A 57671-nucleotide genomic window follows, 5' to 3' on the forward strand; every position below is an offset into this window, starting at 1 on the left:
ACTAAAGAATATCAGGAGGAGGAGATATGACTATGAACGCAATCAAACAAGAGAGCAACAAGAGTAAGCTGCAGGTGTTCGACCAACTGGAATCCGAGGTGCGCAGCTATTGCCGCAGCTTCAAAACGGTGTTCACCAAGGCAAGCAACGCCAAGCTGATGGATCGCGACAATCGGGAATTCATTGACTTCTTCGCCGGTGCCGGCGCTCTTAACTACGGTCATAACAACAGCCGGATTCGCGCCAAGCTGATTGAATATTTGATGGAGGACGGCATCACCCATAGCTTGGACATGGCTACTGAGGCCAAGGAAAGGTTCCTGCTGAAATTCCAGGAGACGATTCTTGCGCCGCGCGGACTTTCCTACAAGGTGATGTTCCCGGGACCAACCGGAACAAACTCGGTGGAAAGCGCTATGAAGATCGCACGCAAGGTGACGGGACGCTCGAACGTCGTCTGCTTCACCAATGCCTTCCATGGCATGTCGCTGGGCTCGCTGGCGGCGACGGGCAACGCGTTCAAGCGGGGAGGAGCTGGCGTTCCGCTGAACGGAACGACATTCCTGCCGTACGACGGATATCTTGGACCGCTGGTGGATACAACCTCTCTGCTGGAGAAAATGCTGCAGGATCCAGGCAGCGGCCTGGACCTGCCGGCTGCCGTCATTCTGGAGACGCTTCAGGGAGAGGGCGGCCTCAATAGCGCCAGCGACAAATGGCTTCGGAATTTGGAGCGAATCTGCCGCGAGCACGGCATTCTGCTCATTGTAGATGACGTGCAAATGGGCTGCGGCCGCACGGGCACCTTCTTCAGCTTCGAGAAGACTGGCATTGAGCCGGATATCATCTGTATGTCCAAGTCGATCGGCGGCTACGGGCTGCCTATGGCTCTGACGCTGTTGAAGCCGGAGCATGATATCTGGAATCCCGGCGAGCATAACGGCACGTTCCGCGGCAACAACCTTGGCTTTGTTGCGGCAACGGAGGCGCTTCATTATTGGAAGGACCGCGAGCTGGAGAACCGGATAAGCGAGCATGCCAGCACGGTGTCCACCTTCCTCGGCAAGATGGCGTCCCGCTATAGCGGCAAAATTATGGAGGTTCGCGGAAAAGGTTTGATTCAGGGACTGGTGTTCAAGCAGCCGGCCGATGCCGGCAAGCTATGCGCCGCATGCTTCGAGAAGGGCTTGATTATGGAAACCTCCGGCCCGAATGACGAGGTTGCGAAGCTCATGCCGCCTCTGACGATCGAGACATCCGTATTGAAGGACGGTCTTGCCAAGCTGGAGGCGGCGTTGCAGCAAGTATTCGAGCCAGCTCTTGCCAAAGCGGGAGCGACCTCTTAACTTATATTCAGGAAGGCGGAACAAGGACTATGATCGTGAAAAACCTGGATGACATCATCCATACACAGGACGATATTGACACATTGACATGGAATTCCAGAAGACTTCTGCTCAAGAAGGATGGCATGGGCTTCTCGATGCACGACACTATTATTAAGGCTGGAACAGAGACGCTGATCTGGTATCGCAACCATGTGGAAGCCGTGTACTGCATTGAAGGTGAAGGCGAGATTGAAGTGATCGGCGGCGAGACGTACGCCATTAAGCCAGGCACGCTGTACGCGCTCGACGGGCACGAGAAGCATCTGCTGCGCGCCCAATCCCAATTGCGTATGGTGTGCGTATTCAACCCGCCGTTAACCGGAGCCGAGGTGCATGACAAGGACGGCGTCTATCCTATTCTGGAAGAGACGCAGGCGTAAGCTGGACGTTGAGTGGCCGTTAAACCAAATCAAATCGAAATGGAGATGCATACAATGAGCCAAAAATTAGCACAAGAGGACCGTTACCCATCCCGTATTGCCGCACAGCCGGAGCGTTTGGAGCGCAAGGATCCCGTGGTGTACAGCAAGTGGACGCCGGATAGCCCGCTGACCCAGGAGCAAGCCGCATTTTATGAAAAAAACGGTTATTTGTTCCTCGAAAACTTCTTCACAGAGTCTGAGGTCAACGTATGGCGTGAAGAGCTGAACCGGCTGCAGGCCTCGTACCGCGAGCAAGAGGCTTCCCATGTCATTCGCGAGCCGCAAAGCAAAGAGGTCCGCTCGATATTCGCGGTACATGATAACAACGATATATTCCAGGCCTTGTCGAAGCAGGCCAAGCTGACGGCAATCACGAACTTCCTGCTGGGCTCGGACACGTATATTCATCAGTCCCGCATCAATTATAAGCCAGGATTTACGGGCAAGGAATTTTATTGGCATTCGGACTTCGAAACGTGGCATGTCGAGGATGGCATGCCTGCGATGCGGGCATTAAGCTGCTCCATCGCGCTGACGGATAATCATCCCTTCAACGGTCCCCTAATGATTATTCCAGGCTCGCACAAAACCTTCGTGGCATGTGTCGGCCAAACGCCGGATGACCACTTCAAGGAATCGCTGCGCAAGCAGGAATATGGCGTGCCGGATCAGGAAAGCTTGGCTGCTCTGGCGGAGAAGCATGGCATTGAGATGCCAGTTGGCAAAGCGGGCTCTGTCCTGTTGTTCGATTGCAACGTGCTGCATGGCTCCTCCAGCAATATTTCGCCGTATCCTCGCAGCAATGTCTTTATGGTATACAACAGTGTGGAAAACAAGCTAAACGATCCATACTCCGGCCAAAAGCCGAGACCTGGCTATATCGCAACACGATAATCTCATGAATCCGGTCTGGATTATCGCCTTAATACTCGGCATTAATATGACATATGTCTCGATATTTACACTGCGGCTCATTCTCGTCATTAAAGGCAAACGATTAGCGGCATCGCTTATTTCCATGGTCGAGGTATTCATCTATTTGATCGGTCTGCAGATCGTGCTGGACAATTTGTCCAGTCCGATCTACATAGCCGCTTATTGTGTCGGCTTCGGACTCGGCGTGTTCCTGGGGAGCAAGATCGAAGAGGCACTGGCGCTGGGCTATTCTGTGGTACAAGTCATTGCCGACACCGTGAATACAAGCCTGCCGGACCAGCTGCGGGCAAGCGGCTATGGGGTGACGGTCTGGCAAGGCGAAGGCCGCAGCGGTCCGCGACTCGTTATGCAGGTGCTGGTGAAACGAAGCGCGGAGAAGCGCTTGCTGGAAGCAATCTCCGCTACCGCTCCGAAGGCGTTCGTCATCTCGCACGAGCCGCGCCACTTCAGGGGCGGGTTCTGGGCCAAGCTGCTGGAGAAATAAGAGTCGCGCTGAAGCTATCTTCCGCAAGCATGCGGAGGATAGCTTTTTTGCCCATCGGCAGATAGAATAAAATAGATCCAATCATCAGAGAGGGGGAGCTTGATGGAGACTCTCGCAGGTCGATTCCAGCAATCCGTCACGCAGCTGAACCGAATGTTTGCTTCTATTATAATAGAGCAGCTGGATACACCGGTGACGATGACTCAGTTGTTCATGCTTCATTGGATCCGGACAAGCGGCAAGTGCCGCCTGACCATGCTGGCAGACAAGCTGGAGGTAAAGCCGAGCGCCGTTACGGTTATGATTGATCGGCTGGAGAAGGCTGAGCTTGTGCGCCGCATACACGACGAATCGGATCGCAGAGTCATCCTCGTCGAGCTTACCGAGCATGGTCAACTCCTCATACAGCGCGCCAAAGAGATCAGGGAAGAGATGATCGGCGCATATCTCAGCCAGCTGGATGAGGGAGAAGCCCGAATCGTAACGGAAGTGCTGGAGAAGATGGTTCGCAGCATGCAGCAGGCTCCTACCCATCCACAACCTTACAATAAGAACACTTGATCGTATTGGGCGATGATGGTAGACTAATGAAAGGATTGGGAAAACTGGGGGGCGGTGAAGTGCATAATGGGTTCGACCGAGATGGAACAGATATTGGCATATATTCAAGACCATATTGAAGATCCGCTGCCGCTTGCGAGGCTAGCCGAGCAGGCGTCGTACAGCCCATATCACTTTACCCGCTTATTCAAGGACAAGATGGGCATCTCGCCTATGTATTACGTCTCTGCTCTTCGGCTGCAGAAGGCGAAGGAGCTGCTGCTTAACAGCTCGCTTAGCATTCGGGACATTGGCATGGAGATTGGCCAGCAGAGCCTTGGCACCTTCACCACCCGATTCACGCAGAAGGTCGGAATGACACCGGCTCAGTTCCGCAACACTGCGGAGAGTGCCGGACAATATTTGTCCCTGCTGCAGGAGCTGAAGGATTGGCGCACATCTGATCTATTAGCCCCGCAGCATGCAACGGTTCGAGGAGCCGTTACAAGCGAATTTGCGTTCGAGGGCGTTGTATTAATCGGCCTGTTCCCTAAGCCTATTCCGGAGGGTCTGCCCCTGTACGGCACATTGCTTGGAGCGTTGGGGGAGTTCGTCATTCCGAATGTGAAGCCGGGCATCTATTATGTGATGGCGACGACGATTTCGTGGGGCACAGAGGCGAAGCGCATGCTGCTTCCACAGACAACGCTGCGTTCGCGCTCGAAGACAGCTATTGTCGTTGGAGCAGGCGAAGAGCTGCCCGCGCTGGATGTCTCGCTGCATCCGCCAAGCCTCATTGATCCGCCTATTCTCATTTCGCTTCCCGTGCTGATGAACCGGTTTCTGGGGCGAGTGATGCCTGAAGCAAGCCGGGGGCCCTAGCATTTTGCATGCTGCAAACAATTTGGTTATTGAGTTGAATGCTATCTAACGATTATAATATAGCGAGTATGAAGTCTAACAGAAAAGGTGTTAATGCATGAGCATATTAAATGTAGAACGTCTCAGCCACGGCTTTGGAGACCGCGCTATCTTCAATGACGTGTCGTTTCGCTTGCTGAAGGGCGAGCATATCGGTTTGATTGGCGCGAATGGTGAAGGTAAATCCACGTTTATGAACATTATTACGGGCAAGCTTCAGCCTGATGACGGCAAAGTGGAATGGTCGAAGCGCATGCGCGTCGGTTATCTGGACCAGCACGCCGTGCTGACCAAAGGCATGACCATTAGAGACGTGCTTAAGGGCGCGTTCCAATACCTGTTCGATATGGAGCAGGAGATGAACGACATGTACGGCAAGATGGGGGAGGTCTCGCCCGAGGAGCTGGAGCGTCTGCTGGAAGACGTCGGTACGATTCAGGATACGCTGACGAACCAGGATTTCTATATGATCGACGCCAAGATTGAAGAGACCGCGCGTGGTCTGGGCCTGACCGATATCGGTCTGGACAAGGATGTACACGATCTGAGCGGCGGCCAGCGCACGAAGGTGCTTCTCGCCAAGCTGTTGCTGGAGAAGCCTGATATTCTGCTCTTGGACGAGCCGACGAACTACTTGGACGAGGTCCATATCGAGTGGCTGAAGCGATACCTGCAAGAATACGAGAATGCCTTTATCCTCATTTCTCATGATATTCCGTTCCTGAACAGCGTAATTAATCTGATCTACCATATGGAGAATCAGGAGCTGAACCGTTACGTTGGAGATTATAACCACTTCCAGCAAGTGTACGAGATGAAGAAGCAGCAGCTGGAGTCCGCATACAAGCGCCAGCAGCAGGAGATTGCGGACCTGAAGGACTTTGTCGCGCGGAACAAAGCCAGTGTCGCAACCCGTAACATGGCCATGTCCAGACAGAAGAAGCTCGACAAGATGGATGTTATCGAGCTGGCGAAGGAGAAGCCGAAGCCGCAATTCAGCTTCAAGGAAGGCCGCACCGCCGGCCGTGTGATCTTCGAGACCAACGAGCTCGTGATCGGTTATTCCGAACCGCTGTCTCGTCCGCTGAACCTGCGAATGGAGCGCGGACAGAAGATTGCGCTCGTCGGCGCCAACGGGATTGGCAAGACGACTCTGCTTCGCAGTATTCTGGGCGAAATTCCGGCTGTATCCGGCTCTGTCGAGCTGGGCGACAACCTGGAGATCGGCTACTTCGAGCAAGAATCGAAGGAAGCGAACTATAATACATGTATCGAAGAGATATGGAACGTATTCCCTTCGTTTACACAATTCGAGGTTCGCGCCGCCCTGGCGAGATGCGGCTTGACCACCAAGCATATCGAAAGCAAAATTACGGTTCTGAGCGGCGGCGAGAAGGCCAAGGTTCGGCTCTGTAAGCTCATTAACCGCGATACGAACCTGCTGGTGCTCGACGAGCCGACGAACCACTTGGACGTCGACGCGAAGGAAGAACTGAAGCGAGCGCTCAGGGCGTACAAAGGCAGTATTCTCTTGATCTCTCACGAACCTGAATTCTATCGTGACGTAGTAACCGAAACCTGGAATTGCGAGAGCTGGACAACAAAAGTATTCTAATGACAATGAATGGTCAACACATAGAAAGCACCTGGCGGGAGAAGAACTCTTGCCGCTGGGGCTTTCTTTTTTTTGCGCTCTTCCTGAATTTGAAAATACAGGTATAATGGAGGTAGCAGGAAATGGAAATCAGATTGTATAAGCTAAATGATGAAACGCTTGGTGTTAGGCTTGTTCGTTTCAATCGAGATGATGTGCTTCGTATTAAAGCCATACAAGGACATCGGTGGGTACCTGCAGAGCGTATATGGACGCTGCCTTATACACTTGATGTGGTTCAACGATTAATCGATGCATATCCCCATTATGCTTTCGTGCCTGACGCTGCCCTTCAAGAGGAATGTTATTTGTTCAGTGAACGGAAGGCCAGACTGGGCAAAGCCGCTCTGATCTGGAGCCCAGAGGATGAGAGGAAGCTGCGAGATCAGCTTAAACTGCGAGGATACAGCGCCAGGACGATACGAGTGTATGCCGGTCATGTGAAGAGATATCATACCTTCACCATGACGCAATTGGGGACAACCGAGTGGGGAGCTAGCGTTATTCAGCCTTACCTGCTGCAGTTGCTTGATTCACAATTTTCTCATGCTTATGTGAACCAAGCAATCAGCGCGATTAAATTTTATAAGGAAAAAGTGCTTCAGATCAAGGACGATACAAAATTCGTTCGACCCAAAAAAGAAAAAAAGCTGCCACAAATTCTTTCACTGACTGAAGTGAAATGCCTGCTGCAAGCCTTGAACAACGAAAAGCACATCGCATTACTTGCGCTGACTTACTCCTCAGGTCTACGGGTAGGAGAGGTCGTGCGCTTGAGACTGGACGATGTTGATATCGGCAGGCGCTCGCTGCGAATCAAACAAGCCAAGGGACGCAAGGATCGGTATACCTTGCTATCCGATCAAGCCTTCCATCTGGTTCAGGTGTACGTCAAGACCTATTCACCCCAGACATGGCTCTTCCCCGGCCAAGATCCCAATAGTCATCTCACAGAACGGTCCGCGCAGAGGCTGTTCGAACGAGCTTTGGAAGCATCCGGCATCAACAAAAAAGTGAGTATACACAGCCTTCGCCACTCCTTCGCCACTCACTTGCTGGAAAGCGGCGTAGATCTCCGCTACATCCAAGAGCTCCTCGGCCACCAAAGCCCCCGCACAACCCAGATCTATACCCACGTCACATCAAAGGACCTCCGCCGCATTCGAAGTCCTTTGGATAGTTAATGGGATGCGTAAGGGAAGAGATCTTGGAGATATAGGAAGAAGGTAGGGAAGAGATCAGGGAAGAGATCTTGTAAGAGATTTAGGAGATCTGATCAAGTTGGCTTTGTTGGCGTGCAGGTTGGGTTGTGAGAGGGATTAGCTAACGTTGGTTGGTGGTCGGCATCGGATGGATTAGCGTCGAATTATTGCAATTAACACGAACAACAGAAACACCACACCCAGAACAACTTAACCAAAAGTACAGCAATAAAAACGTTATGTGTCATTGCCTTGATCAAAGAAGTACAACCCATCAGGAATCTAGAACATGTAAAAGTCCTTCTGATGTGAATCGATGAAGAGTATACAAGGACTATTATCATGATCTGTCTGGATTCCTGACCGAAATCGTGTACGACTTGACCTAACCTAGCTTTCAATAGGAAACCCGTACAGGGCGTATTAAGGGATCATCCGAAAAAATGACGTAAAGGGCAAAACTGAAATGCGATTGTACAAGGCGGAAGTTACTTTTCCGCCCTAGCAACAATCAGCATTTCTGCCCATTTACATCTCCCTGGTAACCGCATCGGATGAACCCTTAAGCCCTGTACAAACCCTATTGAATGACTAGAAAGCGTTAGGTCAAGATCGTAAAACACGATTTCTTGGGTTAACTCGGAGAAGAGGCAACGACACATAACACCAGATTCACGCTGCGTCGCCTGTCGGCTCCTTGGTCCGGCCGGAGTATAGGAAGAGGATACGAAGATGATAATTCAGTAGCAGGGAAGCACATTCAGCCGGACAATCCTGCACAGGCTAAGTCCTTCGGACCCGGCAAGTCGATCGCTGCGCTTGATCGACAGGGCAGCTTAAGCCAGTGAGGATTCGCGAATCCCAAACGTTATGTGTCATTGCCTTGGTCAAAGAAGTAGAACCCATCAGGAATCTAGATCATATATAAGTCCTTTTGAGGTGACTCGATGAAGAGTATTCAAGGACTATTATCATGATCTGTCTGGATTCCTGACCGAAATCGTGTACGACTTGACCTAACCTAGCTTTCAATAGGAAACCCGTACAGGGCGTAGGAAGGGATCATCCGAAAAAATGACGTAAAGGGCAAAACTGAAATGCGATTGTACAAGGCGGAAGTTACTGTTTCGCCCTAGCAACAATCAGCATTTCTGCCCCTTTACATCTCCCTGGTAACCCTTAAGCCCTGTACAAACCCTATTGAAAGACTAGAAAGCGTTAGGTCAAGATCGTAAAACACGATTTCTTGGGCTAACTCGGAGAAGAGGCAACGACACATAACACCAGATTCACGCTGCGTCGCCTGTCGGCTCCTTGGTCCGGCCGGAGTATAGGAAGAAGATTCAATGAAGATAACTCAGTAGCAGGGAAGCACATTCAGCCGGACAATCCTGCACAGGCTAAGTCCTTCGGACCCGGCAAGTCGATCGCTACGCTTGATCGAAAGGGCAGCTTAAGCCAGTGAGGATTCGTGAATCCCAAACGTTATATGACATTAACCTGGTTACAATGAAGTAAAAACCCATCAGGAATCTAAATCATGTATAAGTCCTTTTGAGGTGATTCGGTGAAGAGTATGCAAGGACTAATCATGATCTGGCCGGATTCCTGACCGAAATCGTGTACGACTTGACCTAACCTAGCTTTCAATAGGAACCCCGTACAAGGCGTAATAAGGGATCATCCGAAAAAATGACGTAAAGGGCAAAAACGAAATGCGATTGTATAAAGAGCGGAAGTTAGTTTCCACCCTAGCTACAATCCGCATTTCTGCCCATTCACGTCTCCCTAGTAACCCATCGGATGAACCCTTTAGCCCTGTACAAACCTATTGAAAGACTAGAAAACCGTTAGGTCAAGATCGTAAACACGATTTCTTGGGTTGATTCGGAGAAGGGTTAACGTCATATAACACCAGCTTCACGCTGCGTCGCCTGTCGGCTCCTTGGTCCGGCCGAAGCATAGGAAGACAATTCAATGAAGATAACTCAGTTTGCAGGGAAGCATATTCAGCCGGACAATCCTGCATTGGCTAAGTCCTTCGGACCCGGCAAGTCGATCGCTGCGCTTGATCAACAGGGCAGCTTAAGCCAGTGAGGATTCGCGAATCCCAAACGTTATATGACATTAACCTGGTTACAATGAAGTAAAAACCCATCAGGAATCTAAATCATGTATAAGTCCTTTTGAGGTGATTCGGTGAAGAGTATGCAAGGACTAATCATGATCTGGCCGGATTCCTGACCGAAATCGTGTACGACTTGACCTAACCTAGCTTTCAATAGGAACCCCGTACAAGGCGTAATAAGGGATCATCCGAAAAAATGACGTAAAGGGCAAAAACGAAATGCGATTGTATAAAGAGCGGAAGTTAGTTTCCACCCTAGCAACAATCAGCATTTCTGCCCATTCACGTCTCCCTAGTAACCCATCGGATGAACCCTTTAGCCCTGTACAAACCTATTGAAAGACTAGAAAACCGTTAGGTCAAGATCGTAAACACGATTTCTTGGGTTGATTCGGAGAAGGGTTAACGTCATATAACACCAGATTCACGCTGCGTCGACTGTCGGCTCCTTGGTCCGGCCGGAGTATAGGAAGTGGATTCAATGAAGATAACTCAGTAGCAGGGAAGTGTAATCGGCCGGACAATCCTGCACTGGCTAAGTCCTTCGGACCCGGCAAGTCGATCGCTTCGCTTGATCGACAGGGCAGCTTAAGCCAGTGAGGATTCGCGAATCCCAAACGTTATCTGATATTGACCTGATCAAAGAAGTAAAAACCCATCAGGAATCTAGAACATGTATAAGTCCTTTGAGGTAATTCGATGAAGTGTATGCAAGGACTATATTATGATCTATTGGATTCCTGACCGAAATCGTGTACGACTTGACCTAACCTAGCTTTCAATAGGAAACATGTACAGGGCGTATTAAGGGATCATCCGAAAAAATGATGTAAAGGGCAAAACCGAAATGCGATTGTACAAGGCGGAAGTTACTGTTCCGCCCTAGCAACAATCAGCATTTCTGCCTCTTTACATCTCCCTGGTAACCGCATCGGATGAACCCTTAAGCCCTGTACAAACCCTATTGAATGACTAGAAAGCGTTAGGTCAAGATCGTAAACACGATTTCTTGGGTTAACTCGAAGAAGGGTCAACATCAGATAACACCAGATTCACGCTGCGTCGCCTGTCGGCTCCTTGGTCCGGCCGAAGCATAGGAAGAGGATTCAATGAAGATAACTCAGTTTGCAGGGAAGCACATTCAGCCGGACAATCCTGCACAGGCTAAGTCCTTCGGACCCGGCAAGTCGATCGCTGCGCTTGATCGACAGGGCAGCTTAAGCCAGTGAGGATTCGCGAATCCCAGAACGTTATGTGAAATAGTTGTAATAGGGATGAGGGGAGATGGAGATCTATGAATAATAACAGTCAAAAGAATAAAGAAGCTAAACAATCTCCGGCTTCATCAGGTTTTTTTATAGCTGCATGGTTATGGGTTGTAGGAATGACCTTTTTTTATCTTCCAATTTATTATGGAGAAATCCCACATGCTATAAGTATTATCTTTAAGGTTATTGGTTGGATAGCTCTTATTTTCGGTGTTTTAGGTATGATGATAGAGACATCGAAGGTTTTAAAGCACGAAGCTTTTAGTTACTGGGGCGCTAGTCTCGCATTCTTTATACCACTTTTACTTTTGCATTTATTTCAAATCAAATACGTAAGTAACATCACTGTTATTAATATTATTAAATCATTAAATGTAATTTTGTTTCTTGTTGGATCGGGGATATTCTTATATGGAATATCATATTTCTTTAATAAACCAAGTGAATCGACAAATGAAAAAAATACAACTATCGCAAAGCAGGAGAATAAAAAAAGTAAAGTTGAAACCACAGTTACAATATTTATTGTCTTGATTTCTATAATTACGGCAATCATTCAGTTAACAACTGAAATAATAAAGATTCGTGGGTAGACTCGATGAAGACAACTACTTCACATAACACCATATTCACACATCGGGCTGGCGCCCTCGGTCCCAGAAGCGGCTTCAGGAAGTGTTTGCTGTGGACACACCCGACTTCGTCGGGCGTCGTGAATATACGAAACGTTATATGACATTAACCTGGTACAATGAAGTAAAAACCCATCAGGAATCTAAATCATGTATAAGTCCTTTTGAGGTGATTCGATGAAGAGTATGCAAGGACTAATCATGATCTGGCCGGATTCCTGACCGAAATCGTGTACGACTTGACCTAACCTAGCTTTCAATAGGAAACCCGTACAGGGCGTAGGAAGGGATCATCCGAAAAATGACGTAAAGGGCAAAAACGAAATGCAATTGTATAAAGAGCGGAAGTTAGTTTCCGCCTTAGCTACAATCAGCATTTCTGCCCATTTACGTCTCCCTGGTAACCCCCCATCGGATGAACCCTTAAGCCCTGTACAAACCCTATTGAAAGACTAGAAAACCGTTAGGTCAAGATCATAAACACGATTTCTTGGGTTGATTCGGAGAAGGGTTAACGTCATATAACACCAGATTCACGCTGCGTCGCCTGTCGGCTCCTTGGTCCGGCCGAAGTATAGGAAGAGGATTCAATGAAGATAACTCAGTAGCAGGGAAGCACATTCAGCCGGACAATCCTGCACTAGCTAAGTCCTTCGGACCCGGCAAGTCGATCGCTGCGCTTGATCGACAGGGCAGCTTAAGCCAGTGAGGAATCGCGAATCCCAGAACGTTATGTGTCATTGCCTTGATCAAAGAAGTAGAACCCATCAGGAATACCGATCATGTAGAAGTCCTTCTGAGGTAATTCGCTGAAGAGTATGCAAGGACTATTATCATGATCTGTCTGGATTCCTGACCGAAATCGTGTACGACTTGACCTAACCTAGCTTTCAATAGGAAACCCGTACAGGGCATTATAAGGGATCATCCGAAAAAATGACGTAAAGGGCAAAACCGAAATGCGATTGTACAAAGCGGAAGTTACTGTTCTGCCCTAGCAACAATCAGCATTTCTGCCCCCTTTACATCTCCCTGGTAACCCCATCGGATGAACCCTTAAGCCCTGTACAAAGCCTATTGAAAGACTAGAAAGCGTTAGGTCAAGATCGTAAAACACGATTTCTTGGGTTAACTCGAGGAAGAGGCAACGACACATAACACCAGATTCACGCTGCGTCGCCTGTCGGCTCCTTGGTCCGGCCGAAGCATAGGAAGAGGATTCAATGAAGATAACTCAGTTTGCAGGGAAGCACATTCAGCCGGACAATCCTCACTGACTCAGTCCTTCAGACCCGGCTTCGCCTTGAGCCAGTGAGGATTCGTGAATCCCAAACGTTATATGACATTAACCTGGTTACAATGAAGTAAAAACCCATCAGGAATCTAAATCATGTATAAGTCCTTTTGAGGTGATTCGGTGAAGAGTATGCAAGGACTAATCATGATCTGGCCGGATTCCTGACCGAAATCGTGTACGACTTGACCTAACCTAGCTTTCAATAGGACCCCCGTACAAGGCGTAATAAGGGATCATCCGAAAAAATGACGTAAAGGGCAAAAACGAAATGCGATTGTATAAAGAGCGGAAGTTAGTTTCCACCCTAGCTACAATCCGCATTTCTGCCCATTCACGTCTCCCTAGTAACCCATCGGATGAACCCTTTAGCCCTGTACAAACCTATTGAAAGACTAGAAAACCGTTAGGTCAAGATCGTAAACACGATTTCTTGGGTTGATTCGGAGAAGGGTTAACGTCATATAACACCAGATTCACGCTGCGTCGCCTGTCGGCTCCTTGGTCCGGCCGAAGCATAGGAAGAGAATTCAATGAAGATAACTCAGTTTGCAGGGAAGCATATTCAGCCGGACAATCCTACACTGGCTAAGTCCTTCGGACCCGGCAAGTCGATCGCTGCGCTTGATCGACAGGGCAGCTTAAGCCAGTGAGGATTCGCGAATCCCAAACGTTATGTGTCATTGCCGTGATCAAAGAAGTAGAACCCATCAGGAATACCGATCATGTATAAGTCCTTCTGAGGTGATTCGATGAAGTGTATGCAAGGACTATATTATGATCTGTCTGGATTCCTGACCGAAATCGTGTACGACTTGACCTAACCTAGCTTTCAATAGGAAACCCGTACAGGGCGTATTAAGGGATCATCCGAAAAAATGATGTAAAGGGCAAAACCGAAATGCGATTGTACAAGGCGGAAGTTACTGTTCCGCCCTAGCAACAATCAGCATTTCTGCCCCTTTACATCTCCCTGGTAACCGCATCGGATGAACCCTTAAGCCCTGTACAAACCTATTGAAAGACTAGAAAACCGTTAGGTCAAGATCGTAAACACGATTTCTTGGGTTAACTCGAAGAAGGGTCAACATCAGATAACACCAGATTCACGCTGCGTCGCCTGTCGGCTCCTGGGTCCGGCCGGAGTATAGGAAGAGGATTCGAAGAGGATAACTCAGTAGCAGGGAAGCGTAATCAGCCGGACAATCCTGCACTGGCTAAGTCCTTCGGACCCGGCAAGTCGATCGCTTCGCTTGATCGACAGGGCTGCTTAAGCCAGTGAGGATTCGTGAATCCCAGAACGTTATCTGATATTGACCTGATCAAAGAAGTAAAAACCCATCAGGAATACCGATCATGTATAAGTCCTTCTGAGGTGATTCGATGAAGTGTATGCAAGGACTATATTATGATCTGTCCGGATTCCTGACCGAAATCGTGTACGACTTGACCTAACCTAGCTTTCAATAGGAAACCCGTACAGGGCGTATTAAGGGATCATCCGAAAAAATGATGTAAAGGGCAAAACCGAAATGCGATTGTACAAGGCGGAAGTTACTGTCCACCCTAGCAACAATCAGCATTTCTGCCCCTTTACATCTCCCTGGTAACCCTATCGGATGAACCCTTAAGCCCTGTACAAACCCTATTGAAAGACTAGAAAACACTTAGGTCAAGATCGTAAACACGATTTCTTGGGTTAACTCGAAGAAGGGTCAACATCAGATAACACCAGATTCACGCTGCGTCGCCTGTCGGCTCCTTGGTCCGGCCGGAGTATTGGAAGAGGACTCGATGAAGATAATTCAGATTGCAGGGAAGCGTAATCAGCCGGACAATCCTGCACTGGCTAAGTCCTTCGGACCCGGCAAGTCGATCGCTGCGCTTGATCGAAAGGGCAGCTTAAGCCAGTGAGGATTCGCGAATCCCAAACGTTAACTGAAATTCCTGTATGACTTAATTAGACAAGGGGATACGAAGATGCCCTACACAAAGGCGGTTATTACTGATCCATATTACGATAAGCCAATTTGGATTACAGGCGAAGTTACTCGAAAGGAATTCTTGTGTCTCTCAGCAGAGTCCAGCAGCCATGATGTAGAATTGTTCCTAACTCATCTTTTTGGCTACATGGATATTAATGTTGAGCAATCGTTGCTGTTATCCTTTAATGAATTGTTTGAGCAAGATTATATAGCACTTTCGGGTGGAGTTGCTTTCTTTGCTGACGAGAATAACTATATTTTGCCGAGTTGCTGTTGCGGGCTTGAAGATTATTCAAATGCAATTGATTCAATTATTAATAAACAAAGCCCGTGGATGGGACATGATCCCGCACCGGGATTAACCTACAATAATAACCAAGTGTACGTATGGCCAGATGATCCAGAATCGTCTATTAGTAATAAGTATTTTATTGAATTCTCATACCAAGAACTGAAAGAGAATCTTGAAAAAACCTCAAAAGAAATTAAAGGATTTATTGAAGGACCATTGTATTGTTGGATCGTTAAAGAAAATAGTGAAATTGCTAATACAATGAGAGCAAAAATGAAAAAATGGTTGTTGAATGAATAATCTTGAAAGTAAATCAAGGATGCCAGGAACTTCAGTTAACACCATATTCTATCAAGCCCCCTAATTAAGTTGGAGAATACCTAGGGAAATAAGGTACCATTTAGATAGGGGGCTGGAGGAAATGAGGCAGCGTAACAATACGTTCAAAGAAGTACGTTACAAGGTAGCGCAAGAGGCATTGGCTGGCATCAAGGTGGGAGTACTCGCCCGGAAATATGAGGTTTCCCCAAAGACGATTCGGAACTGGGTGAAGGAGTTTCAAGAGACGTTTGGTGAAGATGCAGTACCGACCATTGATGAGCGCCTGGACGAGTCGAAGCGGTTGGCCGAAATGGAAGAAAAGTATAACCGGGCATTGAAAGCCTTAGGGGAAAAGGAACTAGAAAACGAAGTGCTTCGAGAGCTCGTAAAAAAGGTGAACCCTGCTTGGAAGACCGACTCCACGTCGCACAGACGTTCATCGGGCAGGGACACGTAGCGGCCACCGTGCTCGCGTTTACAGGAGTTTCATCTTCCACCTACTACGAGCGCAAGGAGCGCTATGGGAAAGCGGTGAACGAAGGGACCGTAGTATCAGTCCCTCGCCCAGGCCGTCCGCTAAGCACGCACTCGCGCACCCAATCTGGGCAGATCGTCAGCGATGCTCAAATTGAGGAGTGGCTGATGGAGCTGGCAGCTGGCGAGGAGCATGGATACGGGTATCTTCTGTTGAACGAGTGCCTGCGCAACCAGCACGCCTTGGTAATCAACAAGAAGAAGACGTACCGTCTCTGTAAGAAGCTGGGCCTTCTTCACCCGCAGCGCCGAAAAATAACGCACTACCCACGTCGCTTGGCACGTAACGCGGAAGTGACGGCATCCAATGAGCAGTGGCAGTTAGATATTAAATACGGTTACGTTGCAGGGTACGACCAATTCTTTTACATTGCGGATATGATCGACGTCTTCGACCGTACGCTTGTAGGCTACCACATTGGCTCCTGTTGCGAGGCGAAGGATGTTTGCCGAATGGTTCGGGCAGCGCTGGACGCTCGTCTGGGGCCTATGGCAAAGCCGCCGGTAATCCGCACAGACAACGGGCCGCAGTTCGTCAGCAAGGCCTTTGGAGAGCTGTGCGAAGAGCGGCAGATTACCCACGAGCGCATACCGCCGAAGACACCAAACATGAACGCGTACATCGAATCGTTCCATGCGACACTTGAGCGTGACCTGCTCAGCAAAGAAACTTTTGATACGTTCCAGGATGCGTACAAGGCTGTAGAAAACTATATCGAGTTTTACAACAACCGGCGGATGCACAGAAGCCTCGGGAAACGCTCTCCTGCTTTGTTCATGGCATGGGCCAAGACAAAGACGCGGGAAGAGCTGGAACCGTTCAAGCGAACGGTGTAAATGAAGCAAACGAGAGTAAAATGGCGAAATATGCAGCTGTGTTACGCCAACTCAGTTTTACATAGGTAATACTCCGGAATTAGGGGGTCTGACCGTATTCACGCATCGGGCTGACGCCCTCGGTCTGTCCGGAGATATGACAGAGAAGCTGAATCAGCCGGACACATCCGACATTCGTCGGACGTCGTAAATACAGAGAACGTTAGGCGAAATCGTATCAAGAATGGAGACAATAAATGAAAATAAAGGACTTATTTCCATCTGAGGACATGCTCTCTAGATGGATAGTTGGATTATCGATTATTCATAATCAATTAAAGTATATTGAAGAACAAGCCTTAAGTTTATTGAGAAGAAAGCAGATACAATTCATTGTGGAGGATATGTCACCTCAATTTAGATTTATGTGTTCTACTTTAAGAGAAGCGATATGGTATTTATATAAGACACGAGAAGAAAAGGAAATAGAAGAATTTATTAATATCCTACCTTCTCATGTTAAACAAGAATATGAAACAATTATGAAATTATTTATAGGTAATGAGGACGAAGATATTCTTCAGAGAATGAGAGATGTACGAGATCGGTCATTTCATTTTCCAAAGCCTAATGATAATAGACACAATGAGTTAAAAGAGGCTTTAGAAAATCTTAAAGAACAGACCGTTATTGAAGGTAATCAAGAATATTTTCTATTTGGCACACAAATTGGTGATTACATAATGTATAAGTCATTTCTAAGAACAGAAGAGTTTAATTCAGAATATGAAAGATCATTAGTTGGCATAAAGAAAGTAAAAGAGGCTTTTCAAGAATATATTAAGTTCTCTAGAGAAGCAATTAATTTTTATATTAGCCATAGAACTGGCTAACATACGACTTCGCCTAACACAGTTTTCACGCATCGGGGCATTCGCCCCTCGGTCCGTCAGATGATACTTCGGGGAAGTGAATCAGCCGGACACATCCGACTTCGTCGGACGTCGTGAATACAAGAACGTTAGATGAAATATACGCTAAGGAGAGATCGTGTGAATGGGTGTCAATTTTACTGCATTATTTGACTATAGTATTAATAAAGCAATGCTTCAATCGTTACCCTTGATACTAAATGATAAATCAAATTTTCAATATCTCTTTAATGCAGCGAACTCACTTGATGATGTATTAATTGAAAATTGGGAATGGCCACAGGATAATGTTCGACATAGATCCATTGAGAAAGAGTTTGAAGATGAGGGTTTCGTAAGTATAGCTGGTCCAGGGGGAATAGTACTTTATATTGGTAATCACTTATGTGAACTTAGCTCAGCTATTAGGTGGAGGACATTTTTATCAGAACAAATAATACAGGAAAAAATAATAAAAATAAGTTTGGAGTTTTCAAAGATTTTTGGATTGCCATTGTATGCTCCTGACTATTTTTGCTTAAGTAGTTTTTTATTCGATGGCGATAACATGGATGATGTAAAGCAATACTTAAAACGGACTTATGGTGATCCAGCAAATACTATAAATGAAATGTGGGATGATCTAAAAAGTTCTAAAGAATATAGGAAATACTACATTAGAACTTTGTAGAATTAATTCGTTGATTCAAAGCAGGCGTATACATCATCTAACACCATATTCGCGCATAGGGCCTTCAGCCCTCGATCCCCAAATCGGTATCAAAGAAGCGGTTGCTGTGGACACAACTGGCATCGCCGGGCGTCGTGAAGGTACGAAACGTTAGGCGAAACTATTCGAACGCGAGGAGGGTATATGAAGTACATATTCCTATTAACTATTGTTATGTTATTAGCGTCTTGTGCATCCGATAATGAGATACCGTCAATTACAAGCACCTTATTAAACCAGTCAGACTCTGAATATTCAATAATAAGTGCAACAGGAACAAATACACCAATGATCTTTAAATTAACAAGTAATGGGGAACAAGAGTCAGTTGAGTTTTGGCTTGATCATTATATTGATGGCAAATATCAAGGAAAAATTCTGAAATTACAAGGCTATACCGATGTGAAAAAGAAAGAAACTAGATTATATTTGTTTTCAAGAACTATTGACGCAGACGAGCAAACGTGGGCATTGTCGTTTCGACAAGACTCCGAAAATTCGATTACCCATACAACACTTAAAATGAATAATGAACAAACTTCCACAAGTTATTATGATGTGTATCCAAATGTAAAGATAGTTAAGGGATACGAAAGTTCTATAGGACGAATAGTAATAGACGGAGATAAGGCGCAAAGAATTGATAAAAATGGTAATGAGGAAACTGTTATTAAAAAAGGACATGAAGTATTTATAGTTAAATGTAAGATGATTTGAGCGTGAGCGGCATCGGCTAACACCATATTCACGCATTGGGCTACGCCCTCGATCCCAGAAGCGGCTTCGAAGAAGTGGTTGCTGTGGACACACCCGGCATTTGCCGGGCGTCGTGAATGTACGGAACGTTATCTGAAATAAATCAAATGACTGAAAGGTGAGTTATGAAGTTTTTCTATCGTTATTTCATATTATCAATAATGTTTGGAATTGTGTTGTATATAAGTACATTTCTTTATTTTGGTGAATATGAACACCGTTATAGAGATGGATTTGTTGTTCCAAATAAACTTGACAAGCAAATTGGAATAATGTTACTAACAATTTTCTTCCTGAATCCGTGACAGCTTAGGTCCCCTACCTCCTAGGCAGTCCGTATTTTGGAAAACAGGCGTAGAAGATTGTGTATCTTACAACATTCCCATCTTCGGATTCAAACAAGAAGCGCTTTTCACAGGAAGCAAGGCATGCGAAATAAACCTCCTTTTTTACAGGGGGGAGGCGACTGGTGGCTGTGCTTGCGTTTCATTCACAATAATCAGGCAAATGCCTGGTAGATTCGACGAACGGTTTGGAACCATGGACTGTAACGGCCGAAATTGAAGGACGTTTGTCGGGCATGGCGGCTGACTCTAGCTGCGATGTAGATGATGTTCTGAATGACAGTTCGGATACGACGGCGCCCGACGCCTCCACGAATCGGTGCATCATCTTGACGTAAGCTTTCTTGTCCCATGATGCGAAGCAGGTTATAGGCGAATACGCCAGCGTGCAGGACTAGCTCATTCGTATCGAACTTGCCTGCCGGCAATCGCTCCAAATCTAGATCGGTCTTAAGCTCACTATGAAATTGCTCGCTTGTGCCATGATCGCGATAAAGCTCAATGACACGCCATGGCGAGCAAGTCAGAGATGTCCAGTAAACGTTCACTTCCACATCTGGAAACATGAGCACCTGCCCATCCCGATCGATCGTACGCACGATGACTTGGAACACTTGACGCAGGTTACAATCGAAGTCTTTCTGTGGAAATGTAATCGCGCCGATGTAGGTGGTCTTCCCAGGGCGTTGCTCACAAGATATCCCTTTGTCTTCGGCTACTCGCAGCCAGCTTTCTTTGGAAGCGCCGCGAAGATTGACTTTAATGATGTAGTCAACATCTTTCTCCGCGTGGCAAACTTGCAAGTTTTCAAGACTATCGTGAGCAGAATCCATACGGACGAGTAGACGATCACTTGTAATGCGACGAGCGTAATGAATCGTTTCCCGAAGGAAATCAGCACCATCTTTCTGGCTGTGTGTACTACCTTCACGCAATTGAAGATTTACGCCATACCCTTCTCGGCCCAAATAGGCAAAGATGGGGGCATATCCAAATGTTCCTTTGTACGTGAGGGAGACACCTTCTTTTTTCGTGCCGGAGTTATCGAACGGCGAAACGTCAATGTCCAGCGGTATGACCGTATGCTCGCCTGCGTCAAGTCCAGTTACCGGGGCATTGAGGTTTCGGATGAGGTCGGCAGATTCCTGCAACAGAATGTCATTCCAATTGGCATCTATTGTTTGTGCAGCGGCATCCAGTCGCTGACGGAGCGTAGGGCTTGAAGGCACTTTGCGAATACCCAGGCATGTTTGAAACACCGTATCTTTGCGAAAAGGCTCGATGTGGTCGAAATCGCTTTTACCTTGGCAGAGCAGACCAAGATAGCTTTTCATGACTTCGCCGTTCCCGTGGATCGGATTCTCCATTCCTTTAACGGCTGAGCGATTAAGACGCTGAGACAACTGTGTATGGGAAAGCAGCGCACCGACCGCAGCCAAGCCTGCATGCGTTGTTAAGAGGATTTCCTTAGATTGGGTGAATTGGATCTTCATATTCAGCACCTCGTTGGTGAAAGTAGATAATAAGCGATTATCTTTAATTTTCGACTTCAGAGATGCATTTTCCTTTAAATATCTCGGTTTTTATAAACTTTGTATCACGGATTCAGGTTCTTATTAGTCTCTAGTTTAATATATTTTATTCTTAACAGACACCATAAACTAATCAAGAGAATAACTAATACCTTACTTGACATAATAATTCTTATGATAATCAGTTTAGTTATTAGCTATCCAATTATGGCGCCGATATATATATTACTTATGAATGAATAAGAAATATTAATATTTATCACAGTACAATATGGTTGTCAATTCATGTTGGTGATCTTCGTCGAGCGTTGTGAACATTCGAAACGTTATAAGAAATAGGCGAAATGCACAAAAAATAAATAATCCTCAATAACAGGTGATTAAATAATGAGATGTCCTCATTGCAACGAAGAATTGACTGATATTTCGTACTGTTTTGGTGCAAAAGCGCCTTACCACTATCTTGTTTTAAATGAAGAAGATCAAAAGGAAAGTGAACTTAATGATGATTTGTGTGTTATTGAATCGAGGGATTATTTTATTAGAGGCCATCTAGGAATTCCAATCATAGGTTCAGATGAAGTATTTATTTGGAGTGTGTGGTCTTCAATAAGTAAAGAGAATTTTGAAACGACAATTGAACTTTGGAATTCAGATCAGCGAAGTCAAGAGCCGGGTTATTTTGGTTGGTTTTCAAGCATGTTACCCATCTACCCTGAGACAATAAACTTGAAATGCATGATACAGACAAGAGAAGTAGGGAATTGCCCATTAATAATTTTAGAGGAATCCGATCATCCTTTATCACTTGAACAAAGGAATGGAATAACGATTGAAAGGGTAGTTGAAATCAATCATTTATTAATGCATGAAGCTTGATGAGACTGAAGATATTTCGAAGAAGACGCCGACATCTTATAACACCATGTTCACGCATCGGGGCATACGGCCCACGTTCCGGAAGAAGTTAGATGTGGATTCGAGGAGGCATATCAGCAGCTGGAAAGTATATTCAGCCGGACATATCCGTCCACCAATCCGCAGTCGTGGCCCTATTCTTTGGACCCTTAAGGCGGAAGATAAAGAGCGGATCGTTACCGACAATAACAGAATGGATTAGTTTTAAGGAAGAGACAGAATTATTATTGAGTCGTTTTCATTCTGAGCAAGAGAAAGATATTTTACCTATATTGATGTGTCCAGATGACAGTGATTTAATATGTATATGTACCATAATTGTTGCCGAAGTAACAAAAACTGATAATGAAGTAATTTGGAGTCGAGTCGGAGTAGATTCAAGTCAATTAGGAACTCCTTATAATTATGAACTTATAGGCACAACAGTAGTCTGGTTAGATTTAGCGCCTGAAATGAGTTTTTTAAAAAGCAGTATTTACAGGAAGAAGAAGCAGCCGGACAACCCTGCGAGGCTAAGTCTTCTACACGTCTCCCGTTGAAACCGAGAACAAAATAAAACACAAAGGAGTGGTTAATGTGGCGTTTGATACATTTTCTAAGAAGAGACTTGAAAAGATATTAAATAACTACATAGAGGAAAAGATCCCTGATCATCTCAAAATGGAAATTAAAATATTGTATAAGTTCCGAGGTAACACAATTACACTCACACAAGAAAGACCCTCATATAGACCAGGACAAAGAGTGGAACTCCCGATCGCACAGTTCAGATATATAGATAATAAATGGAGTGTATACTGGAAAGACAGTAAAGATAAGTGGCATTTTGTTGAAAATATAAAACCGATAGAAGATTTTGAAAAACAGTTAAAATCGATTGATAAAAAAGAATATGGATACATGTGGATGTAAATAACATTATATTCACTTATCGGGCATTCGCCCTCAGTGCGGATATATGATATTGGCAAGGAAGCGGAACCCGTCGGACACATCGGCATTAACTTAACAGCTAAAGGAGTCAAACGATGATTATTTACTTAGATGACAAAATGCAAAAAGCAATAGATGTCGCCGAGGAAAATTGGAGATGAATGCTCTCTAGTGCTTCTGTCGTCACCAGTTGCAGTTGAATACTACCCAAAAATAGGATTTGAAAAAGCAAATAACGCATATGTAGTGAAAAGGAAGAAGTAATAGACCGCGTTGCGGACACTCCCGTTCCTGGTTAAGGCAGTGAAGGTTATGGAAAAACAGGAGTAATTATAACGGTACAGGCACACGATATCGAAGATTTTTATCGAACAATTGTTCTTCAACTTCGTGGTATATGATGGTATAATAGGGAAGAACAATTGAAACTTGTGTGGGCATGGATGTTTGGATCGTTTATCCTTGCACTATTAGCATACATCAACTCTAACAACATGAGAAATTAAAAACCCACCCTATGGTTCAGCGCCGAAGGTGGGCTCTTCTTCGTCTAAACTCTAAATGGATAACCCCAATCTCCACAAAACGGGCCATTCGGTCCAGGTCCTATCCTATTAGCGCCTTAAGGAAAAGTGCTTTATTTATTTTATAGAAAAATTGATAATTCCAATAAAAGACTATACGAGATTTATTTGAACTTCAAGAATGAAAATGAATGAGTTTTGTTAGCAGATCAAAAATGAATAGGACTTCATTATGGGGGGGAAGACATTGCGGGCGACTCAGGATATTCTTCAAATTTGGAGGAAGTTCAATGACTTCCCAATGGAAACCATAACCAAAGCTTGGTATAGCCAAATTGCCTCAGATAGCAAGCAACGAACAGTAGACCTGATGAAGTTGCATCGAGACAAGTATGGAACATCAGGCAATTGCTTTGATCTAGCCATTTGGTTGATTGATGAGGTTAGAAAAAACAATCTAAATTGCTATGCTATATTTACACCACATTCGCATGTGGCCGTGGTCGTTATGAATGAAGAAGGAAGTAAGTATTTATGCGACCTCGGGGATCAATGGATTGAACCTATTCTGATAGACCGGAATCATAATGAATATAATGAAGATTATTTACCGGGTTTCTTTCCAGGTGCCCATATTAAGCTGAAGGTTCAGGCAAATCATCTTGTTGTCACATACAAAAGACCGAATGGGAAGAAAAGCAATCAAAGGTTTGATCTGACTCCAATATCTGATAATGAGTTACTAGCAGCAGGGGAGAAAACACAAAGAAAGTTAAGTACCCCACTGTTAGAAAAAAGATTATTTCTAGATCAACAAGTTGCTCACTGGGAATTTGATAACTATAGAAGCTTTACGAGCTTTGAAACCAGTAGGGAAGAGGAAATTCAACTTGTTAACATGGAGGAATGGGCTAATCGAATAAGTAATAAAAGCGGGATCAGTGAAGAGGTCATATTGAAGTCATTAAGAGTCTATTCAATGAAGCACCAGCGAAAATAAAATCCAATTGCTTATGGAAATACGGTTCGTTATGCGCTATTGCAAAGATCAATTTAAATGGGGGAGCAATATGAAGTTATATCATTTTAGCGAGGAAGATGATATATCCATTTTCAAGCCGAGGGTTAAAGATAACAGAAGAAATATGCCTCCAGTTGTTTGGGCTATTGATGAAGAACATCAATTTACTTTTTTTCTCCCGCGAAGCTGCCCACGAATCGTATATACCAAACATGACGATATAGATGAACAAGATTATAAAAAGTTCTTTGGTACGACAAATGCTGAAATTGTTATCACCTTAGAAGCAAACTGGTACAACTCCATAATGAATACCACATTATATAGATATGAATTACCAAGTGACACATTTTCAATATTTGATGAAAGAGCCGGCTATTATATTTCATATGAAGAAGTAAAGCCAAGCCGGTTGACACTCATCAAAAATGGAATTGAAAGATTAATTGCAATGAATATTGAAGTGCGCTTTACACCTGAATTAAACACTTTAAGAAATGAGCTCTTGAAATCAACAATTAAGGATTTTGGCATATATCATTTTGACAGAGTGGGTGCACTCCATGATATCAGTTAAAAAATATATTGATGATTGTATGAGCAACATTGAGTTCGAGCCTCCTCTTTTTTATAACGCCAAATTTGGTATTCGCTTTGAATTAGGATTGCCCTTTAGTTGGTTAGATGATGAGTCATATTTTAAGATCGTTCAAGAGAGGGCACTTGCTATATTTAGTGCTATTTTCAAATCGAACAGTCCAATCTATGTTATTTATGTTTTATTTGATCCAGTTGAGCCTCTCGATGCATACATAGAGGGAGAAGTTGACTTTTTCTCTACATTTCTTGATAAAAGCTTAATCAGCGACGTAGAGGAATTCAAAGTAGAAGAAGTACTTGATGAAGATACGAATGAATTAATAGGATACACAAAGAGTTATGGAGTTTTATGTACATTAGCAGATATTAATTATAGATCTTTATTGGGCGTTCTTGGTGGATTCTATAACGAAGCACGTATGTACATCAGTGGTCGTGTCTACTTTATAGAGAGCATAAGCAATATTGTGTATCATATTTACGACAATCGCGGTCTCGATGTAGTATCGCCAGATAAAGAATCCATATTTTACTTATACCGAGACTTCAATCAGTGGATACTAAATTATGATAGAGAACAAATCGATAAGAGTTTTGTTGGTATGTCATAGAATACAATAAAGAATTTAGAACTCTATAAGAAATTCGGATATGCGACATACAAAGAAGTAGAAGTAAATGAGCAGCTCAAATTAATTTATATGTATAAGGAGTTGCAAGTGTAATTGTATGCTAAGGAAAGGAATCATGAATATGAAACTTTATTATTTTTTCGATAGACTTATGATCTTTGCACTTCTTTTTATTATGGTTGATTTCTCATATTCCATTATTAAATTTCAAGAAATTAACATTAATCATGTAGAGGTTGATTGGATAAGAATTCTTATCTTTGCAATAGTCTTTACACTTTTTAAAAATGAAGAAAGCAATAATACCGGATTTTTAAAGAACAAACATGACGTACGTATTTTGATTTGGCTGACTCTTATATTAATTGTACTTGGTATCATCTTAGATTTGTGGTTGAACAAAAAACTGAATTTCTACTATTTGTTCATTTCAATTTTCCTTTTTGAATTGTCTATTATATTTAGTTTAATAATATCTGTGATCTACTGGAGAGTAATAAAGCGATTAAAACGAGAGGAATAAGACTTTAGCAACGAAAGGGTTAATTAATGATGCTAAATAAAACGTTAGGAAGATATGTTGTACCAGAGGAATTAATTTTAATTTCAGAATTAGATATTGAATTTTCAACATTACACAAATATGATAGCTTGCTCGGGGCAACTATTCATTTTGGCGATGGACGATACTTCAATACTCCCTTAGATGTTATTCCGTTTGGATGGACAGGTGGTAATGGCATTCATCTTGGTTTCTTGACTGATTTTAGTACGTGCAAAACTTTAGATGACGCGTATGTTGTTTGTGTTTCACCGATGGATTTTGATAAACCGGTAACTATATTGTCTCGAAATATTAGAGAGCTATTAGGCTTATGGATCGCAACAGGCGATCCGAGTTTTATGGACTATTTTAAACATTGTACGAGTGAGGAGCAATTCAATCATTTCTTAAAGAAGAATGAAAGGGACCTGTATGAAAGATCAAAAAAGCTGGAACCCTATTTTCAGATTATTCAACAACATTTTGATATTGAAGCTATTCCTGATGTATATCAATATTTATTGAAGCTTCAACAACGTAGATGTGAAGAGGTAGTACTACAAACTCAAGATGGTTTAGGAGTGGTTAGTTACACATCCGGCCAAAGTCATCATTCTTCTTACAAAATTACAAAGGAAGCCAGATATGATATGGATGAGATCTCTGTCTTTTTAAGTACAAGTAGTATTGAGAGTAAACTCGCTCTAATCCGGGATTTGCAGCTAAATTATGTTCTTTGGGATGAATATGATTTGAAGGAAATTATCTATCATGAATTAATGACGGATGGATTTGAAGAGGAAGCTACTATTCTTAAAAGGGATCTGTGATTCAAAAATCAACACAAGAAAGGAAGAACATATGGCCATCGCTGGAATGCTAATAGCTATAATTGTTTTAGTCGTTTCTTTTTATATATTAGGACCGTACGGAGTATGCATTTTACTTATTATCTTATTTGGATATACGCTAAGCACCTATCATAGAACTAAACAGATACATGAAGATATTAAGGAAATTAAAAACAAGCTTGGATTATTGAATGAAGAAGAGAAAATGGAAATGGATATGAAGAATAGTGAAAAAGAATTTGAGATGTCCAGAAAAGATCCAGAATTGGAATTGAAAATCAATAATGAAATTGAAGAAGAACTTAAGAATTATATCAACGAAACTGAGGATAAGGACAATCATACAAAGAAGTGAGAATACAATTACGTTCATTAAAGGCTAGTATGTATGTTAGTTGTGATTGGACTTTTTCAGTTTGTTACTCCAAGCAATTAAGTGATTTACTGAATTTAGCAGCCACGATTGGAGGCATTTTCATGGAGGTTACATATAAAGAGTATTTGATAACTGATGATAAAGAGAAGCTTAATAAACTAATGATTCTAGAATACTTGGGTCAGAGCTATTGGGCGAATAAGCGACCACATAATCGAATATTAAAGTCGATTGCAAAGTCTCATTGTTTTGGTGTTTATCATAATGACAAACAAATAGGTTTTGCTCGAGTAGTCTCAGATGAGGCAACAATGTATTATTTGTGTGATGTATTTGTATTAGATGCTTATCAAGGACAGGGAATTGGTAAAAAGCTGGTGGAAACTATAATACATTCTGATAAGTATCAATGGATGACAGGACTCTTAGGGACATTGGATGCACATGGTCTTTATGAACAATTAGGATTCGAAAGAGATGTGGAACGATTTATGAGAAGAGCACCACAAGGTGCAAATCACATTAACACATCCTTCTGAATCCGGTGTGAGCCATTGTTATGAAATCGATAAAGGTGAGATTAAACATGAATGAAAAACAATTCAACTCCTGGAGTAAGCAGAAAATACGAGGTTTTGTATTACCTTTATTTACTACAATGATGCTGGTCTTTTCGATGGGTCTAATTCTGTATTATTATAAGATTTTTTCCATTGATCTAGTTATTATTACAACTCTCATCGCATCAGCGTTTCAAGTTAAGCTTTGGAAAGAAAATGAAAAGAAGCTGCATATGCAGTCTAAGGTCAATTGTCCATACGAAAAAGGAGATGCTTTTGTTGATGACTAGAACCTCAATTAATTTCACTGCTAGTTATGATAGGAATCCCACTCATATTTCTTATCGTATCTTTAATTACTTCGAATTGGGGGTACCTGTTAGTGAGTCTTGCTCCAAGTTTTATGGCTGGATATACAGGTTACATAGTCTCAAAAAATGATTCAAGGAAAAACAAGGTGTGAACCATTTAAAGATGATTAATACCAATTTACACTCCAAATAAAACAAGATGTGATAAAAGGATTTGATGATGATGTTCTCTTTCACTGAGCTTGAAGGAAAAAGAGTGAAGTTAGTTCCGTTACAACTCGAGCATGTGGATTACTTGTTCGAGGTAGCGCAGGAGCCAGAAATATGGGAACATTATCCTATTAGCATTAAGTCCTATGATCAAATGCTCAGCTTTGTACGAAATGCGTTAGAAGGACTCAAACGAAATGAACAGTTTCCATTCGCTGTATTTGATAAGGAACGAAATCAATTTATTGGTTCTACACGTTACCTTAGGATATCTGAAGGAAATAACAATTTGAATATAGGATCAACCTGGTACAACCCAATAGTCTGGAGAACAAGGGTAAACACAGAAGCAAAATATTTGATGTTAAAATATGCTTTTGAAACCCTTCAAGTCAATCGAGTTGAGATCATCACAACTACTGATAACTTCCGATCTCAAAAAGGAATTGAACGATGTTTCTGTCGTCCGTTAATAGCCGGAAGTTGACGTTCATAAATGTCCGAATTTAGACCGATATAGTGACCATACTATCAGTCTAAAGAAAGAAGAAACGCTCCCGTAATCGTCATGCTGTTGGTAGCAGCATAACCGGAAGCGTCACCTCAAGAATATGGTCATTGTATCAGATTTCACGCTGGTTGAGAAGGAGTCTGCATCCGGCGTTTTTTGTTAGGAGTGCGGAACTGGTTCCCTGCCCTTGCTGCGGAGGCCGGTTAGAGGTCGCGGGCAGCCGGAGGCGGGTGTGGTACAGAAGCAGCGGAGAACGGGCGAAGCTCATCATTCGGAGGTTGTATTGTAGGCCATGCGCGAGAATTCATCATGAACTGCCGGATCTGCTTGTCCCCTACAAGCGTTATGACGCTGAAAGCATCGAAGGTGTATGGGCAGAACCAGATGCTTCGGTAGTAGCCGCAGACGAATCCACCATTTCTAGATGGCTGGCCTGGTTTCAGGTTTGGGCGGTGTATGCAGCAGCAGCTCTACACGCCATTAGTACCCGGTTTCAGCTTCCTGTGGAACAAGCGTCCGTTGCTCCACAGTCCGCACTCCACGCTTTAGGACGGTATGTCGGTGACGCAGCCGGATGGCTAGGAAGAACTGTCCGCCCCATCGCCAATTTAAATCTTTGGGTTACAGACCCGTTCTGCCTGTCTGTCCGCTGAAGCTTGTTTTAGACTCATGCTAACCCTAGTAAATGGAGGCATGAGGATGAACAGACAAAAGAAATCGGACGAGGTTGCGGCGGAACGCTTTCAACTGCTGTCGCCGCTCCTAGCATCCGGTCTGGATGCGGCGAAGGCGGCTCAGTTAAAGTCGGCCATTTGTGCGCAGTCCGGCTTATCAGAGAGGACGCTGCGCCGGTACTTGGCCGAATATCGCAAGGATGGGTTCGACGGACTCAAGCCGAAACTCAAAGGCCGGAAGCCGCTGCCAGACACCATACCAACTGAGGTGCTGGAAGAAGCGATCCTGCTTCGGCGGGAGGTGCCGAAGCGGAGTGTGCGCCAAATTATCCAGATCCTCGAATGGGAGGAGAAGATCGCACCTGGAATAATTAAACGCAGCACCCTGCAGGCGAGATTAACCAGGCGCGGTTACAGTTCAAGGCAGATGCGGATGTATGCCGGTGGCGGTACGGCCGCGCGGCGCTTTCAGAAGCAGTCCCGCAATCGCTTATGGCAGAGTGACATCAAGTATGGGCCGTACCTTCCCATTGGTCCTGGCGGTTCGAAGAAACAAGTCTATCTGGTGTTATTCGTGGATGACGCGACGCGGTATGTGCTGCATGGAGCCTTCTACGCGTCGATGGAGCAAGCCATCGTCGAGGACAGTTTCCGAAGAGCGATCGAGAAATACGGTGTCCCAGAGGCCGTGTACTTCGACAACGGCAAGCAATACCGCACGACTTGGATGAACCGGACGTGCGCGAAACTCGGTATTCGCTTGCTCTTTGCCAAGCCCTACTCTCCGGAAAGTAAAGGCAAGGTTGAGCGTCTAAACGGCGCTGTGCAGAGCTTTCTGGACGAGGTCGCGCTTGAGAACGTTAAGACACTCACCGAGCTTAACGACTGGTTCCAAGTATGGCTTTCGGAGTGCTACCAGAATAAACCCCATGCCGCGCTGGCGAACAAACAAACACCCGAAGCTGCGTTTCGGAGCGATCCGGCAGCGCTTCAGTTCGTAAATTCCGAGCACCTCGCGGCCAGCTTCCTCCACGCGGAACAGCGGAAAGTGGATAAGGCCGGCTGTATCAGCTTTCAAGGCAAGAAGTATGAAGTTGGGCTGTTGTTCATTGGGCAAACGGTTCAAGTCGTCTATGACCCGGCAGATATCACAGAAGTGACGATCGAATACGAGGGATGTACGCCTTGGAAAGCACGGGAGCTCATCATTGGAGAAAGGGCTGGCAAGCGGCCGGCCCTTCCAGAGCATTTGCAGAAGCAGTCAGCAACGGAATCCCGCTTGCTCCGAGGTGCCGAGCGGAAGCATGACGAGCGCGCACAAACCCAAACGCCGGCCGTCTCCTACCGCATGCTGAGGAAGGAGGCTGGCAAGGATGTTTGAATCCTTCTACGACATGACCCGTACACCATTTGCTCGGGATATTCCCGTGACAGAGCTTTATCCGGCGAGTGCTATGGAAGAGATGCTGGACCGGTTGCAATACGCTGCTGAGCGCCAATTATTCGCCGTCATCAGCGGCGACTGCGGGACGGGCAAGACGACGACCGTCCGCCGTTTTGCCGCCATGCTGGATGCCGCAAAGTATAGGCTGCTGTACCTGTCGGACTCCAAGCTAACGCCGCGCCACTTCTACAAAGGGCTGCTCGAACAACTCGGATGCGAGTCGAAGTTCTACCGGGGCGATGCGAAGCGTCAGCTACATCGCGAAGTGGAGCTCATGCGCGGCATCCATCGACTGGAACCGGTTGTCGTCGTAGATGAAGCCCATCTGCTTGATCGGGAGATGCTAGAGGAAGTGCGCTTCCTGCTCAACTGCAAGATGGATGCGCAAAGCCCTATGGCACTGATTCTAGTCGGGCAGAGCGAGCTATGGGACAAGCTTCGTCTCCAATCCTATGCAGCGATTCGTCAGCGGATTGACCTTCAGTGCAAGCTGCCCTATTTCGACCGTTCCCAAGTCGGCGAATATTTGAAGCGTCAGTTAGCATATGCCGGCACCGATCATGAGATATTCTCGGATGAGGCGGTAAATGAAGTTTACCGATTCTCGGGCGGATCGGCCAGACTCATCAACAAGTTGAGCACTCATTGCCTCATCTACGGAGCCCAGATCAAGCGCCGCATCATTGACGATCATATGGTGAAGCACGTGATTCAGGGTGAATTGTCATGAACGAGCCTTGGAACCGGATGACGTACGATCGGGACGCAAATAGTTGGTTTGTCCAGCTAGGAGAGAACGCTTATCCTGTTTACTGCGGTGAATGTTTTGAAATTCGCATTGGGGATCGCGGCATCCCATGTCGACTCGAGCTTGACCGTTATTGGTACGTGATCATGAGAGAAACCCGATTTAACTTAAGAAACAAAGACATTTACCACATTCGATTCGTTTAGCAGAAATGGGAAAGCCGTAATACTCTCGGCTTTCCCATTCATTGAGTCTCTATGGACATGATTACGATCAGACCTTGGACAACTAACGTGATCATTTTCTGGACATTATGGATCAGCAGTAACAGAACGACTAGGAGCTATTAAAGAAGGGGTACTTAGAAGAAAATATCATAATTTGGATTACATAATATACAGCATTATTCAAGACGAATGGGAAGATGTAAAGCATCGTTTGAACAAAATTATCTCGGGGATAAAGGTCAGAAGTATTCATCCGATCAGATAAAGTGCGAATCAGAATCAGAAATTCATGAGCATTAAAATATAAAATCGGAGTGATTAACATCAACAGATTAACCAATATTCGAGCAGAAGAGAAAAAGTATCATGACTTCTGTTATGATCACTACCCTTTATTCGAACCAGGCTCTTGGCTGCATAAGCCAGTAAAGACTGTAATTGATCTTGTTGCGGAGTACAATGATCAAGAGAATTTGCAGGTGTTGGATTTAGGTTCAGGGATCGGCAGGAATAGTATTCCGATTGCTGAATCCTTGAAGAGTAGAAGTGGCAAGGTCGTTTGTGTGGATTTGTTAGAGTCTGCCATAGATAAATTGCAATATTATAGTCGGAAATATGGTGTTGGACACTATATAGAATCAGTCTTATCAGATATCGAGCATTTTCCGATTGAACAAGAGAGGTATGACATCATTATAGCTGTGTCTGCCTTGGAACATGTTAGCTCGGAACGCGCATTGCAAGAAAAGCTCTCTGAGATGGCCTCCGGAACCAAATTAGGTGGCTCTGTTGCTATTGTTATTGGGTCCAGCATAAAGGAAGTAAGCCTGGAGGATGGACAAGATATGGATCCCATGTTTGAGGTCAATATCTCTACTGCAAAAATGTTTGATTTGTTGGATCAACAATATGCTGGATGGGAAATAAAAAAACGATTAGTGAAGCCATTGCAATATGAGATAGACAGAAATGGACAACCTGTAAAGCTTTCAACAGATTGTATAACCTATATTGCTAAAAGGGCGAGGTGAATGACATGCGTGCACACAATGAAAAGTCCCAGGTTTTAATTATTCCGCCTGGATCAGGCCGCCAATACCATATGGGTGCTATGTCCAGTGTGTTTTTTGCAGATGGGTCGGAGACCAATAACGAATATTGTGTATCAGAATGGTGGCTGGATGCGAATAGCGATGGTCCTGGGCCGCATTCGCATGAAGAAAATGTAGAGTTGTTTTATGTGTTAGAGGGAGTTATGACTTTCCTAGTTGGTGAAGACACTGTTGAAGCTCCAAAAGGTACGTTTATCCGGATTCCCGCAACAATAATACATGACTTTATGAATAAAAGCAGCGAGCGTGCTGGTGTCCTGAATATTTTCATGCCGGGTGGATTTGAAGTGATGATGCCCAAGATCGTTCAATGGTTTGAGGAGAATAAACGTTAATTACCCATGATTTGCGAAAGGAGGATTCCGTTTGCCGAGCATTGAACACCTGCAAATCGTTAAGGCTTCACCCTCTATTGTCGCCTAACCACAGGATTGTATGGCAATGTATCGATTCGGATCCACAGTGGATTGATACTCTTATATCTCTTGAAATTGAACAAAAGAATCAAAAAAGCCATATTACCTTCAAGCATGCAAACTGGAGAGAGGTCACATCATTTTATCGAAATTGTAATTATAATTGGGCGATGTTCCTATACAGCATAAAGTCTTATTGTGAGGATGGGGCCGGTCTTCCTTATCAGAGACGAAAGTTTTAATTATATCGTGAAAGAAGGCGTCCAATATGATGGAAATTGAACAACGTTTAGAAGCGCTTGGCATTAAGCTGCCTGCTGCGAGCAATCCTGCTGCCAGCTATTCCAACTTTGTGATTGTAAATGGCCTGATGTTTGTGTCTGGTAAAGGCCCTAGTGGGAATCCAAAAGGCAAACTTGGCAGCACATTTACGACTGAACAAGGTTACGAATTTGCGAGACAAACGGGAATTGAGGTTCTTGCCGTCCTCAAAGATGGGCTAGGATCTCTGGATCGAATTAAAAGAGTCGTTAAAGTCCAAGGATTTGTGAATGCAGAACCTGATTTTGAAGAGCATCATAAGGTGCTAAACGGATTTTCTGAATTAATGTTTGATGTGTTCCAAAACAAAGGAGTACATGCAAGATCAGTGTTTGGGGCTGTTTCAGTTCGAGAGAATCTTCCGATTATTGTTGATTCAATATTTGAAGTATCCATAGAAACCAAGGAATGATAAAAGTGAATTTTCCAGTTATGTATTCTACCTTCAACGAGGAAGCGCTCAAGCAGTTTATTCAGGAGCATTACGACATTCCATCCATTATGTATTGTCGTTTATTAATGCGAGGAATGAATGACACGTTCCTAGTCAAAACGCCTGGCTCCAAATATGTGTTTCGCGTCTATCGTACACCGTGGCGCAGCCATATCTCCGAGATTGCGTTCGAAGTGGAGCTTATCCAGCATTTGTATAGGAATGGCGTTGCCGTGTCCTATCCCATTCAAGCATTAAACTCTACCTATATTCAAACCTTCCAAGCTCCTGAAGGCATCAGATATGGTCTATTATTCAGTTACGCTGAAGGTGAACCGCTGAGGTTTGAAACCGAGGAATCGGCATACCACTATGGCAGATCAGTAGCAAGCTTGCACGACAAAAGCGATATGTATGAAACGAAGCTCTCGCGACCTGCTCTGGACATAACTTATTTGATCGAGGAACCGCTAGGTATTATTCAACAGCACATGAGTCATCGCATGGAGGATTATCATTTTATCGAACGAGTTGGGAACATGATCTCCGCGAAATTGACAGAAGTGCAGCATGGTTTGGACTGGGGAATCTGTCATGGGGATTTGCATGGGGGAAATGCTCATAAGACGGAGGAGACCATTACTCATTTCGATTTCGATATATGCGGCTATGGTTGGAGAGCGTATGATCTAGCTGTGTTCAAGTTTGCACGCGAAGTTGAAATGAAAACCCAGTCAGAGCAGAATGATACGATCTGGAATGGATTTCTAGCAGGCTATATGTCCATCAGAACATTAAGTCAAGCGGATCTTGATGCGGTTCCTTATTTGTGCGCGGCGAGACAAATTTGGCTGATGAGGCTAACGCTTCACTATTTCAGAGATCTGGACATCGCCGGTTCTGATGAGGCAGAAGCTGAATATTTTGATGGAGAAATGGAGCTGTTCAATAGGTTGATTTCTTCATGGAGAGGTAAGGGCTAGTCATTGAAGTGTGTTAGGAGGTTGCGGGATTGAAGCTGCAAAAAAAGGTTCTATTAGAGGCCCTTTTGGTTGTAACGCTTGTTGGTGTATTGGTAATAGTGGCGACGATATTGGCCGGAGTTATCCAGACTCAACATTATACTCCGGATATTATAAACCAATATGCATCGGTCGATCATTTGCAGGAGGAAGTAACAATAGTCACCGTGGCAACTTGGCCTGATCTTAATGCCTTCGGAATTGGACTTCTATTGGCAGTAGTTCTATATTACGTGGTGAGAATCGGTATAAGGAATAGGAAGGCAAAAGCAAGGGGGAGGCGTCCTCCATCGAATTAAATGTGAAGAGGCAGCTTAGAGGACTACTGATTCGCAGCTCATTGCTACTTATCATCTGCTTCACGCAAATAATAATTGGCTTTCAAACAGAGAGACCTGTCATATTCGATTTTATTTTCTTTCTTCTCACCTTGCTGTTTGCAGCGCTAATTGTTGTTCTCCTGTTGGACTATAGTTCGACGTCGTATGATGTGCTGAATGGAAAAATCGTACATATACAGAATCAAATCATAAGTGTTGCGCTTGAGGAATCCAATCAAATGAAGCGGTACAAAATAATGGATGAACATGTGGTCCGTTCGCTGCGCGAAGGACTTCAGGTGACGATCCATGTCACTCGGCTATCGCGAATACCGAGAAGCATTCACATTATGAATCAGACCTCTCAATGATTAACGCTCGCTTGTTTGGCTGACCTGGCTGGACAAGCGAATTTTTTTCGAAATTAAATAAATTGTCACCGTTCTATATCTACCACTTAATGTAAGTCAGTGGTACAATATTAAAATATGCCTCTAAGTTAGATCCATTAACCAAACAGCTTGGATGTGATCGACATGACAGTTGAACGGTACGCAGCGTTATGCATGGTTGTTATCATATCTTCGTTATTTCTTATGATGTTATTTCGAGATTTCCAGGCTCGCAAACGGGAGGAGAAGCTGGCGGTCGAGGTTGCCCGCGCCAGAGTTGTCGGAAAGCGTAAGGAGAAAGCGCCTAAGAATCGCCGAATTCCTCCATCCACCTTGTATTATGCGACCTTCGATATTCGCGGCGAGCTTGTCGAGTTTGCTCTTCATTCCGATGTTCATTATGAGCGGCTTGAGATCGGACAAGCGGGGACCCTTCACTTCCAGCGGCAGCATTGGTCATCCATGTTTATCGCTTTTCATCAAGATGAGCAAGCAGCGAACAAAGCTTATGTGCAATAAGGGCACGACGGTCTTCATCGGCATATGAATATTTTTTCCAAGTTGAAAGCATCCTTACATTGTTCCACTAAGAAAGGAGAGAACAAGATGAGCGTGCTTTATACGGCTTCCGTCACTGTGACGGGAGGGAGAGATGGACAGGTTGTATCCGATGACCAAGCAATTAATCTCAAGCTGGCTAGGCCCAATGCGCTTGGGGGCAATGGAGAGGGCACGAATCCGGAGCAGCTGTTCGCGGCTGGCTATGCCTCCTGCTTCGACAGCGCCCTGCAGCTGATCATCGGCCGTCAGAAGCTGGAGGCGGTCCAGGGTACCGAGGTAACAGCTCATGTATCACTGCTGAAGGATGAGAGCGACAGCGGATATAAGCTGGGTGTGAAGCTGAATGTGAAGGTTATGGGCGTAGATCAGACCACCGCGAGCAAGCTTGTGGAGCAGGCCCATCAGGTCTGTCCTTACTCCAAAGCGACCAAAGGCAATATTGAAGTAGAAACCGTGAGCAGCATCGGCTCTGCCGTTGGCGCAGCCACATAATTGGAAGACGACAACCCGCCGGGCTTGAGGCTCGCGCGGGTTGATTTGTTTGAATGAATCATTTCCGGTGAGCGTGATGCTGCAATCTTATATCCTTGTCCCAAGAGCCTGTCCAAAAACAAGAAAAATCGGTTATAATGATTCAGGAATAGGTGAATGTCATTTTTATAGAAGAAAGTGGGAGCAATATGGGACGTAAGTGGAATAACATCAAAGAAAAGAAAGCGTCCAAGGACGCAAATACGAGCCGAATATACGCCAAGTTCGGCGTTGAAATTTATGTAGCGGCCAAGAAGGGCGAGCCAGACCCCGAGTCGAACCGCGCTCTGAAGGTCGTGCTGGAGAGAGCCAAAACGTATAATGTTCCGAAAGCGATTATTGACCGCGCCTTGGATAAAGCAAAGGGCAGCAATGACGAGAACTATCAGGAGCTGCGCTACGAGGGCTTTGGACCAAACGGCTCCATGGTCATCGTCGACACGCTAACTAACAATGTGAACCGTACCGCTCCAGCCGTTCGTTCGGCGTTCAACAAAAGCGGCGGCAGCATGGGCGTAAGCGGCTCTGTCGCCTATATGTTTGATGCGACGGCTGTATTCGGCATTACCGGCAAATCGCTGGATGAAGTGATGGAGCTTATGCTGGAGGCCGATGTTGACGTGCGCGATATAGTGGAGGAAGACGAATCCGTGATCGTCTATGCGGAGCCCGATCAATTCCACGCTGTTCAAGAAGCTTTCAAGCAAGCGGGCGTAACGGAATTTGACGTTGCCGAGCTGACCATGCTGGCGCAAAACTATGTGACATTGCCAGAAGAGAGCCAAGCTCAATTCGAGAAGCTGATCGATGCGCTTGAGGATCTGGAGGATGTCCAGCAGGTGTACCACAACGTGGAGCTGGAGGATTAATCGGCAACACGAATGAACGGGTAGCAGCAAAAGAAGCCCTTGTCCTGGCAGCCAATCTGGCGCCTTGGAGGGGCTTCTTTCCATATCCATATCATTATGATGTTGATGCTGTTTACTTAAAATCCTCGAGCCAATTCGCGAGCTCTACAAGCTCTTCCTCGCTTAAGCGCCCTTCGAAGGCCGGCATGCCGCCGCCACCCTTGACGATTTTTGTATAAATTTGCTGACGGTCCATCGACGCTCCGACTTGATCCAAAGCAGGTCCCATCGCACCCTTGTAATCTCCGCCATGGCAGCCCAAACAATTGGTTTGGTAGATGGATTCCATACTCGCGGTATCTACAACGACCTCCGGCACGGACGCTGCGGGCTCCTCCTGAGCTGGAGCTTCCTTCTCCGGCAGCGCGAACAATAAGAGGCCCACGGCAAGCATGGCAGCAAGTCCAACCGCTGTGGCCATTATCCATTTCATGCTCATCACTCCTTCTCATGATCTTCATCTATAATAACTCTACCACACACGTGTCCAAATGACTCAATGGAGCCATAATTGTGGCGATTTGAAGGCAGAATCAATCGATTCTGACATGCTTCGTTCACTGAAACAGCCCTGAATTAGCCCTTTCGAGTCATCCTAACAACGTCTGATATTGGCTAAAATAAATAGGATGATATTGGCGGAAGGGAGCTGAATGCCGGGACATTATGAAAGGGTTATTCAAATTATCGATTGGCTTTATCTCCATCACCGCATTGGCGCTGTCTAACGGAATATCGGTCGGAGGCGCACAATCGCCAATTAATAAGGATTTACAAGCTGCCATTGACAGCTCAGCAGAAGGAGAAGTGATGGTTCTAGCCAGCGGGGAATACGAGGGACCCATCATCATCAACAAGCCGATTACGATTCGAGCGGAGGATGGCGGGACGGTTACCTTGATGAACCGAACGGAGCAAGCTGCCGTCACCATCGCCGCTGACCGAGTTGCGCTTGTTGGCTTAACGATTCATGATGTGAGGCTGAAGGAGCAGCCCTCGATCTCGATTGTTAAATCCGACGAAGCCCTGCTGCACAAGCTGCATATTCGAACAGGATCTTATGGCATTCGTGCCACCGATTCTAATCATATGACGATTCGTGAAGCGCTTATCGAGTGGGGGATTCCAGAGGAGGAGCGGAAGGTCAAGCTGTCCCAGAAGGGCAACGGCATTGACCTCTACCATTCCCATGACAATCGGCTCCTCCAGAACACCATTCTATCCATGCATGACGGCATCTATATGGAGAATAGCGATCGTAATGTGGTAGAGGACAATCGTTTCGAGCGACTGCGATATGGGGTGCACTGCATGTATACAGCAGACGCCCTCATTCGAGGCAACACGGGTCAATATAACATTACGGGCGCAATGATTATGGCTGTGCGAGGCGCAGAGGTCAGCGACAATCAATTCACCAGGCAAAATGAAAATGTTAACTCGCAGGGCATTCTATTGTTCGATGCTCACGACAGCGTGGTCCAGAATAATGAAGTGGCAGGAAACCGCGTGGGATTGTATGTGGAGCAATCTACCGGCAATCTCATAGCGGGTAACCAGGTGCTTGGCAATTTCATTGGTCTGCAGCTGCTGAAGGCGGAGAACAATGAAATGACCGACAATGTATTTGCCGGGAATGTTGTGCAAGCAGAGGCCCGACAAAGCACAAGCAATACGCTCGTCTCTAACTATTGGGATTCGTTCCAGGGCATTGATGCCGATGGAGACGGTCAAAGCGATCTCCAGTATGCCATCAGCCCTTTGTTCCAGAGCATCGTGAAAGCGAAGCCTGTGTTCCAGCTGTTCTTCCAATCGCCCAGCTTCGTCTTTCTGGAGGGGCTGTACCAATCTGACCGCGGCAGCTGGACTGCCGACAGTGGGCCGCTTATGAAGCCAAGCTTGTCCAGGGCAGGCGGGCAAGCCATGCAGACGGGAACCAACCTGATGACTGCTGCTGCAGGCTTGCTGCTGCTTCTCATCGCCATATCTATACTATTACTAATGGGGGTAAGGAAACCATGAAAATGAAAGCAAGTGTTTACCTATTAACATCGATCCTGTTCGTATTGCTGCTGAGCGCATGTGGAAGCAAGGCATATACACCGCAAGCGATTAATGAAGAAACGGATATATGCGTGATGTGCAACATGGCCGTCAAGGATGATCCGTACGCAACGCAAATCATCACCGTAGACGGACAATCGTTGAAATTCGATGATATCGGCTGCATGAACGAGTGGAAGGTCGAGAATGGTACAGACACAATTGGGGCTGAGTTTGTCCGTGATCATCACAGCGGCGATTGGGTGAAATACGAAACCGCTTATTACGCCTATCACAGCGATTACAAAACGCCGATGGCTTATGGCGTCATTTCGTTCTCCAGCGAGAAAGCTGCCCAGGCCTTCGTGCAAGAGCAAGGCAAAGGCGAGGTGTTGTCGGCTGAGATGCTCGCCAGCCATACTTGGGAAGTGAATCGGGATATGATGAATATGGAGCATATGGAACAGCATAAGGAAGAGATGCATCATACGGAAGGCGGCTCGCATTCGTGAGCAGCTTCCGCCATATTGCCATTAGAGAGATGAAGCTGGGGTTCCGCAATCCCTGGTCTTACTCATTTATGGCGTTATTCACGTTATTCATGCTGGGACTGCTGCTCATTCAAGCACAAGGCTATGGTCAGGGTTACTCCGGAACAACAGGCACGATTCTGAATTTAAGCTTGTATTTGCTGCCGCTTATGGCTCTGCTCCTGGGCTCTTTCTCCCTCACAACGGAGAAGGAGGAGGGCAGCTGGGAATTATTATCGGTTTATCCGATCGCTACCTTCGCTTTTATATCCGGTAAGTTTGCAGGTCTGGCGGTAGTCATGCTTGTGATTGTAGCCGTTGGACTTGGGCTGGCCGGTCTAATCGGAGGAGCAGCCGGCTCGTCCTTTAGCTTGGAGACTTATGGTCAGCTCCTGGTGTTCACCGTCAGCACGTCGCTGCTCTATTTGGCCATTGCGATGCTAGCAGGCACATTAGCGCGTAATCGCTGGCAGGCGCTTACGATGGGTGTGGCCGTTTGGTTCTTCACCATTATTGCGTGGGCGCCTCTGTTATTATCCATGCTGGGCTTTCTGCCATACGGCTTCATCAAGCCTGCTCTATTGACACTGACCCTATTGAATCCAGCGGAGCTTGCTCGTTTGTATACGGTTGTGAAGCTGGGCGGGGGCGCTGTTCTGGGACCTGAATATTACGAATGGATGACTTGGGTGAAGCAGCCATCCGGGACGGCTGGATTTGTGGGACTCGTGCTGGCATGGATCGGCCTGGCACTTGCGATTTCATGGCTGGTCTGGGAGAGGAGGCGCTCGCGTGGATGAGGCATTCGTGAGGCTCAAGGATGTCACCAAGCGTTTTAAAAAGCAAGTCATTATTGAGGGGCTGCAGCTGGACGTTCGCAGGGGCAGCATATTGGCGTTATGCGGAGGCAATGGAGCAGGCAAAAGCACCATTATCAAAATGATTGCCGGCATTATGCAGCCTGATCGCGGCACCATTACAGTTGACAATGTGAGCTGGAAACGAGAGAGGAAGCGTTATGCAGAGCGGATCGGCTATATGCCGGATGAGTTCCGCTTCTCGCCCGGTCTGTCGGCAATGGAGACGCTGTCGTTCTGGGCGGCGCTTCGGGGACTGCCCAAAAGCAGGGCAGCCGAGGTGCTGGAGCAGGTGGGATTAGCGGATACCGGGAACAAGCCGGTGGCATCCTTCTCCAAAGGCATGCGTCAGCGCATGCTGTTCGGGCAAGCCCTATTGGCAAAGCCGCCGCTGGTCCTCATGGATGAGCCGACCAATGGGCTTGATCCCTATTGGATCGACACCTTCGTCAGGCAAGTGCGAGAGCTGGCCGCGAACGGGCAGACCGTCATCTTTTCCACTCATCAGCTACAGGTTGCAGAGGCGCTCGCCGATCATATCGCGTTGCTGCGGGGCGGCAGGATCGAGGTGGAAGGAAGCGGTGCGGATATTCGGCAGAAGCTAGGCGCTGCGGAGCTGCAGGACGCATTCACGGAATGGTTCGGGATTCACGCAGAGCGACAATAGGACACAAAAAATGCGGTACAGGGATTCCCTGTACCGCTTCTTGGCGTCTCTTAATGATGATGATGACCGCCCGCCTCCGGCGCTGCTTCACCAGACTGCTGAGCCTCTTCCAATTGGATTAATTGCTCGACGGCATGAGTGCCGATGGCAAAGCGCTTGGCAGGCATAATCAGATCGTCACCCGACTGAACCTTTGTCTGGACGACATAAATTCCTTCCTCCGGCGCCGCGTAAGGGGCGGAATAGATGCCGGGGGAGCTTTCAACTGCTGGAACGGCAATGGCGTCATCCTTATGGCCATCCGGCCAAAATAGAAATTCAGCGTATTCGGCTCCCGTTACCAGCTCGCCATTCTTCTTCACTTCAACCGTAAATGCGGAATCAACGCCAACTTGGAACCGATCTGGCATCCTCATGTCAATGGTGACATGAGGATGGAGGCCTTTCTCATCCGTGCCCTCTGGCGTCTTGGCCGTGCAAGCGCTTAGTGATGCAAGGAGTAAAAGGCTGATGCTTCCGGTAGCTATGAGCCCCTTGTATTTGAATCCCAACATATTCATTCTGCTCCTTCCGTTAAACCGAAAACCAAGCCCGAAGCGGCTTGAATCGACGAATAATAAATAAATCAAGCACGAGGACGATGAGAATCGAAATGCCGACAAGCGGCATGATCGCTCCGCATATCAGCATGATGACCAGAACGCCGATCGTCACTTTTTTATTTTTTGGATTGGAAGGAGCACCCAGCTTGCCGTCCGGCTTCCGTTTTTTCCACATGACATAGGAGCTGATCGCGACTAGAATTAAACCCAGACACGCGATTAAGCCCAGCAATTGATTCGGCCAACCGAACAAACGGCCTTCATGGAAGGCGATTCCATACGTAATGAGCTTGCCCAGTACACCGTAATCGGCAAACCGGACGTCGGTCAGCACAGCGCCGCTGTATGCATCGACATGAAGGGTGGCGCTGTTGCCTGGCGTTGCATGAGCAGTTGAGATGGTGTACACGCCTTTGTCGCCATTAGGCAATGTCAGGGTATAGGGCTTGGCGACGTTCTTCGTATCGGCAATAAGCGCCGCGTCGTCGACGCCAAGCTTCATATAACCGCCTGGAGCAGACTCTGGCACGGGAAGGCTTTCTGCCGCCCATGGCAGATCCTCGGCAATATCGCTTGCAACCGTCACGGATTCCGGCTTGGCTCCAAAGCTGTAAGCAAAGTTCGGAGCGTTCGTATTCGTGGAATTCGCGAGCTTATCGATTCTGGGTCCCATGATGCCCGACCAGGGCAATCCGCCGAGAATAATGAGTATAAGCACGATCGAAATCCAGAAGGCCGGCACGGCGTGCACGTCACGCCAGAATTGACGGCTGCCCGGCTTGCTCAGTCGAGGGAGCACGGTGCCCCAAATCGCACCTTTGCCCCTAGGCCACCATAGATAAAGTCCCGTCAACAGTAAAACAATGGCCCAGCAAGCCGCAAGCTCGACAAGGCGGTTGGCGACCGTACCGCCGATCACCAGCTCGCTGTGCAGCTTCTTGAAGAAGGCGGAGAACGTCTTGCTGGTATCCAACATCCCCAGCACGTTGCCGGTATAGGGATCAACGTACATCGTTGTAGGCGCACCGTTCCGAATCGCCGACATCTTGTACGAGGCGGAAGGAGAGTCCGGCAGCGTAACCGAGGAGATAGTTGTGTCTGGATAAGCTTTGAGCGTCTTCGCGATAATCGCTTCCGTGCTCATAGGCGTCTCGCCAACCTCTCGCACGGTCAGCATATCCTTGTACATCACATTTTCAATTTGCGGCTTGAAGAGATACACGCCGCCGCTGAACGCCAGAATAATCAGAAATGGCGCAAACAGGATTCCGGCGTAGAAGTGCCACCTCCAAACCGCTTGATAGATGGCTTGCCGTGTTCCGGCCGCCGTCCTCTGCTTGATCAGACTTTCATTCTTGTGCAAGCTTTCCGTTGGCATAACGCTCATGCTCTTCAATCATTCCTTTCGTATACATACGAACATATTAGAGCATGACAAGGAAATTCACATGACTCAATGGGGCTATTGCCGAACATAATTATTAAAGATTAGTGACAACTTGAATGATCTGTTTCCGTCATGGTATGGTACGGGTACAATGAAATGAGACATCGGTCAGTAGCGCTGAAGCAGGACCGAGCCAGAGGAGTGTTAGGGATGAAGAGGAAATGGACATTGTGGGTATTGGCTATCAGCTTGTTTATGCTGCCAGGCTGCGGCATATTGGAGACGGTGGACAACAGTCTGACCTTCGCAACGGAGACATCCACCTATATGAATGAGGTGTCAGAATTCGGCCAAGAGGTCAACACGATGGCCCAGCAGGCATTAACGGATGTTGAAGCGCGGACCGAGCTGAAGGAGCGGATGCTGGCACTCAAGGAGCAGATTGTGCAATACGCGAACCTGCAGGTGCCGGATTACGCCAAGGAGCTTCATGGGCAGATTGTATCCTACAACGAGACGCTGCAGCAAAGCCTTGACAAGGCGCTTGCCAATATCGAGCAGGGCAAAGCCGCTCTTGAGGCGACAGGCATTCCTGAAACGCTGAACAAAATCAATGAGCTGCTAGGCCAGCTTAATGACTTAAATCCTAGTCGATAACCGAACGGGATCCACACAACCAAGGAGAGTGCAACAGTATTGGCATCAACGTCTAACGCATCCGATTCACTTTCGTCCAAATATCGTCTAGGCACCTTGCTGCTGGTGGTTATTGTAGCCGGCATGAGCCAAGGGCTTCTGCTTCCGCTGCTATCCATTCTATTGGAGGACGCGGGCGTGTCCTCAGACATGAACGGCATCAATTCCGCCGCGATGTACATCGGCATTTTTGCCACCATGTTTTTCATCGAGAAGCCCGTCAGCCGCTTTGGCTACCGAACCGTCATCATCGCCGGCATGTCGATTGTGATCGCCGCGACGCTGCTCTTCCCGTTGACCCAATCGCTGACGATCTGGTTCATCCTGCGGCTGCTTGTCGGAGTGGGGGACAGCTCGCTGCATTACGCGACCCAGCTCTGGATCGTCAGCTCCAGTCCCAAGGAGCGCCGGGGGCAATATATATCGTTATATGGCATGTCGTACGGCATTGGCTTCAGCTTGGGGCCGCTTGGCATCAACCTGCTTCCGCTGGGAAAAGCGATTCCATTCGTGATTACCAGCGCTTTTTTTGTGCTGGTGCTTCTGCTTGTGCTGCGAATGAGCAATGAATTTCCGGAACGGGCAATCAGGGGGGAAGTCAGCGAGAACCGCTTCTTGAGGACGTATCGCATCGCATGGTTCGTACTCATCCCAAGCTTCCTGTACGGTTTAATGGAAGCGTCGATGAACACCAGCTTCCCACTGTACGGCTTAAGAATCGACCTCAGCCAGCAATGGATTTCGCTGCTCCTGCTTGCATTTGGCGCAGGCAGCCTTATTCTGCAGCTGCCGCTTGGCATGTGGAGCGATCGGATGGGACGCAAGCCCATCCTCATCGGCTGCGGCCTGATTGGCGCCATTGCCTTCCTGTGCATTCCCGCAGCGGGAGGAGAGCTCCTGCTCCTCTTCCTCTTATTTATGATCGCGGGCGGCGTGGTCGGATCCTTCTATTCACTGGGACTCGCTTACGCTGCTGACTTGCTGCCGAGGTCGATCCTGCCGGCGGCTAATGTCATTGCATCGATTCATTTCAGCGTGGGCAGCATTCTGGGTCCAACGCTTGGCGGGTTCGGCATTCGTTACCTTTCTATTCACAGCGTCTTCTTGTTCCTTGGCGGCTCGTTTCTTCTCTTCGCGCTGCTCGGATTTATATTTCGCCCGGCGGCGAAGCAGCAGGAGGCCTGACCTCCTTATTGAATTTGAGCGGGCGGTTTAATAAGGAAGAACACGAGCGCAAGCGTAACAAGGGACAGCGAAGACACGGATATGAATACAAGGCGATGGGATTGATCCATCATCCAGCCGAACAGCGGCGGTCCAAACGCCACCCCAAGAAACCGGAGGCAATTGTAGAGAGAGGTAATCATGCCGCGCTCACTTTTGTCTACGGCCCCTGTAATCATGGTGTTCAAGCAGGGCAGAAGCAAGCCCGTTCCAATGCTGCTAAGCGTCAGGAGTCCAATAAACACATACAGGTTCTGGAGAAAAAAGATAGCTGAGGCAAGCGCAACCGTCATTGTCAACAAGCCCAGGTTGATGAGAAGGCGGATGAGCTTGCCGTTTTTTTTGATCAGACTTCCCGTTGTATAGGAAGTGATGACCATGCCGAGCAGGGGGATGGCAAGTATCAGCCCTTTCTTCACCCCCTCGATCCGATACGGGTCCACTTCCAGGATGTTGGATAGATAGAACAAGACGCCGAACAGAATAAACAAGCCAAGCGATCCCGCAAAAAACGAAGCGATCAGCCAGCGTCCTTTCTCCTTGAACAGGCTGCCGACTTTTTGCAAATATACGCCCAGCTTCTGCTTGTGATCATGCTTCGGCTCCTTAATCAGGAACAAAACAGCCGCTAGCGACAAGGCGCAAAAGACGGGAAAAGCAAAAAACGACGCATACCATACGATAAGCGCAAGCAAGGAACCGATGATGGGACTGAGCACCTTGCCGGCGCCATTGGAGGCTTCTGTCAAGCCAAGTGCTTTGCTTTCCGTTGCCCCATCATACAAATCACCCACCAAGGCCATCGCAATGGGCGCCGTGCCAGCCGCCGCCATGCCCTGTATGGCCCTGGAGATAATAATAACGGTATAGGATTGCCAGATCGCTCCCATCCCCGCAAGCACTCCTGCAGCGCCATAAATAATAAGAGCGGGAATGATGATGGCTTTCCGGCCAAGCTGGTCGGATAAGTACCCGATGATGGGAATAAACAATCCAGCAGCCAGCGAAAAGATGGAAATGACCAAGCTGCTCTGGAATTTCGTAATACCCAAAGCGTTCTGCAGCTCCGGAAGCACGGGCACGAGCATGGAATTGCCGAACACGAGCACCATCGGTATAGAAGCGATTGCCGCAAATTCTAGGATACGTCCCTTGGCGCCTCCGCCAGAGCGGGACGTCATATCTGTCATCTCTCTTTTGCTCTGAAAAGACATGTTGAGCTTACGGGATTTCGTGTTCTGCATATAGCGTCTGGGCTCCTCTTCTTCTCTGCATCCAGCATCTGTTCATCACTATAGGATTTGTAAGTAAGGAGGGGTGTATACATCACTTATATTTGGTATTGACAGCGTGCTGATTGAGGCGTACGATAACGATTATTGTTCATCCGGAGAGGTGGAGATTACCATAGACAGTCCTATCGAATTATCGCGTGGCCGGCAGGACCGCTTTGTCCCGGAGGACCGGGAGAGACTATACAAACGCACGTTATGGACGGTTGTCGCGTCCCAGCTGTTCGGTGGAGCCGGCCTAGCGGCAGGCATTACTGTCGGGGCTTTATTAGCCCAGGATATGCTGGGGACGGACCGATACGCGGGCATCCCAACGGCTTTGCTTACGCTTGGCTCCGCGCTTGCTTCGCTGCTGGTGGGACGTCTATCCGGCAAATACGGCAGGCGCAACGGACTTGCGGGGGGATTTTTTGCAGGGGCTGTGGGAGCAGCGGGTATTGTGGCGGCAGCGATGCTGGAGCATGTAGCGCTGCTGTTCATATCCTTATTCATATACGGCTCAGGCACGGCCTCCAATCTCATTGCCCGCTATGCGGGAACGGATCTGGCATTGCCCCATCAGCGTGCGACTGCCGTCAGTATCGCGTTGGTATCCACAACCTTCGGCGCTGTTGCCGGACCCAATCTAGTGGGCGTCATGGGGCAGTTCGCGGAAGCTGTGAACGTCCCACGACTGGCTGGACCCTTCATGCTGGCAGGGGTTGCCTTCCTGCTGGCGGGAACGGTACTGTTCGTGCTGCTTCGTCCAGATCCGCTAATTGCAGCGAAGGCTCTAGCGAAATTGGAGGAAAAACAAGCTAGTGGCGGGCACTTAAACGGACATTCCGCAAAAGGCGTCGTGCTTGGCGCTACGATTATGGTGCTCACGCAAATTGTAATGGTCGCCATCATGACAATGACTCCGGTACATATGCAGCATCACGGCCATGGATTAAACGAGGTTGGACTTGTTATCGGCATTCATGTCGGCGCCATGTTCCTGCCGTCGCTCATAACGGGGAGGCTGATCGACAAGCTGGGGAGACTCGTTATGGCTTGCGTGTCCGGCGGCATATTGCTTGCTGCCGGCTTGCTCGCGGCATTCGGTCCCGCCCATTCCATGCTATCGTTGATTGCGGCGCTTGCGCTGCTGGGTTTGGGATGGAATTTGGGCCTCATTAGCGGCACGGCGTTAATCGTCGATTCCACCACGCCAGACAATCGGGCCAAGACGCAGGGCACAATCGACGTATTTGTGGCATTGGCAGGCGCGTCGGGAGGCGCGTTATCGGGGGTGGTGGCCGCGTATACAAGCTATGCTGTGCTGTCCCTTGCAGGAGGACTGCTGTCATTAATTCTTATACCTGTTGTCATCTGGTCGCAGCGGGTTCGCGCGGACGCTTAACATAAGCCATCATTTTGCGTTATTATGAATAATTCCGGATGGAAGGGGAGGTGCGCTGAGCACCTCTCCTTCTTCCATTGGCATGAGGGGGAGGGTATACTAGGAACCATACCATGCTTGCATTCGCTCGACAGAAAGGGAGTAGATTATGTTTCTAAGAAGAGAGAGCTTGAAGGAGTATATCCGTCTGTATCCCGTTGTCAGTATTCTGCTGATCCTTAATATCGTCATGTTCATCTTATTAGAATGGGATGGTTCCTCCACGAGTCAACGGACCCTGCTGGAATTTGGGGCGATGAGCAACTTTCCGGGATATACCGAGCCCTGGCATTTTGTAAGCGCGATGTTTCTCCACATAGGATTTATGCATTTGCTGATGAACGGCTTTGCCCTGTATGTATTTGCCGCGCCGCTTGAACGAATGTTGGGGCGATGGAGGTTTGCCTTGCTGTATCTCGTCTCTGGAATAATTGGCAACGCAGTCAGCTTGGTTGCGCAGCAGGAGGCATTTATCGGCGCTGGAGCGTCCGGTGCAATCTATGGCGTGTACGCGGCTTATGTGTATTTGTCATTGTTTCATAAAACAGCTTTCGGACACCATAATGCCAGCACCATTCAGACGATAGTCGTTGTTGGTGTCATCTATTCCATCATCACTCCCAATGTCGATCTCTACGCCCATCTTGGGGGCTTTGTTGGGGGTTTTCTGATGACGACGCTATACGTCCAATTCCGTAGAAGATAAGAGGAGAAAGGAAATAGACGATGACGCTGCAGCAGCTGAAATATATCATTGAGGTCGCCAATCGCGGCTCGATTAATGAAGCGGCCAAGAGGCTCTTCATCTCGCAGCCCAGCCTATCGAACGCGATTAAGGATTTGGAGGATGAGCTCCATATATCGATATTTGAACGGACGAACAAAGGGATCACTTTGTCGAAGGAGGGTGTAGAGTTTCTAAGCTATGCCCGCCAAGTGGTGGAGCAGGCCGAGCTGTTGGAGTCGCGGTATCTGAACGTCAAGCCCTCCAAGCAGCATTTTTCAGTATCGACCCAGCACTACGCATTTGCCGTGAACGCCTTCGTGAAACTCGTGAAGCAGTATGGATATGAGGAATACGAGCTTGCGCTGCGCGAGACCAAGACGTATGAAATTATCGAGGACGTCCGAACGATGAGAAGCGAGATTGGCATTCTGTACCTGAACGAGTTCAATGAGAAAGTGATCAACAAGCTGTTAAAGGCGGGGAATTTGCAGTTTACCAGTCTGTTCACGGCCAAGCCGCATGTCTTCATCAGTGTACATAATCCCCTCGCCAGGCAGTCGATGATTACGATCGAGGAGCTGCAGGATTATCCATGTCTGAGCTTTGATCAAGGCGAATACAATTCGTTCCATTTCTCAGAGGAAATATTAAGCACGCTCACCCACAAGAAGAGTATTCGAGTCAACGACCGCGCTACGCTGTTCAATCTGCTTATCGGCTTGAACGGCTATACGATCTCAACAGGCGTGCTCAGCAGGGACTTGAACGGAAATGATATTATTCCCGTGCCGCTCGACATCCAGGAGAGCATTCATGTCGGCTGGATCTCGCACCGCAATCTGTCTCTTTCCTTGCTTGGCACGGCTTATATTGACGCTCTCAAGGAGGCAACCTCGCAAGCTTAGGCGGGGCATATGACCTTAATATAGCCTTGATATAGTTTTTGGCTATAGCAGGGTATAGTTATATTCAGTTACTTCCAGCCATCCATTTCATGTTATCTTTCTTGTAACAAATGGATTGGGAGAGTGACAAGATGACAAGAAGCAGTGTATTAGGATATCCTCGCATCGGGGCAAATAGAGAATGGAAAAAAGCGCTGGAAGCGTTCTGGGCTGGCAAGCTGGATGAATCGGACTTCCTCGGCCAGCTTCGAGAGCTGCGCCTTCAGAACCTGCGCAAGCTGCAGAGCAAGGGCATCGACGTTATTCCGGTAGGCGACTTCAGCTATTATGATCAAGTGCTGGATACGGCGACTATGTTCGGTCTCGTGCCTCAACGCTTTCCATATAGCGGCGGACCGGTCCCATTATCCCTGTATTATGGGATCGCTCGCGGCACGAAGGATGCGACGGCTAGCGAGATGACCAAGTGGTTCAACACCAATTATCACTATATCGTTCCAGAGCTCGGCGATCGCCAGCCTGAGCTTACCGAAAACAAGCCTCTGCAGGCCTACCGCGAAGCGAAGCAGGAGCTGGGCATTGAAGGCAGACCAGTGCTGCTTGGACCCGTTACCTTCGTGAAGCTGTCCAAGGGCTACCGGGCTGATCAATTCGGCGACTGGCTTAACCGTCTGCTGCCGCTGTACAAGCAAATCCTCGTGGAGCTGGAAGCGGAGGGCGTGGCTTGGGTGCAGATGGATGAGCCAAGCCTTGTGACGGGACTGAACGAAGCTGAGCTTGCGGCGCTCCAAGTCCTCTATACCCAACTGGCGGCTGCCGCTCCGGGTCTTAGCATCATGCTGCAAACCTATTTCGAATCAGCCGAGCATTACAGCGAAATCGTGAAGCTTCCGGTAAGGGGTATCGGACTAGACTTCGTGCATGGCCGTACCGGCAACCTGAAAGCGTTGGCGCAGTTCGGCTTCCCGAAGGATAAGGTGCTTGGCGCTGGCGTTGTGGACGGCCGCGGCATCTGGAAGGCTTCCCTGCTGGATCAGCTTGCCTTGTTGAAGGCGCTCAGCTCTTATGTATCCGGAGATCGACTGCTTGTTCAATCCTCCTGCAGCCTGCTGCATGTGCCAGTAACCGTAAGCGTAGAAGACAAGCTTCTGCCTGAATTGAAGGGAGCGCTTGCGTTCGCTGACGAGAAGCTGGATGAGCTGGTATGGCTGGCCAAAGGCTTTGCAGAAGGCGAGGCTTCCATCCAGACTCAGCTGAACAGCTGCCAGAAGGCGCTAGATGCAATTGCACAATCCAGTCAGCGCAGTCGAAGCGACGTGCAGAAAGCCGTTGCTGCTATAAGCTCGAAGGACGCGCGCCGTTCTGCGCCATTCGCCAAGCGTTATGAAGCGCAGCGAGCCAAGTGGAGCTTGCCGCTGCTGCCAACCACGACAATCGGAAGCTTCCCGCAATCCGCCGAGGTTCGCAAGGCTCGCCAGGCTTGGCGCAAGGGAGAGTGGAGCAAGGCCCAATATGATGCATTCATCCGCGACCAAATCGATCTGTGGATCGACCTGCAGGAAGAGATCGGCATTGATGTTCTGGTTCACGGGGAGTTCGAGCGTACGGACATGGTAGAGTTTTTTGGCGAGAAGCTGGAGGGCTTCGCGTTCACACAGTTTGGCTGGGTGCAGTCTTACGGCTCGCGCTGTGTGAAGCCGCCCATTATATTCGGGGACGTTGCATTCGACGAGCCGATGACTGTTATCGAGACGGCGTATGCGCAATCCCGCACGGCTCGTCCGGTCAAGGGGATGCTGACAGGTCCCATTACGATCATGAACTGGTCATTCGTACGTGACGATATTCCTCGCGAACGTATCGCTTATCAGCTCGCTTATGCGCTTAGACAAGAGGTGGAAGCGCTCGAGAAGGCTGGCATCGGTCTGATCCAGGTTGACGAGCCTGCGGTCCGCGAAGGACTGCCTCTGAAGCAACAGGACCAAGCCGAATATTTGAACTGGGCGGTCAAGGCATTCCGACTGACCACATGCTCCGAAGAGGAGACGACTCAGATTCATACGCATATGTGCTATTGCGAATTCCACGACATGATTGGCTCCATTGAGGATATGGATGCGGACGTCATCTCCATCGAAACTTCCCGCAGCCACGGCGAGCTGATTCATAGCTTCGAGGAGAATACGTATCCGCTCGGCATTGGACTGGGCGTCTACGATATTCATAGTCCGCGTGTGCCGCAGGTGGAGGAGATGACCAGCATGATCGACCGGGCGCTGCGCGTGCTGGATCCCAAGCTGTTCTGGATCAATCCAGACTGCGGACTGAAGACTCGCGGCAGGGAAGAGACGGTCGCCGCTCTGCGTAACATGGTAGAAGCCACGAGCATCGCTCGCTCCAAGCACGCCGTGCATGTATAACGTTAAAGGCAAGGAGGGACCAGGCTATATGCTTGGTCCTTTCTTTACTACAATTTATAAGTTTTCGAGCATTCGAAAACAGAAATGCTATTTGGCGATAAATCCTACATCTAAACGCGGTCGCTCATCTCTGAAAGGCCTCGATAGAGGATTTCTCATGGGGTGGTCGCCCAAGATATTCCGCCATCCTCCGTTCGAAGAAGGTATCCATCACCCCGAACCCAACCAATCTTATGATCAACAAATTTAAGTTCTGTGGCGTTCCGTAATTCAGGCAAAGTAATTAACACCTTCCAATGTACCCCGCCATCCGATGTGCCATAGAGGGTTCCTTTTTCTGCATCAATCATCCAAAAATGCTTATGATCTGAAGCTGTGATCGGATGAAAACCTATCGGGGAACTGCCGTTTTTCGCAATAACAGTAGGCTCACCTTCTCGAGGAATTACCCGCCTCCATGTAACTCCTCCATTTTCAGTTGTGAACCAAACAATCCCAGCCTTTTCATTATTGCTAGTCATGTAGGAAACTGACAGTACGCCTTCCTGCTTGGCATTACCAAAGAACTGAGGAGGTTGTGAGGCGGAATACACAGCATCTTTATTGTCTTGAGGCAAATCTAATGTCAGGCGCTTCCATGAGGCTCCGCCGTCAATCGTCCTGTAAATCTCTGGATCGAGGTCCCTCGAATTAAATAAGGTTATAAATCCAACCATGCTATTGGAAAAAGACATGCCAGATTGTGTGGAAACAAGAGTTCCATCTGGTGTGATTTTGTCAGCATATTCCCACGTCAACCCACCATCTTTGGTCTGATATAAAGCTGTTATTACCGGACCACTGGCCGGATCCGATATGAATGAAACGAACCCTGTCTTTTCATCAATAAAGAAGAGACTAAATGACGTATTTATACTTTGAGCAGACCAAGTATCCTTTGTAGGTAATGTGGACGAGATCCAAGAATCACCGCCATCATTCGTGCTATATATAATCCAGTTCATCTCAATATCGGCAGGGCGAACAACGAAGTAAGCGAATTGCTCGTCAAAAAGGAATGGTTCATATCTTGAGTTGTCATACCCTTGCGGAGTCCGGTCCACCCAGGTTTGTCCGCCGTCATTGGTACGTTTCACACTCGTTCCGAATGCCCATCCGTTGATCTTATCTACCATTCTAATCTGTGCAGATGACATATTAAAGAAGGGAGTTGCAGCAGGACTTTGGCTTTGTACAGGAAGGTCTACTGAGCCCTCATTTGGAATGCTGTTTGAAATGATAATGATTACTCCCAGCACAGAAGCAATTGCTCCGATATACCATTTGGATCTTGATTGGGTATGCTTCACCGATCCTAATCGTTTTTTCGTCAACGCTGCAAGGTTAGCATTAAAGTGATTTCGCTTAAAAGGTTCTTTTCCCGCTCTCTCATACCATTCCGGTTTACTCATGGTCCCCAACCTCCTGAAGCTTATTCTTAACTTTCGCGCGTGCACGATATAAGCGAGACTTTATAGTCCCTTCCGCTACTCCCAGCATCTCTGCCATATCCTGAATCGTCATGTCGTGTTGAATGTCCAAAAGGAGCACCTCACGAAATTTCAATGGCAGACTCAAGATCACTCGCCAAATATCATTCGATACCTCTTGATCGATAAATTCACTTTCTGCTGACGATACCGTCTGGCTATGCTTTACCCATTCAAATAGGGTTACCCTCCGGAGAAAGGCAGAATTTCTGTAATTATGGCATAGATTACGAGTGATTTTTAACAGCCATGTTTTTAAGGTCGACTCGCCGCGGAAATCCTTAATGCTGCGGAATGCCCTTAGAAAGACTTCTTGAGAGATATCATCGGAGGCATGGCGATCCCTCGTCAGAAAAAAAGCGTAATTCCAAACATCCTTTCCAAAATCCAGCATCATTCGATCTAGAGCATTGGATTCCACTTCGGATGACAAGTATCTCAGATATTCATACTCCACCACATAGTTCCCCTCCTACTTAAATAGACAGGGCTACTCCAGACAAAGTTCCCATAATATTGAGAAAACAAGAAAAAGCACCCAAAAGTTTGACGGGTACCTTCTTGATTAAGCTCTATCCAGCTTTAATATGTGCAGAAAAAAGCTCCCTCCACGCTTCTTGCGGATCTGAAATCGTCCTGAAGACGTCAACCTCTTCTACAAAAAGTTTATTGCTTTTGCAATATCAAGATAGATTGCCTGTTAACGCTTCGACTTGCGGTAAGAAGAGGGGCTCATTGACTGCCATTTATGAAACTGATTGATAAAATGGTTGTAATTGTGGAAGCCGACATCGTAAGCAATTTCCGACGCGCTGCGCTCCGTATGCTCCAACAGCAGGGCAGCTTGCCGAATTCGCATTTGGTTCACCGCATCCACAATGGAATAACCCGTATGCTCCTTGAATAGATGAGATAACCGCGATGGGGAAAGCTGTACGGCTCGGGCTATCTGCTCGATTCGAACAGGCTCCCGCATTTGGCGAGACAGCAGATGCAGGGCTTCTTCGACACGACTGTCCAGCCGGCTCTGCCTGCGCTTGGTTAGCAGGATCATTATTTCGGTCAGCGACTGTACGCATAGCTCGTTCCAATAATCCGTTCGCTCCCTGGAGTCGGACAAAATTTTCATAAACGCCCGATACACCCGTTTACGCACCGTTTCATTGTCGATGGTCTGAAGGAACAAAGACTTATCCGGAAGCCAATGGCGAGCAATCATGGCATCGTCGAAGTGCGCCCAGACAAAATGCCAGGTTCCACCGGCCACTGTTCCGTATCGATGCGGCGTACCCGTCCGGAGTATCGTCACGTCGCGGCTTCTGCATGTCATTCGCTCTCCTGGTATCTCGAAATAGCCCTCTCCGTCAAGGGTATAAACAATGAGCCAATCCTTCATCCCGTTAGGGCGGCTGCAGGAATACGAATCGTTTTCCTGGAAATGTCCCGCCAGTACGAAGCCGCTGTCCGGCCCTTCGAGCTTCGATTGCCGGTTTTTATGAACCATTATCGGCGCACTTCCTCTCACACTAGCTTATGCATTTAATCTAACATAAATGGCTCAGCGCGAGAACAGTCGCAGCAGAATTGTGTGACATATTAGTTTCATTGTTACTTCAATGACGAAGTCTCCCGCCGTATACTGAAAGCGTGAAGAACACGAGTGAAGGAGAGGAACGATATGACCATTACGCTTCGTATATTGACAGCGGAACAGAAGGAGCAATTCGAGAAGGAAGGATATTTGATTGTGCCAGGCCTGTTCTCCGAGGCGGAGCTGCAGGAAATCGATGATACCTTCGAGGCTATGAGCCACAGAACCATTCCTGGCTATTTCGAACCAAAGCTGGACGGGGATGATAACGATCCGCTGAAGCGGTATCCGAGAGTCATGCACCCTCACCGCTTCGATGACACTGCCAAAAAGTATATGCTGCATGGGCCCGTTATGGCTGTGCTGGCCGATCTGTATGGCGAAGAGGCGCTGGCGGCGCAAAGCATGTTCTATTACAAGCCGCCAGGCTCGCGGGGGCAGGCTCTGCACCAGGATAATTTTTACCTCAAGGTAGAGCCCGGCAACTGCATAGCGGCATGGACGGCGATCGACCCCGCGCATGAGGACAATGGCAGTCTGCTCGTCGTGCCGAATACGCAGGATGAAGAGATCGTCTGTCCGGAGCTGGCGGACTCTAAGGAGTCTTTCACCACCCATTTTGTGAAGCCGCCGAAGGATAAGAAAGCGATGCCGGTTATCATGAACCGGGGCGATTGCTTATTCTTCAATGGCAATCTGATCCACGGCTCTTATCGGAACAAAACAAAGGATCAATTCCGGCGTGCCTTCATCTGCCATTACGCAAATGAATCCGCATCCCGCATCTCCGGCTTCTATCGACCGTTATATCGCGCGAGCGGGGAAAGCGTCGATCTGGAGATCAGCCAAGACGGGGGACCTTGCGGAGTGGAGTTTGACAACGCTTATCCGCACTAATCGATTCCTGCTGCATAACGAGGGACCAAGCGCGCGCTTGGTCCCTGATTATTTTTATTTTTCGCATGCAATGCCATCTTTATCTCTATCGCTTTTTTTGTTTGCTTCATACAACTCACTTGAAACATGAGGTTTGTATTTGGTTTTTCCGCCCTTGTTTTTAATAGACGAAGATTTAGCCACACCACCCGGATAATCTTTATTAAGTTCTGTACAGTTTTTGTACGTTTTAGCCTTTACAGCAGCTTCTATTGATGCATCTCCTAGAATAGCCCCGCTCAACAGTAATAGGGCAATGAACACATACAATGATTTTCTCAATTTGAAACCTCTCCTTTGGTTATCTCAGCCAACTGTTCTATTATACCATTTCTTTAATTTTCCTGTAAAATAACATTATTTTGAACAGAAATCGTTGTAACGATGGATCGTTGAGATTTGCTAATCCACCTGTCATACAATCCCTGTGATATAATCTGTTTGACCGTAGGTCGACGTAACCGACAGGACTCCAGCACGTATACAATGGAACAAACAAAGAAGTTAAGGGACTGGCGCAGATGATAATCGAGATGACAGCACAGGCGGACGCATGGTATAGGCAGGCAGAAGCGAAAGCGGAGGCGTATTTCGAAGTCTTGAACAGGCAAGTGAGCACGCAAGCCTACGTGTCCAGCCTGACGCAGGATTT

The 57671-nt window shown here is 47.1% G+C and carries 60 protein-coding genes and 1 pseudogene (2 of these 61 cut by a window edge); 52 read left to right on the forward strand and 9 right to left on the reverse strand.

The features are described from left to right. From ectA to AB1S56_RS12650, 16 genes are all read left to right on the forward strand, one after another. Positions 1-5: the end of a diaminobutyrate acetyltransferase gene (gene ectA / locus AB1S56_RS12575; RefSeq protein WP_340867390.1), read on the forward strand. Its footprint begins 517 nt before the window's first position; only the last 5 of its 522 coding nucleotides appear in the window; its start codon lies off the left edge, out of view; its stop codon occupies positions 3-5. Between the two features lie 27 nt (positions 6-32). Further along, on the forward strand, positions 33-1346 hold the full coding sequence (gene ectB, locus AB1S56_RS12580) for a diaminobutyrate--2-oxoglutarate transaminase (protein WP_340867388.1): 1314 nt from the start codon (positions 33-35) through the stop codon (positions 1344-1346). 29 nt (positions 1347-1375) lie between these two features. Next, positions 1376-1768, forward strand: coding sequence for an ectoine synthase (locus AB1S56_RS12585; RefSeq protein WP_340867387.1), 393 nt, complete (start codon positions 1376-1378; stop codon positions 1766-1768). A 54-nt stretch (positions 1769-1822) separates the two neighbouring features. After that, complete coding sequence (gene thpD / locus AB1S56_RS12590) at positions 1823-2704, forward strand: ectoine hydroxylase (RefSeq protein ID WP_340867386.1); 882 nt, start codon at positions 1823-1825, stop codon at positions 2702-2704. Positions 2705-2708: 4 nt separating this feature from the next. Then, entirely contained in the window at positions 2709-3230 is a 522-nt protein-coding gene (locus AB1S56_RS12595) for a DUF2179 domain-containing protein (protein WP_340867384.1), read from the forward strand. 102 nt (positions 3231-3332) lie between these two features. Further along, the gene (locus AB1S56_RS12600; RefSeq protein ID WP_340867382.1) at positions 3333-3791 is read left to right on the forward strand and encodes a MarR family transcriptional regulator; all 459 of its coding nucleotides are present in this window, start codon (positions 3333-3335) and stop codon (positions 3789-3791) included. Positions 3792-3857: 66 nt separating this feature from the next. After that, positions 3858-4652 carry a helix-turn-helix domain-containing protein gene (locus tag AB1S56_RS12605; RefSeq protein ID WP_367903354.1) on the forward strand — a complete coding sequence of 265 codons (795 nt, stop codon included), beginning with the start codon at positions 3858-3860 and terminating at the stop codon, positions 4650-4652. Between the two features lie 97 nt (positions 4653-4749). Further along, positions 4750-6306, forward strand: coding sequence for an ABC-F family ATP-binding cassette domain-containing protein (locus AB1S56_RS12610; RefSeq protein ID WP_340867378.1), 1557 nt, complete (start codon positions 4750-4752; stop codon positions 6304-6306). Between the two features lie 122 nt (positions 6307-6428). Further along, positions 6429-7529, forward strand: coding sequence for a tyrosine-type recombinase/integrase (locus tag AB1S56_RS12615; protein ID WP_340867376.1), 1101 nt, complete (start codon positions 6429-6431; stop codon positions 7527-7529). 3440 nt (positions 7530-10969) lie between these two features. Continuing rightward, entirely contained in the window at positions 10970-11536 is a 567-nt protein-coding gene (locus AB1S56_RS12620; RefSeq protein WP_340873795.1) for a hypothetical protein, read from the forward strand. A gap of 3313 nt (positions 11537-14849) precedes the next feature. Then, positions 14850-15446, forward strand: coding sequence for a hypothetical protein (locus AB1S56_RS12625; RefSeq protein WP_340873832.1), 597 nt, complete (start codon positions 14850-14852; stop codon positions 15444-15446). A 121-nt stretch (positions 15447-15567) separates the two neighbouring features. Continuing rightward, positions 15568-15924: a helix-turn-helix domain-containing protein gene (locus AB1S56_RS12630; protein ID WP_340873818.1), complete on the forward strand. Its 357-nt coding sequence runs from the start codon at positions 15568-15570 to the stop codon at positions 15922-15924. Continuing rightward, positions 15873-16838, forward strand: a complete 966-nt coding sequence (locus AB1S56_RS12635; protein WP_367903355.1) for an IS3 family transposase — start codon at positions 15873-15875, stop codon at positions 16836-16838. Before AB1S56_RS12630 ends, AB1S56_RS12635 begins: the two co-directional genes overlap by 52 nt. A 236-nt stretch (positions 16839-17074) precedes the next feature. Further along, positions 17075-17710: a hypothetical protein gene (locus tag AB1S56_RS12640; protein ID WP_340873798.1), complete on the forward strand. Its 636-nt coding sequence runs from the start codon at positions 17075-17077 to the stop codon at positions 17708-17710. Between the two features lie 163 nt (positions 17711-17873). Continuing rightward, complete coding sequence (locus AB1S56_RS12645; RefSeq protein ID WP_340873797.1) at positions 17874-18419, forward strand: hypothetical protein; 546 nt, start codon at positions 17874-17876, stop codon at positions 18417-18419. A gap of 183 nt (positions 18420-18602) precedes the next feature. Beyond that, on the forward strand, positions 18603-19175 hold the full coding sequence (locus AB1S56_RS12650; protein ID WP_340873796.1) for a hypothetical protein: 573 nt from the start codon (positions 18603-18605) through the stop codon (positions 19173-19175). Positions 19176-19713: 538 nt separating this feature from the next. On the opposite strand, the gene AB1S56_RS12655 is transcribed toward AB1S56_RS12650, so the two are convergent. Further along, positions 19714-21051 carry an IS1380 family transposase gene (locus AB1S56_RS12655; protein ID WP_340873812.1) on the reverse strand — a complete coding sequence of 446 codons (1338 nt, stop codon included), beginning with the start codon at positions 21049-21051 and terminating at the stop codon, positions 19714-19716. A 426-nt stretch (positions 21052-21477) separates the two neighbouring features. Between AB1S56_RS12655 and AB1S56_RS12660 the strand changes: the two genes are divergently transcribed. The 24 genes and pseudogenes from AB1S56_RS12660 to AB1S56_RS12775 all read left to right on the forward strand — a co-directional run bounded on the left by AB1S56_RS12660 (position 21478) and on the right by AB1S56_RS12775 (position 38151). Next, entirely contained in the window at positions 21478-21969 is a 492-nt protein-coding gene (locus tag AB1S56_RS12660; RefSeq protein ID WP_340873722.1) for a DUF2199 domain-containing protein, read from the forward strand. Positions 21970-22061: 92 nt separating this feature from the next. Next, positions 22062-22547, forward strand: coding sequence for a hypothetical protein (locus tag AB1S56_RS12665; RefSeq protein WP_340873721.1), 486 nt, complete (start codon positions 22062-22064; stop codon positions 22545-22547). 37 nt (positions 22548-22584) lie between these two features. Further along, positions 22585-22920, forward strand: a complete 336-nt coding sequence (locus AB1S56_RS12670; RefSeq protein ID WP_340873720.1) for a DUF3024 domain-containing protein — start codon at positions 22585-22587, stop codon at positions 22918-22920. A 792-nt stretch (positions 22921-23712) separates the two neighbouring features. Beyond that, on the forward strand, positions 23713-24465 hold the full coding sequence (locus AB1S56_RS12675) for a hypothetical protein (RefSeq protein WP_340873719.1): 753 nt from the start codon (positions 23713-23715) through the stop codon (positions 24463-24465). 70 nt (positions 24466-24535) lie between these two features. Next, positions 24536-25063: a DUF6886 family protein gene (locus AB1S56_RS12680; RefSeq protein WP_340873718.1), complete on the forward strand. Its 528-nt coding sequence runs from the start codon at positions 24536-24538 to the stop codon at positions 25061-25063. Then, positions 25050-25697, forward strand: coding sequence for a DUF3885 domain-containing protein (locus AB1S56_RS12685; protein ID WP_340873717.1), 648 nt, complete (start codon positions 25050-25052; stop codon positions 25695-25697). The genes AB1S56_RS12680 and AB1S56_RS12685 overlap by 14 nt, the downstream gene beginning before the upstream one ends. Positions 25698-26267: 570 nt before the next feature. Continuing rightward, positions 26268-27092, forward strand: a complete 825-nt coding sequence (locus AB1S56_RS12690) for a hypothetical protein (RefSeq protein ID WP_340873716.1) — start codon at positions 26268-26270, stop codon at positions 27090-27092. Positions 27093-27123: 31 nt separating this feature from the next. Then, positions 27124-27468, forward strand: a complete 345-nt coding sequence (locus AB1S56_RS12695) for a hypothetical protein (RefSeq protein WP_340873715.1) — start codon at positions 27124-27126, stop codon at positions 27466-27468. A 122-nt stretch (positions 27469-27590) separates the two neighbouring features. Beyond that, on the forward strand, positions 27591-28028 hold the full coding sequence (locus AB1S56_RS12700) for a GNAT family N-acetyltransferase (protein ID WP_340873714.1): 438 nt from the start codon (positions 27591-27593) through the stop codon (positions 28026-28028). A 47-nt stretch (positions 28029-28075) separates the two neighbouring features. Then, complete coding sequence (locus AB1S56_RS12705) at positions 28076-28339, forward strand: hypothetical protein (RefSeq protein ID WP_340873712.1); 264 nt, start codon at positions 28076-28078, stop codon at positions 28337-28339. Positions 28340-28577: 238 nt separating this feature from the next. After that, the gene (locus AB1S56_RS12710) at positions 28578-29057 is read left to right on the forward strand and encodes a GNAT family N-acetyltransferase (protein ID WP_340873724.1); all 480 of its coding nucleotides are present in this window, start codon (positions 28578-28580) and stop codon (positions 29055-29057) included. A gap of 254 nt (positions 29058-29311) precedes the next feature. After that, positions 29312-29734 carry a DUF6431 domain-containing protein gene (locus tag AB1S56_RS12715; RefSeq protein WP_340873551.1) on the forward strand — a complete coding sequence of 141 codons (423 nt, stop codon included), beginning with the start codon at positions 29312-29314 and terminating at the stop codon, positions 29732-29734. Between the two features lie 46 nt (positions 29735-29780). After that, positions 29781-31136 carry a DDE-type integrase/transposase/recombinase gene (locus tag AB1S56_RS12720; RefSeq protein WP_367903356.1) on the forward strand — a complete coding sequence of 452 codons (1356 nt, stop codon included), beginning with the start codon at positions 29781-29783 and terminating at the stop codon, positions 31134-31136. After that, positions 31129-31929, forward strand: a complete 801-nt coding sequence (locus AB1S56_RS12725; RefSeq protein WP_367903357.1) for an ExeA family protein — start codon at positions 31129-31131, stop codon at positions 31927-31929. The genes AB1S56_RS12720 and AB1S56_RS12725 overlap by 8 nt, the downstream gene beginning before the upstream one ends. 17 nt (positions 31930-31946) lie before the next feature. Beyond that, the gene (locus tag AB1S56_RS12730) at positions 31947-32153 is read left to right on the forward strand and encodes a DUF5348 domain-containing protein (RefSeq protein WP_367903469.1); all 207 of its coding nucleotides are present in this window, start codon (positions 31947-31949) and stop codon (positions 32151-32153) included. 124 nt (positions 32154-32277) lie between these two features. Continuing rightward, a pseudogene (locus tag AB1S56_RS12735) lies at positions 32278-32439 on the forward strand (N-acetyltransferase); the annotation flags it as partial. Positions 32440-32488: 49 nt separating this feature from the next. Continuing rightward, positions 32489-33205 (forward strand): class I SAM-dependent methyltransferase, encoded by a 717-nt coding sequence (locus AB1S56_RS12740; protein ID WP_340871916.1) that lies wholly within the window; start codon positions 32489-32491, stop codon positions 33203-33205. Between the two features lie 5 nt (positions 33206-33210). Then, on the forward strand, positions 33211-33621 hold the full coding sequence (locus AB1S56_RS12745; protein ID WP_340871912.1) for a cupin domain-containing protein: 411 nt from the start codon (positions 33211-33213) through the stop codon (positions 33619-33621). A 352-nt stretch (positions 33622-33973) separates the two neighbouring features. Continuing rightward, on the forward strand, positions 33974-34435 hold the full coding sequence (locus AB1S56_RS12750) for a RidA family protein (RefSeq protein WP_340871926.1): 462 nt from the start codon (positions 33974-33976) through the stop codon (positions 34433-34435). Then, positions 34432-35439, forward strand: a complete 1008-nt coding sequence (locus tag AB1S56_RS12755; protein ID WP_367903358.1) for a phosphotransferase enzyme family protein — start codon at positions 34432-34434, stop codon at positions 35437-35439. Before AB1S56_RS12750 ends, AB1S56_RS12755 begins: the two co-directional genes overlap by 4 nt. 29 nt (positions 35440-35468) lie before the next feature. Next, positions 35469-35777 carry a hypothetical protein gene (locus AB1S56_RS12760; RefSeq protein WP_340871910.1) on the forward strand — a complete coding sequence of 103 codons (309 nt, stop codon included), beginning with the start codon at positions 35469-35471 and terminating at the stop codon, positions 35775-35777. Between the two features lie 557 nt (positions 35778-36334). Continuing rightward, the gene (locus tag AB1S56_RS12765; RefSeq protein WP_340871909.1) at positions 36335-36709 is read left to right on the forward strand and encodes a DUF2500 family protein; all 375 of its coding nucleotides are present in this window, start codon (positions 36335-36337) and stop codon (positions 36707-36709) included. Positions 36710-36796: 87 nt separating this feature from the next. Continuing rightward, the gene (locus AB1S56_RS12770) at positions 36797-37243 is read left to right on the forward strand and encodes an organic hydroperoxide resistance protein (protein ID WP_340871908.1); all 447 of its coding nucleotides are present in this window, start codon (positions 36797-36799) and stop codon (positions 37241-37243) included. Between the two features lie 188 nt (positions 37244-37431). Further along, on the forward strand, positions 37432-38151 hold the full coding sequence (locus AB1S56_RS12775; protein WP_340871907.1) for a YebC/PmpR family DNA-binding transcriptional regulator: 720 nt from the start codon (positions 37432-37434) through the stop codon (positions 38149-38151). Between the two features lie 112 nt (positions 38152-38263). Here AB1S56_RS12775 and AB1S56_RS12780 read toward each other — a convergent pair whose 3' ends face one another. Next, a complete protein-coding gene (locus tag AB1S56_RS12780) occupies positions 38264-38623 on the reverse strand; it encodes a cytochrome c (protein ID WP_340871905.1) in 360 nt (119 codons plus the stop codon). A 233-nt stretch (positions 38624-38856) separates the two neighbouring features. Between AB1S56_RS12780 and AB1S56_RS12785 the strand changes: the two genes are divergently transcribed. Genes AB1S56_RS12785 through AB1S56_RS12800 form a run of 4 tightly spaced genes read left to right on the forward strand, consistent with a single transcriptional unit; the run spans position 38857 to position 42287 of the window. Next, positions 38857-40212, forward strand: a complete 1356-nt coding sequence (locus AB1S56_RS12785; protein WP_340871903.1) for a NosD domain-containing protein — start codon at positions 38857-38859, stop codon at positions 40210-40212. Continuing rightward, entirely contained in the window at positions 40209-40745 is a 537-nt protein-coding gene (locus AB1S56_RS12790) for a nitrous oxide reductase accessory protein NosL (RefSeq protein WP_340871902.1), read from the forward strand. The genes AB1S56_RS12785 and AB1S56_RS12790 overlap by 4 nt, the downstream gene beginning before the upstream one ends. Further along, positions 40742-41563, forward strand: coding sequence for an ABC transporter permease (locus AB1S56_RS12795; RefSeq protein ID WP_340871901.1), 822 nt, complete (start codon positions 40742-40744; stop codon positions 41561-41563). The genes AB1S56_RS12790 and AB1S56_RS12795 overlap by 4 nt, the downstream gene beginning before the upstream one ends. After that, positions 41556-42287 carry an ABC transporter ATP-binding protein gene (locus tag AB1S56_RS12800; protein WP_340871900.1) on the forward strand — a complete coding sequence of 244 codons (732 nt, stop codon included), beginning with the start codon at positions 41556-41558 and terminating at the stop codon, positions 42285-42287. The genes AB1S56_RS12795 and AB1S56_RS12800 overlap by 8 nt, the downstream gene beginning before the upstream one ends. A 50-nt stretch (positions 42288-42337) precedes the next feature. Here AB1S56_RS12800 and AB1S56_RS12805 read toward each other — a convergent pair whose 3' ends face one another. Continuing rightward, complete coding sequence (locus AB1S56_RS12805) at positions 42338-42841, reverse strand: FixH family protein (RefSeq protein ID WP_340871899.1); 504 nt, start codon at positions 42839-42841, stop codon at positions 42338-42340. A 19-nt stretch (positions 42842-42860) separates the two neighbouring features. Beyond that, on the reverse strand, positions 42861-44276 hold the full coding sequence (locus AB1S56_RS12810; protein ID WP_340871898.1) for a PepSY domain-containing protein: 1416 nt from the start codon (positions 44274-44276) through the stop codon (positions 42861-42863). 210 nt (positions 44277-44486) lie between these two features. Here AB1S56_RS12810 and AB1S56_RS12815 point away from each other — a divergent pair, with 210 nt between their 5' ends. Together AB1S56_RS12815 and AB1S56_RS12820 are read left to right on the forward strand one after the other, a co-directional pair. Further along, a complete protein-coding gene (locus tag AB1S56_RS12815) occupies positions 44487-44933 on the forward strand; it encodes a DUF6376 family protein (RefSeq protein ID WP_340871897.1) in 447 nt (148 codons plus the stop codon). A gap of 39 nt (positions 44934-44972) precedes the next feature. Further along, on the forward strand, positions 44973-46157 hold the full coding sequence (locus AB1S56_RS12820; RefSeq protein WP_340871895.1) for an MFS transporter: 1185 nt from the start codon (positions 44973-44975) through the stop codon (positions 46155-46157). Between the two features lie 5 nt (positions 46158-46162). On the opposite strand, the gene AB1S56_RS12825 is transcribed toward AB1S56_RS12820, so the two are convergent. Further along, positions 46163-47440, reverse strand: coding sequence for an MFS transporter (locus tag AB1S56_RS12825; protein ID WP_340871893.1), 1278 nt, complete (start codon positions 47438-47440; stop codon positions 46163-46165). A 175-nt stretch (positions 47441-47615) separates the two neighbouring features. On the opposite strand from AB1S56_RS12825, the gene AB1S56_RS12830 reads away from it, so the two are divergent. From AB1S56_RS12830 to metE, 4 genes are all read left to right on the forward strand, one after another. Further along, positions 47616-48872, forward strand: coding sequence for an MFS transporter (locus tag AB1S56_RS12830; RefSeq protein ID WP_340871923.1), 1257 nt, complete (start codon positions 47616-47618; stop codon positions 48870-48872). 148 nt (positions 48873-49020) lie between these two features. Beyond that, positions 49021-49617 carry a rhomboid family intramembrane serine protease gene (locus AB1S56_RS12835; protein WP_340871891.1) on the forward strand — a complete coding sequence of 199 codons (597 nt, stop codon included), beginning with the start codon at positions 49021-49023 and terminating at the stop codon, positions 49615-49617. A gap of 20 nt (positions 49618-49637) precedes the next feature. After that, positions 49638-50543 (forward strand): LysR family transcriptional regulator, encoded by a 906-nt coding sequence (locus tag AB1S56_RS12840; RefSeq protein ID WP_340871890.1) that lies wholly within the window; start codon positions 49638-49640, stop codon positions 50541-50543. 131 nt (positions 50544-50674) lie between these two features. Continuing rightward, positions 50675-52963: a 5-methyltetrahydropteroyltriglutamate--homocysteine S-methyltransferase gene (metE, locus tag AB1S56_RS12845; protein ID WP_340871887.1), complete on the forward strand. Its 2289-nt coding sequence runs from the start codon at positions 50675-50677 to the stop codon at positions 52961-52963. A gap of 155 nt (positions 52964-53118) precedes the next feature. Here the strand turns inward: metE and AB1S56_RS12850 are convergent, their stop codons facing one another. From AB1S56_RS12850 to AB1S56_RS12860, 3 genes are all read right to left on the reverse strand, one after another. Then, on the reverse strand, positions 53119-54414 hold the full coding sequence (locus AB1S56_RS12850) for a hypothetical protein (protein WP_340871886.1): 1296 nt from the start codon (positions 54412-54414) through the stop codon (positions 53119-53121). Next, a complete protein-coding gene (locus AB1S56_RS12855) occupies positions 54407-54952 on the reverse strand; it encodes a sigma-70 family RNA polymerase sigma factor (RefSeq protein WP_340871884.1) in 546 nt (181 codons plus the stop codon). Before AB1S56_RS12855 ends, AB1S56_RS12850 begins: the two co-directional genes overlap by 8 nt. A gap of 240 nt (positions 54953-55192) precedes the next feature. After that, entirely contained in the window at positions 55193-55996 is an 804-nt protein-coding gene (locus tag AB1S56_RS12860) for a helix-turn-helix domain-containing protein (RefSeq protein ID WP_340871882.1), read from the reverse strand. 174 nt (positions 55997-56170) lie between these two features. Here AB1S56_RS12860 and AB1S56_RS12865 point away from each other — a divergent pair, with 174 nt between their 5' ends. Further along, entirely contained in the window at positions 56171-56980 is an 810-nt protein-coding gene (locus AB1S56_RS12865; protein ID WP_340871881.1) for a phytanoyl-CoA dioxygenase family protein, read from the forward strand. A gap of 54 nt (positions 56981-57034) precedes the next feature. On the opposite strand, the gene AB1S56_RS12870 is transcribed toward AB1S56_RS12865, so the two are convergent. Beyond that, positions 57035-57301 (reverse strand): excalibur calcium-binding domain-containing protein, encoded by a 267-nt coding sequence (locus AB1S56_RS12870; RefSeq protein ID WP_340871879.1) that lies wholly within the window; start codon positions 57299-57301, stop codon positions 57035-57037. Positions 57302-57540: 239 nt separating this feature from the next. Here AB1S56_RS12870 and AB1S56_RS12875 point away from each other — a divergent pair, with 239 nt between their 5' ends. Then, on the forward strand, positions 57541-57671 hold the 5' end (the start) of the coding sequence (locus AB1S56_RS12875; protein ID WP_340871877.1) for a polyprenyl synthetase family protein. The gene runs 2260 nt beyond the window's last position; 131 of the gene's 2391 nt are visible here — the first part of the coding sequence; its start codon is at positions 57541-57543; the stop codon falls past the right edge of the window.

Source organism: Paenibacillus sp. PL2-23 (assembly GCF_040834005.1).
Lineage (GTDB): Bacteria > Bacillota > Bacilli > Paenibacillales > Paenibacillaceae > Pristimantibacillus.

Coding starts and splice junctions, on each gene's coding strand:
- AB1S56_RS12860 (WP_340871882.1), bottom strand. CDS start 55,996: ATGGTTCATAAAAACCGGCAATCGAAGCTCGAAGGGCCGGACAGCGGC.
- AB1S56_RS12615 (WP_340867376.1), top strand. CDS start 6,429: ATGGAAATCAGATTGTATAAGCTAAATGATGAAACGCTTGGTGTTAGG.
- AB1S56_RS12630 (WP_340873818.1), top strand. CDS start 15,568: ATGAGGCAGCGTAACAATACGTTCAAAGAAGTACGTTACAAGGTAGCG.
- AB1S56_RS12710 (WP_340873724.1), top strand. CDS start 28,578: ATGATGATGTTCTCTTTCACTGAGCTTGAAGGAAAAAGAGTGAAGTTA.
- AB1S56_RS12765 (WP_340871909.1), top strand. CDS start 36,335: ATGACAGTTGAACGGTACGCAGCGTTATGCATGGTTGTTATCATATCT.
- AB1S56_RS12805 (WP_340871899.1), bottom strand. CDS start 42,841: ATGTTGGGATTCAAATACAAGGGGCTCATAGCTACCGGAAGCATCAGC.
- AB1S56_RS12815 (WP_340871897.1), top strand. CDS start 44,487: ATGAAGAGGAAATGGACATTGTGGGTATTGGCTATCAGCTTGTTTATG.
- AB1S56_RS12705 (WP_340873712.1), top strand. CDS start 28,076: ATGAATGAAAAACAATTCAACTCCTGGAGTAAGCAGAAAATACGAGGT.
- ectB (WP_340867388.1), top strand. CDS start 33: ATGAACGCAATCAAACAAGAGAGCAACAAGAGTAAGCTGCAGGTGTTC.
- AB1S56_RS12865 (WP_340871881.1), top strand. CDS start 56,171: ATGACCATTACGCTTCGTATATTGACAGCGGAACAGAAGGAGCAATTC.
- AB1S56_RS12755 (WP_367903358.1), top strand. CDS start 34,432: ATGATAAAAGTGAATTTTCCAGTTATGTATTCTACCTTCAACGAGGAA.
- AB1S56_RS12790 (WP_340871902.1), top strand. CDS start 40,209: ATGAAAATGAAAGCAAGTGTTTACCTATTAACATCGATCCTGTTCGTA.
- AB1S56_RS12625 (WP_340873832.1), top strand. CDS start 14,850: ATGCCCTACACAAAGGCGGTTATTACTGATCCATATTACGATAAGCCA.
- AB1S56_RS12600 (WP_340867382.1), top strand. CDS start 3,333: ATGGAGACTCTCGCAGGTCGATTCCAGCAATCCGTCACGCAGCTGAAC.
- AB1S56_RS12605 (WP_367903354.1), top strand. CDS start 3,858: ATGGGTTCGACCGAGATGGAACAGATATTGGCATATATTCAAGACCAT.
- AB1S56_RS12730 (WP_367903469.1), top strand. CDS start 31,947: ATGACGTACGATCGGGACGCAAATAGTTGGTTTGTCCAGCTAGGAGAG.
- AB1S56_RS12780 (WP_340871905.1), bottom strand. CDS start 38,623: ATGAAATGGATAATGGCCACAGCGGTTGGACTTGCTGCCATGCTTGCC.
- AB1S56_RS12645 (WP_340873797.1), top strand. CDS start 17,874: ATGGGTGTCAATTTTACTGCATTATTTGACTATAGTATTAATAAAGCA.
- AB1S56_RS12595 (WP_340867384.1), top strand. CDS start 2,709: ATGAATCCGGTCTGGATTATCGCCTTAATACTCGGCATTAATATGACA.
- AB1S56_RS12690 (WP_340873716.1), top strand. CDS start 26,268: ATGATGCTAAATAAAACGTTAGGAAGATATGTTGTACCAGAGGAATTA.
- AB1S56_RS12850 (WP_340871886.1), bottom strand. CDS start 54,414: ATGAGTAAACCGGAATGGTATGAGAGAGCGGGAAAAGAACCTTTTAAG.
- AB1S56_RS12825 (WP_340871893.1), bottom strand. CDS start 47,440: ATGCAGAACACGAAATCCCGTAAGCTCAACATGTCTTTTCAGAGCAAA.
- AB1S56_RS12685 (WP_340873717.1), top strand. CDS start 25,050: ATGATATCAGTTAAAAAATATATTGATGATTGTATGAGCAACATTGAG.
- AB1S56_RS12725 (WP_367903357.1), top strand. CDS start 31,129: ATGTTTGAATCCTTCTACGACATGACCCGTACACCATTTGCTCGGGAT.
- AB1S56_RS12585 (WP_340867387.1), top strand. CDS start 1,376: ATGATCGTGAAAAACCTGGATGACATCATCCATACACAGGACGATATT.
- AB1S56_RS12770 (WP_340871908.1), top strand. CDS start 36,797: ATGAGCGTGCTTTATACGGCTTCCGTCACTGTGACGGGAGGGAGAGAT.
- AB1S56_RS12640 (WP_340873798.1), top strand. CDS start 17,075: ATGAAAATAAAGGACTTATTTCCATCTGAGGACATGCTCTCTAGATGG.
- AB1S56_RS12785 (WP_340871903.1), top strand. CDS start 38,857: ATGAAAGGGTTATTCAAATTATCGATTGGCTTTATCTCCATCACCGCA.
- AB1S56_RS12835 (WP_340871891.1), top strand. CDS start 49,021: ATGTTTCTAAGAAGAGAGAGCTTGAAGGAGTATATCCGTCTGTATCCC.
- AB1S56_RS12745 (WP_340871912.1), top strand. CDS start 33,211: ATGCGTGCACACAATGAAAAGTCCCAGGTTTTAATTATTCCGCCTGGA.
- AB1S56_RS12650 (WP_340873796.1), top strand. CDS start 18,603: ATGAAGTACATATTCCTATTAACTATTGTTATGTTATTAGCGTCTTGT.
- AB1S56_RS12665 (WP_340873721.1), top strand. CDS start 22,062: ATGTGGATTCGAGGAGGCATATCAGCAGCTGGAAAGTATATTCAGCCG.
- thpD (WP_340867386.1), top strand. CDS start 1,823: ATGAGCCAAAAATTAGCACAAGAGGACCGTTACCCATCCCGTATTGCC.
- AB1S56_RS12720 (WP_367903356.1), top strand. CDS start 29,781: ATGAACAGACAAAAGAAATCGGACGAGGTTGCGGCGGAACGCTTTCAA.
- AB1S56_RS12775 (WP_340871907.1), top strand. CDS start 37,432: ATGGGACGTAAGTGGAATAACATCAAAGAAAAGAAAGCGTCCAAGGAC.
- AB1S56_RS12610 (WP_340867378.1), top strand. CDS start 4,750: ATGAGCATATTAAATGTAGAACGTCTCAGCCACGGCTTTGGAGACCGC.
- AB1S56_RS12840 (WP_340871890.1), top strand. CDS start 49,638: ATGACGCTGCAGCAGCTGAAATATATCATTGAGGTCGCCAATCGCGGC.
- AB1S56_RS12680 (WP_340873718.1), top strand. CDS start 24,536: ATGAAGTTATATCATTTTAGCGAGGAAGATGATATATCCATTTTCAAG.
- AB1S56_RS12655 (WP_340873812.1), bottom strand. CDS start 21,051: ATGAAGATCCAATTCACCCAATCTAAGGAAATCCTCTTAACAACGCAT.
- AB1S56_RS12695 (WP_340873715.1), top strand. CDS start 27,124: ATGGCCATCGCTGGAATGCTAATAGCTATAATTGTTTTAGTCGTTTCT.
- AB1S56_RS12810 (WP_340871898.1), bottom strand. CDS start 44,276: ATGAGCGTTATGCCAACGGAAAGCTTGCACAAGAATGAAAGTCTGATC.
- metE (WP_340871887.1), top strand. CDS start 50,675: ATGACAAGAAGCAGTGTATTAGGATATCCTCGCATCGGGGCAAATAGA.
- AB1S56_RS12750 (WP_340871926.1), top strand. CDS start 33,974: ATGGAAATTGAACAACGTTTAGAAGCGCTTGGCATTAAGCTGCCTGCT.
- AB1S56_RS12700 (WP_340873714.1), top strand. CDS start 27,591: ATGGAGGTTACATATAAAGAGTATTTGATAACTGATGATAAAGAGAAG.
- AB1S56_RS12660 (WP_340873722.1), top strand. CDS start 21,478: ATGAGATGTCCTCATTGCAACGAAGAATTGACTGATATTTCGTACTGT.
- AB1S56_RS12620 (WP_340873795.1), top strand. CDS start 10,970: ATGAATAATAACAGTCAAAAGAATAAAGAAGCTAAACAATCTCCGGCT.